54 protein-coding genes, 4 tRNA genes and 1 pseudogene are annotated in these 55,512 nt (G+C 62.1%); 41 read left to right on the top strand and 18 right to left on the bottom strand.

Going from position 1 to position 55,512, the window contains the following annotated elements; all coding sequences use genetic code 11:
- Positions 1 to 328: 328 nt before the first annotated feature.
- The 4 genes from FJ319_03825 (at position 329) to FJ319_03840 (ending at position 2,546) form a co-directional block, all read left to right on the top strand.
- A tRNA-Ile gene (locus FJ319_03825) sits at positions 329 to 405 on the top strand.
- A gap of 118 nt (positions 406 to 523) precedes the next feature.
- The gene (locus tag FJ319_03830) at positions 524 to 811 is read left to right on the top strand and encodes a hypothetical protein (GenBank protein ID MBM3933422.1); all 288 of its coding nucleotides are present in this window, start codon (positions 524 to 526) and stop codon (positions 809 to 811) included.
- Positions 812 to 885: 74 nt separating this feature from the next.
- Positions 886 to 1,260, top strand: a complete 375-nt coding sequence (locus FJ319_03835) for a DUF2200 domain-containing protein (GenBank protein MBM3933423.1) — start codon at positions 886 to 888, stop codon at positions 1,258 to 1,260.
- 65 nt (positions 1,261 to 1,325) lie between these two features.
- Complete coding sequence (locus tag FJ319_03840) at positions 1,326 to 2,546, top strand: Gfo/Idh/MocA family oxidoreductase (protein ID MBM3933424.1); 1,221 nt, start codon at positions 1,326 to 1,328, stop codon at positions 2,544 to 2,546.
- Positions 2,547 to 2,677: 131 nt separating this feature from the next.
- Here the strand turns inward: FJ319_03840 and folE are convergent, their stop codons facing one another.
- Genes folE through FJ319_03855 form a run of 3 tightly spaced genes read right to left on the bottom strand, consistent with a single transcriptional unit; the run spans position 2,678 to position 4,564 of the window.
- Entirely contained in the window at positions 2,678 to 3,337 is a 660-nt protein-coding gene (gene folE, locus FJ319_03845; GenBank protein MBM3933425.1) for a GTP cyclohydrolase I FolE, read from the bottom strand.
- A 40-nt stretch (positions 3,338 to 3,377) separates the two neighbouring features.
- The gene (locus FJ319_03850; GenBank protein MBM3933426.1) at positions 3,378 to 3,779 is read right to left on the bottom strand and encodes a 6-carboxytetrahydropterin synthase; all 402 of its coding nucleotides are present in this window, start codon (positions 3,777 to 3,779) and stop codon (positions 3,378 to 3,380) included.
- A gap of 20 nt (positions 3,780 to 3,799) precedes the next feature.
- Positions 3,800 to 4,564 carry an SDR family oxidoreductase gene (locus FJ319_03855; protein ID MBM3933427.1) on the bottom strand — a complete coding sequence of 255 codons (765 nt, stop codon included), beginning with the start codon at positions 4,562 to 4,564 and terminating at the stop codon, positions 3,800 to 3,802.
- A 308-nt stretch (positions 4,565 to 4,872) separates the two neighbouring features.
- Here FJ319_03855 and FJ319_03860 point away from each other — a divergent pair, with 308 nt between their 5' ends.
- The 6 genes from FJ319_03860 (at position 4,873) to FJ319_03885 (ending at position 10,507) form a co-directional block, all read left to right on the top strand.
- Entirely contained in the window at positions 4,873 to 5,871 is a 999-nt protein-coding gene (locus FJ319_03860; GenBank protein MBM3933428.1) for a PstS family phosphate ABC transporter substrate-binding protein, read from the top strand.
- Positions 5,872 to 6,022: 151 nt separating this feature from the next.
- Positions 6,023 to 6,946: a phosphate ABC transporter permease subunit PstC gene (gene pstC / locus FJ319_03865; protein MBM3933429.1), complete on the top strand. Its 924-nt coding sequence runs from the start codon at positions 6,023 to 6,025 to the stop codon at positions 6,944 to 6,946.
- A 1-nt stretch (position 6,947) separates the two neighbouring features.
- A complete protein-coding gene (gene pstA, locus FJ319_03870; protein ID MBM3933430.1) occupies positions 6,948 to 7,844 on the top strand; it encodes a phosphate ABC transporter permease PstA in 897 nt (298 codons plus the stop codon).
- Complete coding sequence (pstB, locus tag FJ319_03875; protein MBM3933431.1) at positions 7,837 to 8,616, top strand: phosphate ABC transporter ATP-binding protein; 780 nt, start codon at positions 7,837 to 7,839, stop codon at positions 8,614 to 8,616. Before pstA ends, pstB begins: the two co-directional genes overlap by 8 nt.
- An 18-nt stretch (positions 8,617 to 8,634) precedes the next feature.
- Positions 8,635 to 9,300: a phosphate signaling complex protein PhoU gene (gene phoU / locus FJ319_03880; GenBank protein MBM3933432.1), complete on the top strand. Its 666-nt coding sequence runs from the start codon at positions 8,635 to 8,637 to the stop codon at positions 9,298 to 9,300.
- Between the two features lie 256 nt (positions 9,301 to 9,556).
- Positions 9,557 to 10,507 (top strand): dihydrodipicolinate synthase family protein, encoded by a 951-nt coding sequence (locus FJ319_03885; GenBank protein ID MBM3933433.1) that lies wholly within the window; start codon positions 9,557 to 9,559, stop codon positions 10,505 to 10,507.
- Positions 10,508 to 10,565: 58 nt separating this feature from the next.
- Here the strand turns inward: FJ319_03885 and nhaA are convergent, their stop codons facing one another.
- Both nhaA and FJ319_03895 read right to left on the bottom strand, forming a co-directional pair.
- Entirely contained in the window at positions 10,566 to 12,020 is a 1,455-nt protein-coding gene (gene nhaA, locus FJ319_03890; protein ID MBM3933434.1) for a Na+/H+ antiporter NhaA, read from the bottom strand.
- Between the two features lie 38 nt (positions 12,021 to 12,058).
- Positions 12,059 to 12,727, bottom strand: a complete 669-nt coding sequence (locus FJ319_03895) for an aspartate/glutamate racemase family protein (protein ID MBM3933435.1) — start codon at positions 12,725 to 12,727, stop codon at positions 12,059 to 12,061.
- 112 nt (positions 12,728 to 12,839) lie between these two features.
- On the opposite strand from FJ319_03895, the gene FJ319_03900 reads away from it, so the two are divergent.
- From FJ319_03900 to FJ319_03910, 3 genes are read left to right on the top strand one after another with little or no spacing between them, the layout of a single operon-like run.
- Positions 12,840 to 13,910, top strand: a complete 1,071-nt coding sequence (locus tag FJ319_03900) for a hypothetical protein (protein ID MBM3933436.1) — start codon at positions 12,840 to 12,842, stop codon at positions 13,908 to 13,910.
- Between the two features lie 6 nt (positions 13,911 to 13,916).
- Positions 13,917 to 14,300: a hypothetical protein gene (locus FJ319_03905; protein ID MBM3933437.1), complete on the top strand. Its 384-nt coding sequence runs from the start codon at positions 13,917 to 13,919 to the stop codon at positions 14,298 to 14,300.
- Between the two features lie 46 nt (positions 14,301 to 14,346).
- Positions 14,347 to 15,192 (top strand): class II fructose-bisphosphate aldolase, encoded by an 846-nt coding sequence (locus FJ319_03910; GenBank protein ID MBM3933438.1) that lies wholly within the window; start codon positions 14,347 to 14,349, stop codon positions 15,190 to 15,192.
- Between the two features lie 48 nt (positions 15,193 to 15,240).
- On the opposite strand, the gene FJ319_03915 is transcribed toward FJ319_03910, so the two are convergent.
- Positions 15,241 to 16,794 (bottom strand): hypothetical protein, encoded by a 1,554-nt coding sequence (locus tag FJ319_03915; protein ID MBM3933439.1) that lies wholly within the window; start codon positions 16,792 to 16,794, stop codon positions 15,241 to 15,243.
- Between the two features lie 146 nt (positions 16,795 to 16,940).
- Here FJ319_03915 and FJ319_03920 point away from each other — a divergent pair, with 146 nt between their 5' ends.
- Positions 16,941 to 18,422, top strand: a complete 1,482-nt coding sequence (locus FJ319_03920) for a hypothetical protein (protein ID MBM3933440.1) — start codon at positions 16,941 to 16,943, stop codon at positions 18,420 to 18,422.
- A 60-nt stretch (positions 18,423 to 18,482) separates the two neighbouring features.
- Here the strand turns inward: FJ319_03920 and recN are convergent, their stop codons facing one another.
- On the bottom strand, positions 18,483 to 22,220 hold the full coding sequence (gene recN, locus FJ319_03925; protein ID MBM3933441.1) for a DNA repair protein RecN: 3,738 nt from the start codon (positions 22,218 to 22,220) through the stop codon (positions 18,483 to 18,485).
- 205 nt (positions 22,221 to 22,425) lie between these two features.
- Between recN and FJ319_03930 the strand changes: the two genes are divergently transcribed.
- The 4 genes from FJ319_03930 to FJ319_03945 all read left to right on the top strand — a co-directional run bounded on the left by FJ319_03930 (position 22,426) and on the right by FJ319_03945 (position 25,755).
- A complete protein-coding gene (locus tag FJ319_03930; protein MBM3933442.1) occupies positions 22,426 to 23,115 on the top strand; it encodes a phosphoribosyltransferase in 690 nt (229 codons plus the stop codon).
- A gap of 200 nt (positions 23,116 to 23,315) precedes the next feature.
- Positions 23,316 to 23,732 (top strand): CBS domain-containing protein, encoded by a 417-nt coding sequence (locus FJ319_03935; GenBank protein MBM3933443.1) that lies wholly within the window; start codon positions 23,316 to 23,318, stop codon positions 23,730 to 23,732.
- 39 nt (positions 23,733 to 23,771) lie between these two features.
- Positions 23,772 to 24,980 carry a hypothetical protein gene (locus FJ319_03940; protein ID MBM3933444.1) on the top strand — a complete coding sequence of 403 codons (1,209 nt, stop codon included), beginning with the start codon at positions 23,772 to 23,774 and terminating at the stop codon, positions 24,978 to 24,980.
- Between the two features lie 19 nt (positions 24,981 to 24,999).
- Entirely contained in the window at positions 25,000 to 25,755 is a 756-nt protein-coding gene (locus FJ319_03945; protein MBM3933445.1) for a PRC-barrel domain containing protein, read from the top strand.
- A gap of 77 nt (positions 25,756 to 25,832) precedes the next feature.
- On the opposite strand, the gene FJ319_03950 is transcribed toward FJ319_03945, so the two are convergent.
- Together FJ319_03950 and lepB are read right to left on the bottom strand one after the other, a co-directional pair.
- Positions 25,833 to 25,905 (bottom strand) — tRNA-Lys (locus FJ319_03950).
- 110 nt (positions 25,906 to 26,015) lie between these two features.
- Complete coding sequence (gene lepB / locus FJ319_03955) at positions 26,016 to 26,588, bottom strand: signal peptidase I (protein MBM3933446.1); 573 nt, start codon at positions 26,586 to 26,588, stop codon at positions 26,016 to 26,018.
- A 218-nt stretch (positions 26,589 to 26,806) separates the two neighbouring features.
- On the opposite strand from lepB, the gene FJ319_03960 reads away from it, so the two are divergent.
- From FJ319_03960 to FJ319_04020, 13 genes are all read left to right on the top strand, one after another.
- Entirely contained in the window at positions 26,807 to 27,466 is a 660-nt protein-coding gene (locus FJ319_03960) for a sigma-70 family RNA polymerase sigma factor (protein MBM3933447.1), read from the top strand.
- Positions 27,467 to 27,476: 10 nt separating this feature from the next.
- Positions 27,477 to 28,550 carry a hypothetical protein gene (locus FJ319_03965; protein MBM3933448.1) on the top strand — a complete coding sequence of 358 codons (1,074 nt, stop codon included), beginning with the start codon at positions 27,477 to 27,479 and terminating at the stop codon, positions 28,548 to 28,550.
- Between the two features lie 221 nt (positions 28,551 to 28,771).
- Complete coding sequence (locus tag FJ319_03970; GenBank protein MBM3933449.1) at positions 28,772 to 29,833, top strand: DUF541 domain-containing protein; 1,062 nt, start codon at positions 28,772 to 28,774, stop codon at positions 29,831 to 29,833.
- A gap of 228 nt (positions 29,834 to 30,061) precedes the next feature.
- Entirely contained in the window at positions 30,062 to 30,637 is a 576-nt protein-coding gene (locus FJ319_03975; GenBank protein MBM3933450.1) for a dCTP deaminase, read from the top strand.
- Between the two features lie 6 nt (positions 30,638 to 30,643).
- Positions 30,644 to 31,735 carry a bifunctional diaminohydroxyphosphoribosylaminopyrimidine deaminase/5-amino-6-(5-phosphoribosylamino)uracil reductase RibD gene (gene ribD / locus FJ319_03980; protein MBM3933451.1) on the top strand — a complete coding sequence of 364 codons (1,092 nt, stop codon included), beginning with the start codon at positions 30,644 to 30,646 and terminating at the stop codon, positions 31,733 to 31,735.
- A gap of 1 nt (position 31,736) precedes the next feature.
- Positions 31,737 to 32,339 (top strand): riboflavin synthase, encoded by a 603-nt coding sequence (locus FJ319_03985; GenBank protein ID MBM3933452.1) that lies wholly within the window; start codon positions 31,737 to 31,739, stop codon positions 32,337 to 32,339.
- The gene (locus tag FJ319_03990) at positions 32,171 to 33,535 is read left to right on the top strand and encodes a bifunctional 3,4-dihydroxy-2-butanone-4-phosphate synthase/GTP cyclohydrolase II (protein MBM3933453.1); all 1,365 of its coding nucleotides are present in this window, start codon (positions 32,171 to 32,173) and stop codon (positions 33,533 to 33,535) included. Before FJ319_03985 ends, FJ319_03990 begins: the two co-directional genes overlap by 169 nt.
- Positions 33,532 to 33,999 carry a 6,7-dimethyl-8-ribityllumazine synthase gene (locus FJ319_03995; GenBank protein ID MBM3933454.1) on the top strand — a complete coding sequence of 156 codons (468 nt, stop codon included), beginning with the start codon at positions 33,532 to 33,534 and terminating at the stop codon, positions 33,997 to 33,999. The genes FJ319_03990 and FJ319_03995 overlap by 4 nt, the downstream gene beginning before the upstream one ends.
- 1 nt (position 34,000) lies before the next feature.
- Positions 34,001 to 34,969 (top strand): methylmalonyl Co-A mutase-associated GTPase MeaB, encoded by a 969-nt coding sequence (gene meaB, locus FJ319_04000; protein MBM3933455.1) that lies wholly within the window; start codon positions 34,001 to 34,003, stop codon positions 34,967 to 34,969.
- Between the two features lie 55 nt (positions 34,970 to 35,024).
- Positions 35,025 to 35,098 (top strand) — tRNA-Gln (locus FJ319_04005).
- 89 nt (positions 35,099 to 35,187) lie between these two features.
- A tRNA-Glu gene (locus tag FJ319_04010) sits at positions 35,188 to 35,264 on the top strand.
- A 92-nt stretch (positions 35,265 to 35,356) separates the two neighbouring features.
- The gene (locus FJ319_04015) at positions 35,357 to 36,223 is read left to right on the top strand and encodes a hypothetical protein (protein ID MBM3933456.1); all 867 of its coding nucleotides are present in this window, start codon (positions 35,357 to 35,359) and stop codon (positions 36,221 to 36,223) included.
- Positions 36,224 to 36,426: 203 nt separating this feature from the next.
- Complete coding sequence (locus tag FJ319_04020; protein ID MBM3933457.1) at positions 36,427 to 37,905, top strand: HAMP domain-containing protein; 1,479 nt, start codon at positions 36,427 to 36,429, stop codon at positions 37,903 to 37,905.
- Here FJ319_04020 and FJ319_04025 read toward each other — a convergent pair.
- The 4 genes from FJ319_04025 to FJ319_04040 all read right to left on the bottom strand — a co-directional run bounded on the left by FJ319_04025 (position 37,898) and on the right by FJ319_04040 (position 41,759).
- Complete coding sequence (locus tag FJ319_04025; GenBank protein ID MBM3933458.1) at positions 37,898 to 38,380, bottom strand: VTT domain-containing protein; 483 nt, start codon at positions 38,378 to 38,380, stop codon at positions 37,898 to 37,900. The two genes, FJ319_04020 and FJ319_04025, sit on opposite strands and share 8 nt — an antisense overlap.
- 162 nt (positions 38,381 to 38,542) lie before the next feature.
- Positions 38,543 to 39,367: a hypothetical protein gene (locus FJ319_04030; protein MBM3933459.1), complete on the bottom strand. Its 825-nt coding sequence runs from the start codon at positions 39,365 to 39,367 to the stop codon at positions 38,543 to 38,545.
- A gap of 25 nt (positions 39,368 to 39,392) precedes the next feature.
- Positions 39,393 to 40,736 carry an aminotransferase class III-fold pyridoxal phosphate-dependent enzyme gene (locus FJ319_04035; GenBank protein ID MBM3933460.1) on the bottom strand — a complete coding sequence of 448 codons (1,344 nt, stop codon included), beginning with the start codon at positions 40,734 to 40,736 and terminating at the stop codon, positions 39,393 to 39,395.
- A 9-nt stretch (positions 40,737 to 40,745) separates the two neighbouring features.
- Positions 40,746 to 41,759, bottom strand: coding sequence for a zinc-binding dehydrogenase (locus FJ319_04040; GenBank protein MBM3933461.1), 1,014 nt, complete (start codon positions 41,757 to 41,759; stop codon positions 40,746 to 40,748).
- A 14-nt stretch (positions 41,760 to 41,773) separates the two neighbouring features.
- On the opposite strand from FJ319_04040, the gene FJ319_04045 reads away from it, so the two are divergent.
- Positions 41,774 to 42,655 carry a class I SAM-dependent methyltransferase gene (locus FJ319_04045; protein ID MBM3933462.1) on the top strand — a complete coding sequence of 294 codons (882 nt, stop codon included), beginning with the start codon at positions 41,774 to 41,776 and terminating at the stop codon, positions 42,653 to 42,655.
- 25 nt (positions 42,656 to 42,680) lie between these two features.
- On the opposite strand, the gene FJ319_04050 is transcribed toward FJ319_04045, so the two are convergent.
- The 5 genes and pseudogenes from FJ319_04050 to FJ319_04070 form a co-directional block, all read right to left on the bottom strand.
- Positions 42,681 to 43,028, bottom strand: coding sequence for an HIT domain-containing protein (locus FJ319_04050; protein MBM3933463.1), 348 nt, complete (start codon positions 43,026 to 43,028; stop codon positions 42,681 to 42,683).
- On the bottom strand, positions 43,025 to 44,485 hold the full coding sequence (locus FJ319_04055; protein MBM3933464.1) for a DNA replication protein DnaC: 1,461 nt from the start codon (positions 44,483 to 44,485) through the stop codon (positions 43,025 to 43,027). Before FJ319_04055 ends, FJ319_04050 begins: the two co-directional genes overlap by 4 nt.
- A complete protein-coding gene (locus tag FJ319_04060; protein MBM3933465.1) occupies positions 44,394 to 45,086 on the bottom strand; it encodes a DnaD domain protein in 693 nt (230 codons plus the stop codon). Before FJ319_04060 ends, FJ319_04055 begins: the two co-directional genes overlap by 92 nt.
- On the bottom strand, positions 45,087 to 46,463 hold the full coding sequence (gene dnaB / locus FJ319_04065) for a replicative DNA helicase (GenBank protein MBM3933466.1): 1,377 nt from the start codon (positions 46,461 to 46,463) through the stop codon (positions 45,087 to 45,089).
- A 291-nt stretch (positions 46,464 to 46,754) separates the two neighbouring features.
- Positions 46,755 to 46,862, bottom strand: a pseudogene (locus FJ319_04070) (FHA domain-containing protein).
- Positions 46,863 to 47,462: 600 nt separating this feature from the next.
- Here FJ319_04070 and rpsP point away from each other — a divergent pair.
- The 9 genes from rpsP (at position 47,463) to uvrB (ending at position 55,360) form a co-directional block, all read left to right on the top strand.
- Positions 47,463 to 47,720, top strand: coding sequence for a 30S ribosomal protein S16 (rpsP, locus tag FJ319_04075; protein MBM3933467.1), 258 nt, complete (start codon positions 47,463 to 47,465; stop codon positions 47,718 to 47,720).
- A gap of 5 nt (positions 47,721 to 47,725) precedes the next feature.
- On the top strand, positions 47,726 to 47,953 hold the full coding sequence (locus tag FJ319_04080) for a KH domain-containing protein (GenBank protein ID MBM3933468.1): 228 nt from the start codon (positions 47,726 to 47,728) through the stop codon (positions 47,951 to 47,953).
- A complete protein-coding gene (gene rimM / locus FJ319_04085) occupies positions 47,950 to 48,501 on the top strand; it encodes a 16S rRNA processing protein RimM (GenBank protein ID MBM3933469.1) in 552 nt (183 codons plus the stop codon). Before FJ319_04080 ends, rimM begins: the two co-directional genes overlap by 4 nt.
- A gap of 122 nt (positions 48,502 to 48,623) precedes the next feature.
- Positions 48,624 to 49,385 (top strand): YebC/PmpR family DNA-binding transcriptional regulator, encoded by a 762-nt coding sequence (locus tag FJ319_04090; GenBank protein ID MBM3933470.1) that lies wholly within the window; start codon positions 48,624 to 48,626, stop codon positions 49,383 to 49,385.
- Positions 49,386 to 49,537: 152 nt separating this feature from the next.
- The gene (gene ruvC, locus FJ319_04095) at positions 49,538 to 50,032 is read left to right on the top strand and encodes a crossover junction endodeoxyribonuclease RuvC (protein MBM3933471.1); all 495 of its coding nucleotides are present in this window, start codon (positions 49,538 to 49,540) and stop codon (positions 50,030 to 50,032) included.
- Positions 50,033 to 50,097: 65 nt separating this feature from the next.
- Positions 50,098 to 50,673: a Holliday junction branch migration protein RuvA gene (gene ruvA, locus FJ319_04100; protein MBM3933472.1), complete on the top strand. Its 576-nt coding sequence runs from the start codon at positions 50,098 to 50,100 to the stop codon at positions 50,671 to 50,673.
- A gap of 7 nt (positions 50,674 to 50,680) precedes the next feature.
- Positions 50,681 to 51,457, top strand: a complete 777-nt coding sequence (locus FJ319_04105) for a class I SAM-dependent methyltransferase (GenBank protein ID MBM3933473.1) — start codon at positions 50,681 to 50,683, stop codon at positions 51,455 to 51,457.
- Between the two features lie 195 nt (positions 51,458 to 51,652).
- Positions 51,653 to 53,056, top strand: coding sequence for a trypsin-like serine protease (locus tag FJ319_04110; protein ID MBM3933474.1), 1,404 nt, complete (start codon positions 51,653 to 51,655; stop codon positions 53,054 to 53,056).
- A gap of 312 nt (positions 53,057 to 53,368) precedes the next feature.
- Positions 53,369 to 55,360: an excinuclease ABC subunit UvrB gene (uvrB, locus tag FJ319_04115; protein MBM3933475.1), complete on the top strand. Its 1,992-nt coding sequence runs from the start codon at positions 53,369 to 53,371 to the stop codon at positions 55,358 to 55,360.
- Positions 55,361 to 55,512 lie beyond the last annotated feature (152 nt).

Here is a 55,512-nt window from a genome sequence, read left to right on the forward strand (position 1 = left end):
GACCTTTCTCATCCCCAATCTTCACTCGGTGAGCAGCCAAAACCCGAAGCGCAGGAGTCTCCCACCGGAATTCAACCGAAACCTCGGGCGAGAGGACTCAGTCCCTATCCGGCTAAGTCCACCGCCCATAAGCCGGCTGCAGACCACCCATGGAGACGAACCGTACTGACAAAATCACTGCACCCTAAACACTGACAGATTCACTGCCCCTTGACAGAGTGGCTACATAATGCAGGGAACGGGGCCAGGTTGATTGACACTGCCGGTCGCCCGCAGATATAATTCTTTCGTTGTTCAACTGTCGACCCTCGTTTTCGTTTCACCTCATGGGCCAATAGCTCAGCTGGTTAGAGCGCAGTCCTGATAAGACTGAGGTCCCTGGTTCGAGTCCAGGTTGGCCCACCACTCCGCACCTCGAAACTCTTCCCACCACTCACCGTCTTTTTCTGCCTCGTCAAGTCTTCCCGACACCCACACATGCGGCTATACTAGCCATTATCCCCTCTCGCAGCAGCCTGGACCAATGGCATACGGCATTGTGCACCATTTCCCCGGCGGTACAAAGGCGCAGTACGACGCGGTAATCAACGCTGTCCACCCGGCCGGCGGACGCCTCCCGGAAGGTCAGATCTTTCATGCGGCCGGCCCATCGGCGGGCGGCTGGACGATTATGGCGGTCCACGAATCGAAGGCCAGCTGGGAGAGCTTCCGCGAGAAGGTTCTCTTGCCCCGGATGACGGCTAGGATCAAGGGTGGGTTTGCCACGCCTCCCCAGGAGACCGAGATGGAGCTCTACAATCTTGTGAAGTAGGCCGGGCGAGCTGAGGCCGATGAATCGGCCCTACGGCCCGGCTCACTCAACAACTCTATCATGGCATGGCTGGTATGAAGAATTCGACCGACAATTCAACAAGACCCAGAGTCTACTCGTACACCTTCGCCAGCGTGTACCCTCTGTACATCGCAAAGGCCGAGAAGAAGGGACGGACGAAGGCGGAAGTGGATGAGGTTATTCGCTGGCTGACGGGCTACACCCAGGGACAGATCGAGTCCCAGATTGCAAAGAAGTCGGACCTCGAGTCTTTCTACGCAGAAGCGCCCCTGCTCAACGAGTCCAGGTCCATGATCAAGGGCGTGATCTGCGGCGTTCGGCTTGAGGAAATCCAGGAGCCCACGATGCGGGAGATCCGTTACCTGGACAAGATTATCGACGAGCTGGCCAGGGGCAGGCCCATGGAAAAGATTCTCCGGAAGCCGTAGGCCGCCCCGGCACACAATGCTGCCCTGCCGTATAATCTCCGCAACTTCACCCTGCGGAGGCGGCAATGGCAATACGAATCGGCGTTTGTGGCGCCGGCGCGTTCGCACAGCAGTTCATCCCACTGTTCAAGGCGCATCCACGCGTCTCCGAAGTCCTGGTCGCCGACATCCTGCCTGACCGCGCCAGCGCTACTGCCGAGAAGTTCGGAATCAAACGACCGCTCTCCTCGCTCGACGATCTGTGCCGAAGCGACCTTGATGCTATCGCGCTCTTCACGCAGCGCCAGCTCCACGGCCCGCAGGCGGTGCAGGCGCTCAGGGCCGGCAAGCACGTCTACAGCGCCGTGCCGATGGGGCAGACCCTGGAGGAGGTCCGGGCCATCGTCCAGGCGGTCGAACAGACGCGCCTGGTGTACATGACCGGTGAGACGAGCTACTACTACCCCGCCGCGGTCTACTGCCGCGACCGCTTCCGCAAGGGTGACTTCGGCGCGTTCGTGTATGGCGAGGGGCAGTACCTGCACGATATGTCGCACTTCTACCAGTCGTTCATGCGCTCCGGCGGCGCGGACTGGAAGAAGGTCGCCGGTATTCCTCCCATGCACTATCCCACCCACAGCTCCAGCATGGTGCTCTCCGTCACCGGCGCCCGGGCCACCCAGGTCTCCTGCATGGGTTACGTGGACAACCACGAAGACGCCATCTTCCGGAGGGGCGCTAACCACTGGGACAATATCTTCAGCAACGAGTCGGCCCTCATGCGCACGTCCGATGGAGGCATGCTGCGGATCAACGAGTTCCGCAGGGTAGGGTGGAAGGGAATGTCGTCCGTGCAGACGAGCATCTTCGGGACGAAGGGGTGCTACGAGGAGCAGGCCAACGCGCAGGCGTGGGTGACGGTTGACCCAAAGCAGACCGAGGACCTCACGAACCTCCTCCGCGCGTCCGAGTCGCACGGCGGCAAGCCGGCGGCTGACGTGAACCCGGAGGTGTGGAAGGAGTTCCACATGAACACTGCGAAGGTCCACAAGACGGGCAGGCTGCCGAAGGAGCTCAAGGGGCTTCCGAACGGCCACGCAGGCTCGCACCAGTTCCTCGTGGACGATTTCGTGAAGGCCGTGGCCGCGAACAGGCTGCCGCCAAACAACGTCTGGGACTCGGCCCGGTACCTCGTGCCGGGGCTGGTGGCACACCAGTCGGCCGTCGCAGGGGGCAGGCTCATGTACATCCCTGACCTGGGCAGTCCGGCGAAGCACTGGGCGATGCTGGACCCGGACGTGGAGTGAGGGCAACGGCTGTTGTGCCTTCGTTCCTCTCCTGACGCGGGGGTAGGCCACCGTGCCGGCCCGGCTGTTAGGCTCGACAGACCTCGCATTTAGATCCGGTCCCCGCCCGCGGGGCGTCAATGGACGGCGGATCAGGTGGTGTGGTTGCTGGTCCGCAGGCGCAGGTATTCCAGGAACTTCACCTCAAGCTGCGGCTTGTCGATGAAGATGCCCCGACGGCCAGTGGTGACCGTGCTGCTGGCGCGCTGCTCCACGCCGCGCTGAATCATGCAGTAGTGGACCGCCTGCAGCACCACGATCACGCCCAGCGGCTGGAGGTGGTGGTCGATAGCGTTGGCGATCTGCTGCGTCATTCGCTCCTGGATCTGGAGCCGCCGCGAAAAGAGCGTGACGACCCTCGAGAGCTTCGACAAGCCCGTAATGATCTTGCTCTCCGGGTTGGGAATATAGGCTATGCGCGCCACGCCCCGGAACGGCGCGATGTGGTGCTCGCAGGTGGACGTGAACTCGATGTCGTTGACGATGATCATATCGTCTGAGCCGACGGGGTAGTCGTGCTCATCGAGCTGGAAGATGACGTTCAGGTGCTCTTCGGGGTCGCCGTTGTTCCCTTCGGTATACGTCAGGAGCGCCTCCGCCCAGCGCTCGGGCGTCCGGTCCAGCCCTTCGCGCTCAGGGTCTTCTCCCAGTATGGTGAGCACCTCCCTGAGCAATGGGGCGAGCTTTTCGACCCTCCCGGACCTTTCAATAAGCTTTTCGTACTTTTCCATGGTCTTGTTGTTCACTGCCATTTCGTTTCTCGCGCCAGCGGGACGGTGAAGAAAGCGGCGTTCAGGCACGATACGTGGCGTAACTGGACGGCGTCTCCCAGAGGCGCACCTCGGTGAGGCGAAGCCCTTGCGACGCTGCCTGTTCGTAGACCAGCCTAGCAATGTTCTCCGCCGTGGGGTTCTCGTCGATCAGATAGAGCGGCTCACCTAGCTCCGCCAGCGCGGGGATCACCCGGTCGCGGCGGCAGAGGATCATCTTGTGGTCCAGGTTCGCGTCCACCCAGCCTTTCACGATGTCCCGGATGTCCCCAAAGTCCATCACCATGCCCATTTCGTCCAGCGCGTCACGCTCCACGTCCACCTCCAGGCGGCCGTTGTGGCCGTGCAGGTAGCGGCACTTGCCCTTGTGGCCGATCAGGCGGTGGCCGTAGCAGAAATCGATTGTCTTTGTCGCGCCGTGCAGCGGCATCTGTCTCCTATGGTCTAGCCGATCGTTCCCGTCCCCAGGATATGCCGGCCTGCGTCTACCCTGATGATTTCGCCCGTGATCGTCTCGCTCTTGAGAAGCGCAATCACAAGCTCCGCAATCTCGTCCGGTGATGATTCTCTCTTGAGCGGCGTCCGGGCGGCGAGATGCCGTGCCCACTCCTCCTCCGACATGGAGTCAGGGCGCATCATTGGGCCGGGGGCGATTGCGTTCACGAGAATTCCTCGCTCCGCGAGCTCGGCAGCGAACGTCTTCGTGAGGGAATGCACCGCGGCCTTGCCGGTAAGGTATGGCAGATAGTCCCGGTACGGCGTCTCGCCGGCCGCCCAGTCGCCGAAGAAAAGCATGTGGCCGCGCGTGGGCGGCGCGTTCTGCATCATCGCGCGCGCCGCGTTGACCGCCAGCAGGTAGGTGCCCTTCGCAGTCGCCATCCCCCTGTCCCACGCCTCGCCGTCAAGGGCGTCGAAAGGCGTTCTCGGGAAGTCCGAGGCGAGGTTCACAACGAACGAGATGCTCCCAAGCTCCTTGATTGTCCTTGCCACCAGCCGTTTGGCGTCCTCTTCAATGGTAAGGTCGCCCTGGACGACGCATGCTTTGGCTGTGAGCTTCGCAACAGAGGCCCGCAGCTCCTCTGCCTCGTCGCGAGAGGAGCGGTACACGATGGCCAGGTTTATCCCTTCCTGCGCCATCCTGTGGGCGACGAGGCTTCCAATGCGCTTGGTGCCAACGACAATTGCGTTCCGGCCGGAGAGGGAGAACATAGAACCTCCTGCACTTGGCGAGCTTGTGGAAAATCGCCTCAATCATATCGGATGCACAGGTTTGTTGATAGGTGCAACGACGATGCCGTTTGTTCATCAAGTGCTAATCGCCCCTTAACTGTCCGTTAAAGGTCCATTAACAAAGGGGGTATAGCCTGAGATCAGAGGAGACGAGCCCTCCCCGCAGGCGGCCCAGGAGCTTCGAAAGCCCGTGGTAGCCTGGTGTTAACGGAATGTTAACGAGGCTTTAACAGAGCGTTAATGTGAGTCAACTAAACTTGGAGTTCAACAGGAGAGAACGAAAAGTGATCAATAGACTTAACAGGTTTCTCAGAGTCCTCGGAGTAGCGGCCCTGGCGGCAACAGCCCTCGGCGCGGTTGCCTGCTCGAGCGGCACAGACCCAACCCCAGCGCCCTCTGCAACGCAGCCAATTTCCGGGACAACCCCGCGCTCGGGCGCGCCCGCTGCCCACTCCCTCCGTGGCACGATCGAGATCGACGGCTCCAGCACCGTGTTCCCGATCACCGAGGCGGTTGCGGAGGAGTTCCGAAGGGAGCAGCGCAACGTCCAGGTGAACGTGGGCGTGTCCGGCACAGGAGGCGGCTTCAAGCGATTCGCCGCCGGCGAGACGGCCATCTCCGACGCTTCCAGGCCGATCAAGCAGTCCGAGGCGGACGAGGCGAAGAAGAACGGTATTGAGTTCGTCGAGCTTGAAATCGCAATCGACGGACTGTCTGTGATCGTAAACCCGCAGAACGACTGGGTTGACTGCCTCACCAAGGCAGAGCTCAAGAAGATCTGGGAGCCCACTTCCACTATCAAGAACTGGAAGGAGGTTCGGGCCGGGTTCCCTGACAGGCCCCTCAACCTCTATGGCCCGGGCACAGACTCCGGCACATTCGACTACTTCACCGAAGTCATAAACGGCGCCGTGCAGGCCAGCAGGGCCGACTACACGGCATCCGAGGACGACAACACGCTCGTGCAGGGCATCTCCGGCGACAGGAACGCCCTCGGGTACTTCGGTTATGCGTACTTCGAAGAGAACGCTGGCAAGCTCAAGCTGGTGTCTATCGATAGCGGCAAGGGCTGCGTGACCCCCACCACCGACACTATAGCGAACGGTACCTACAGCCCTCTTTCGAGGCCTCTTTACATATATGTGAGCAAGGCCGCGCTGGCCAAGGCCGAAGTCAAGGCATTCGTGGAGTTCTACATGCGAAACGGCGCTGACCTTTCTTCCGAGGTTGGGTACATCCCGCTGAGCGACGCCAAGTACCAGCAGGGCATCGACGCGGTGAAATAGCAATCGTGAACAGCTTCCCAAGCCGGAAAACGCTTGTATAAATGAATTGGGCGGCGACGGGCAAGAACCGTCGCCGCCCCGGCCTGTTCGAAACCTCCAACGGAGATAGAGATTGGACCGAGGACTCGCAAGAAGAAGGGATGTGAGGGCCATGCCGCCGGCGCGGACCATCGGGGTGCAGTCGCCGGCGCGCAGGCGGCGCATCTACCTTGAAGGGCTCGCCTTCAAGTGGCTCTTCTTCGGCTGTGCAATCCTATCCATCTTCGTGACCGTCGGCATCGTTATCAGCCTGCTTTCGCAGGCCGTTGGCTTTTTCGGTGAAGTCTCTTTGTGGGAGTTCCTGACCGGCACCCGGTGGACGCCCATCCTGCAGCCCCGGTCCTACGGCGTGCTTCCCCTCGTGGCCGGGACGCTGCTCGTCTCAGCCATCGCCGGCATTGTCGCCGTCCCCATGGGGACGGCAATCGCTATCTACATGTCCGAGTTCGCGGCAGACCGCGTGCGGCGCATTCTCAAGCCCGTGCTCGAGGTTCTCGCCGGCGTGCCTACTGTAGTCTACGGCTTCTTCGCGCTTACGTTCGTCACCCCTCTGCTGCAGAAGGTCTTCCCGGATATGCTCGTGTTCAACGCCCTTAGCGCCGGCGTGGTGATGGGGCTAATGATCATCCCGATGATATCGTCGCTGAGCGAGGACGCTATGCTCGCCGTGCCGCGCTCACTCCGCGAAGGGGCGTTTGCCCTGGGGTCGACCCGGCTGGAGGTCTCTCTGCGCGTCGTCTTCCCCGCGGCGCTTTCCGGCATCATCGCATCCTTCATCCTCGGCGCGTCCCGCGCTATCGGCGAGACGATGCTGGTGACCATCGCCGCCGGCGCAACTCCGAAGCTCACCGCCAACCCGCTGGAGAGCGTTCAGACAATGACGGCATACATAGTGCAGCTCAGCCTGGGTGAGACGCCGCACGGGTCGCTGGAATACAACACCATCTTCGCGGTCGGTCTTTTGCTGTTCGTAATGACGCTCGGCATGAACTTCATGGGCGCGTACATTGTGCGCCGCTGGGGAAACAGGTACTAGCATGAGCCAGGCAACTACCCCTGCACCCCAAGAAGTATTCAGCAGGCGGCTCCCTTTCAGGAAGTCGATGGGGAAGGGCGCCTACGTCGTCTTCATCCTAACCTTTATCGCAGGGATCTTCGGCCTGGTGACGCTCCTCGCCCAGGTGCTCATCCAGGGATGGGACTGGCTGACACCGGGACTGATATTCAATTACCCATCGCGCTTCCCGTCCCAGGCCGGCCTGCGGTCCGCCCTTATGGGCACAGTGTGGGTAATGAGTATCACAGCGGGGTTCAGCATCCCCATCGGTATCGGCGCGGCGATATACCTTGAGGAGTACGCGCCCAAGAACTGGCTGACCCGCCTGATTGAGGTCAACATATCCAACCTGGCAGGGGTGCCATCGATCATCTACGGCCTGCTCGGCCTCGCCCTCTTTGTCCAGTGGCTCGCGCTCGGCCGCAGCGTGCTCGCCGGGGCGCTCACGATGACGCTGCTTATACTGCCGATCATCATCCTCGCATCCCGCGAGGCGATACGCGCCGTTCCGCGCACATACCGGGAGGCGGCATACGCGCTTGGCGCGACGCACTGGCAGGTGGACAAGAGCGTGACGCTGCCGGCGGCCTTTCCGGGCATTCTTACCGGCATCATCCTGGGCATGTCGCGCGCCATCGGCGAGTCCGCACCCATGATAGCCATCAGCGCGCTCGTATACCTCACCTTCGTCCCTTCCAGCCCCATGGACAGGTTCACCGTCCTGCCGATCCAGATCTTCAACTGGATCTCCCGGCCGCAGGAAGACTTCCGCAGCCTCGCGGCAGCGGGCATCGTCGTCCTCCTCGTCATCCTGCTTTCGATGAACGGAATTGCCATATACCTTCGCAACCGCTTCCAGAAGAGGTCCCATGACTAGCGAAAAGCCGTCCGCCAGGTTCAAGGCAGATAACCTGAACTTTTACTACGGCACCTTCAAGGCGCTGAAAAACATCAGCCTGGAGGTGAAGCGCAACAAGGTCACGGCGCTGATAGGCCCATCCGGCTGCGGCAAGAGCACGTTTCTCCGCTGCTTCAACCGGATGAACGACCTCATCCCGCACACGAGAGTAGAAGGCAATATCCTGTTCGACGGAAACGATCTTTACGGCCCCACCGTCGACCCGGTGGAGATTCGCTCTCGCATCGGCATGGTCTTCCAGAAGCCGAACCCGTTTCCTAAGTCGATCTTCGACAACGTCGCGTTCGGCCTCAAGATCAACGGCTACAAGGGAGACCACAAGGAGGCGGTTGAGCGGTCGCTTCGCCGCGCCGCCCTGTGGAACGAGGTGAAGGACCGGCTGAACAAGAGCGCGTACGCCCTCTCCGGCGGACAGCAGCAGCGCCTGTGCATCGCCAGGGCCCTGGCGGTGGAGCCGGAGGTGATACTCATGGACGAACCAGCCTCTGCGCTCGACCCCATCGCCACACTCGCGATTGAGGAGTTGATTCGCGACCTGGTGCGGGATGTTACTATACTCATCGTTACGCACAACATGCAGCAGGCGGCGCGTGTTTCTGACGAGACGGCCTTTCTGATGGTAGGCGAGGACCGGGCAGGATACCTGGTCGAACACGGGGACACCGGTCAGATCTTCACGAACCCCAGGGACGAAAAGACGGAAGCGTACATAACCGGGCGTTTCAGCTAGCGACGGAAAGGTAATCAGATGCCCAGACTCGATTTCGACCGCAGCCTCAGGATCCTTCAGGACGAGCTTCTCGCGCTCGGCAGTATGGTCGAGAAGGCCGTCATCAACTCCGTCGACTCCCTGAAGAGGCGCGACCTTGAGCTGTCCCGCCAGGTGGTGCAGCAGGACGACGTCATCGACAAGATGCGGTACGAAATCGAGGAGAAGTGCATCGACCTTATCGCCAAGCAGCAGCCCTTCGCGCAGGACCTGCGCACTGTAATCGCCACCTTGCACATCGCGGTGGAGCTTGAGCGCATGGGCGACTATGCAGAGGGCATCGCCAAGATCAGCCTGCTCATGGGCGACCAGGCGCCACTCAAGCCGCTCATAGACATTCCCCGCATGGCGGACAAGGCTACGAAGATGCTCCGCCGGGCGCTGGACGCGCTCGTCAACCGGGACGTCGTCGCCGCCAAGGTGGTCTGCAACGACGACGACGAGGTGGACGCGCTCTACGACCAGGTATACCGGGAGCTGCTCACCTTCATGATCCAGGACCCCAAGACCATCCAGCGCGCAACGTACCTGCTGTGGGTAGCGCACGACCTCGAGCGCACGGCGGACCGCGCGACGAACATCGCCGAGCGCGTGATCTACCTCGTCACCGGCAAGCTTGTGGAGCTAAACGTCGGCAAGGGCTAGACCCGCACCCGCAAGATGTAATGGTTTATGTGGGGGCGCACAGCAGTGCGCCCTTCCTTGTTAACAGCGGTCATAATCGTAGGCAGAGAACGGGCGTAGGGGCGGCGGACGCCCGTGAGATGACGACAATGTAAAATGTGTTCGATTGCTTTCTCGTGTAGTCTGCAACTGCGGCAAACGCGAACACGCCGACATCGCATGTTATAATACGTCGGCTCATAACCGCCATAACATAGAGTCACCAGGAGGATTTCGTTTGGACAAGAAGAACCTGCGCGGCCTGCTCAGAGGGCCGATGGTCGCTGTGCCCACTCCTTTCAAAGAGGACTTCTCCCTCGACCTTGCCACGGCCAAAGAGAACATCAAGTTCATGATCAACGGCGGCGTTGTGACCGGCGACGGCGCTCTGCTGGTCGGCGCGGCCGGCGGCGAGTTCCCCACGATGAGCGTGGAGGAGCGCAAGGCCGTCATGACCGCGTCCGTGGAGGCCGCGGCAGGGAAAGTGCCCGTTCTCAGCACCATCCAGCACACCGACTACCGCGCGATCATCGAGATGGCCCAGCACGCCTCAAAGGCCGGCGTGACCGCCGTCCAACTGGGTCCGACGTATTATTACGAGTCCACGGACCACGACGTTTACAACCTCTTCAAGCTCGTGACCGACAATTCCGATGTGCCGCTCATGATCTACCACACCTGGTGGAGCGGCTTCACAATGAGCCAGGACCTCCTGGACAAACTCATAGCGTTGCCGACGACCGGGGCAGTGAAGTGGTCCCACCGCGGCATGGGCGAGTACCGCGACGGCATCCTGGCGATGAAGGACAGGATCGCCGTCATCGACAACGCCGGATACCAAGTGCTGGCGCACATGTACGGCTCGCGCGCGTTCGTGACGCACCTCAGCGCCTTCTGGCCGCAGTACCCGCTCAAGCTATGGCGGCAGATGGAGGCGAAGGATTACGACGGCCTGAACGCCACGCTGGCGATGTTCAAGTGGAAGTGGTCGAAGTGGGTTGGCAAGGTGGTGGAGTACACCGGTGGCGAGGGCCCCTTCATCAAGGCGGCGATGGAAGAGGTTGGCCTGAAGGCCGGCCCGCCGCGCCCGCCGTCAGCCCGCCCGACGCCCGAGCTGATCGCGGAGCTCCGCGCGCTGCTCAAGGAGGCCGGCGCTCCCACAGCGAAGGCCAGAGCGAAGGCGAAGTAGCCTCTTCGGCCCGGAAATACAAGAGGGGCGGCCATGCGGCCGCCCCTCTTGTATTTCCCTAGTGCCCGGTAACGACATGCTCTTCGTACCGGCGCCCGCGCGTCGTAAACATCAGGAAGGCGTATCCGATGACACCGGCGATTAGCGAGGCCGCCAGGATGCCCATCTTGGACTCGTCCACCAGAGCCTGGTCAGTGAAAGCCAGTCCATTGATAAACAGGGCCACCGTGAAGCCTATTCCGGCAATCATTCCCATCCCGAGCATCTGGCTCCAGGTAACACTCGTCGGCAGCGACCCGATTCTCAGCTTTACGGCCAGGAACGAGAACAGGAAGATACCTACCGGCTTACCAATCACCAACCCAAGCACCACCCCAAAGGTCGCCGAGCTGGTGAGAGCCGCATCCAGGGCGTCGCTGCTCAGCACTATGCCCGCGTTCCCAAGAGCAAATATCGGGAGGATGAGATAGTTTGACCACGGCGCAAGGCTGCGCTCAAGCCTCTCTACGGGCGCTTCCGTGCTAACGGTAGTCTCCTCGATTGCGCCAAGCGCGTCCTCCATATCCTGGTGGTCGTCCCGGGCTGCGGCGCCCTTGAACTTGGCCATCAGGCTCTCCATCCGCCGAGTAAACAGCTCTGTGGAAAGGTAGGGCCGGGCAGGGGTGAGGACGCCAAGGATCACGCCCGCAATCGTCGCATGCACGCCGGTGGCAAACACGGCCAGCCAGAAGACTGCACCGACTAGCACGTAGCCCGGTATGGCCCGGAAGCCGAGCCGGTTCATGGCCACGATGATCGCGAGGACTACACCCGCCACGCCGAGCGCCGCGAGTGACAGGCCCTCGGTATAGAAGACAGCGATTACGAGAATCGCCCCAATGTCGTCCACGATCGCCAGGGCCAGGAGTATTACCCGCAGCTCGGAGGGTATGCGGTTACCGAGAAGTGTCAACACCCCCAGCGCGAACGCAATGTCCGTCGCCATCGGTATGCCCCAGCCGCTGAACGCCGCGCTGCCGCCGTTGAGCGCCATGTAGATGCCCGCCGGCACGACCATCCCTCCAAGAGCGGCGATTGCGGGCAACGCCGCGCTTTTGGGGTTCGCCAGCTTGCCGGCGACTAGCTCATGCTTGACTTCAAGACCAACGAGGAAGAAGAAAATGGTCATGAGCGCGTCATTCACCCAGTGGTGAATGGACTCTGAGACCGTGATCACGACCAGGTCGACGGTGACCTTCGTTTCCCAGAAGTGGAAGTACGTGTCTTTCCACGGGGAGTTCGCCCAGGCAAGCGCCGCCACGGTGGCGACCATTAATACTGCAGAATAACGACCCGCGGTGTAAATGAACTGCTGGACGGGGAGGAGGACCTGCCGGGCGATGAATGTGCTCTGCGCGCCGACGGCCCCCCTGCTACGGTATGGAACGCTCATGTTGCTCGTTGGCACCTCGGACATGGGGTGGGTATGGCATGGGTGCCGCATGAAAAGCGGCATATCCGATGATACCAACATCGGGGCATAATGAATACAGTCTGTCGATTACGCCCTGGCTACTTCAGCTTAGCAACGGTCTCCTTCAGGCGCTGGACGCCAAGGCGTGGGCTGGAGCAGATTGGCACCTTCTTCTCCTCAGGCGCAAGCTGCCCGGCCACCCGGGCCATCGACGCCTGCGCCAGCACAATTACGTCCACCCGCTCCATAAGCTCCTTGAGGTGTTCTTTAACTATGCGGTCATGCGTGGCCATATCGCCCTTGCCGAGCGCCTCGAACGCGCCTTTGCACAGTAGCGTGTCCACAACGACCGGCTTACCCTGCAGGCGCGCCCTCTCCTGGACCAGGTCCGATGTGGGCTTGAGGGTGGTGTACAACGTGGCAATCACTCCAACGTGCCGCCCAAGGCGGACCGCCTCGTCAGCCATCGCCTCGTCCACCTTCAGGAATGGGACGTGCAGCATCTCGCTCGCCTTCGCGACCATGGGAGATACGGACGAGCAGGTCAGCATCACCGCCTCGGCGCCGGACTCCTCAGCGAACGAGGCCAGCTTGCCCAGTCGCGCCGCCCTTTCCGGCGTCAGCTCGCCGGTGGCGATGACGTCCTTGAGCAGCCCCTCGTCCACGAGGTGGATCACCTCGGTGTCCGGCATAAGCTCGGCTGCGAGCTCCTTGAACATCGGGACAACGCCCGCAACCGTGTGGACCATTCCGACCTTCTTCGCCATGTGCTCACCTCCGTCGAAGCTCTTCCGCGCTGATGCTTCGATTGCTTCAAAGAGTATAGAAACGATGGGAATCCGGTCAATGGGCCGGCGGTAGAAGGTCGCACGCGGGCTGATGTATCATGGGTCAACGATCCGGGCGTCGCGGCCGCCTTGCCATGGTGACGATTTGACGCTCCCGAAGCTCTCGCTTCAACAGACCCTGGGCGACCTCCCGCCGGAATGGCCGGAAAGCCCGCTACCGGCAATCCGCTCAATTAACGATACTAGGCGCGAAAAGCTCGTTGTTCTGGACGACGACCCGACCGGCACCCAGACGGTCCACGACGTGCCCGTGCTCGCGTCATGGGATACAGGGACCCTCGCGAGCGAGCTTTCGAACAGCCTGCCGGCGTTCTACGTCCTCTCCAACACGAGGGCAATGCACGAAGCCGAGGCGTGTGACGTGACGGCCGAAATAGGGCGAAACCTCGCAGAGGCCTGGCGGCGCACAGGAAAGCGCGTCACGGTCGTGAGCCGCGGCGACTCCACCCTCCGCGGCCACTTCCCGGCGGAGACAGACGCAATTGCGGCCGCGACCGGCCAGGACTCTGCGCCGAGGGTGCTCATCCCGTTCTTCCTCGAGGGCGGGCGTTACACCATAGGCAACGTCCACTATGTGGCCGACAGCGATGTTCTTACCCCGGCCGGGCAGACCGATTTTGCCAGGGATGCAACCTTCGGGTACGAGTCCTCCAACCTGGCAGTTTGGGTGCAGGAGAAGACCGGCGGGCGGGTGCCGGCAGGTGAGGTGGTAGCGATCACCCACAACGATATTCGGAGGAGTGGCCCTGACATGGTGGCGGCAATCGCGGGCGGGCTCGCGCCGGGCGCGGTGTGCGTCGTAAACGCGGCTTCGATGCGCGACCTTGAAGTTGTGACGCTCGGCCTGCTCAAGGCTAAGGGCGCAGGCGGCCGGTTCATATCCCGCACTGCCGCGTCCTTCGTGCGGGCTCGGCTAGGCCAGGAAGGCAGGGCGCTGCTCACCAAATCGGAACTGGGCATAGCCGGCGGCGGCGGCGCACTGGTGATCGTCGGTTCGCACGTACCGAAGACGACGGCGCAGCTGAATCACCTGCTGGCGAATTCGGCAACAAAGGCCGTGGAGGTCGACGTGCCGGCCCTGCTGACGGGCGCAAAATCATAGCGCGAGGTGCGGCGGGGCGCTGCGGCGGCGGCCGCCGCGCTTGCACACGGCGACGTTGTCATCTACACGAAGCGCGAGGTGGTCCTGGGCAACTCCGCGGACGAGAGCCTGGCGCTGAGCAGGCTCGTCTCCGACGGCCTGGTACAGATGGTAGAGCGCATTGAAGGGCGACCTCGATATATCATCGCCAAGGGCGGAATCACGTCAAGCGACATAGCCACGCGCGCGCTGGGCGTCCGCCGTGCTGTCGCGCCCGGCCAGGTGCTCCCCGGCGTCCCTGTGTGGCGGCTCGGCCCCGAAAGCCGGTACCCCGGTCTGGCCTACGTGGTCTTCCCCGGCAACGTCGGCGGTCCGGATGCCCTCACGCGCGTCGTAAGGGCGCTGGCATGAAGTCCAGGCTACGCTGCAGCGACATCTCTTCCCAGGCAGAAAGACTATGCTAACCCCAACCCACAAACTGCTTCGTGCCGCAGACGCGGCCGGGTACGCCGTCGGCGCGTTCAACGTGTACAACCTTGAGGGCGTGCTCGCCGTTGTCGCCGCCGCGGAGGCGGAGCGCAGCCCCGCGATGCTGCAAGTGCACCCATCGTCGCTCGCCCACGGCGGCAAGGCGCTCGTGGCGATGTGCGTCGCCGCAGCACAGAACGCCCGCGTGCCGATGTCCGTCCACCTCGACCACAGCTCTTCGGCCGCCGATATCGGTTCGGCGCTGGAGGCGGGGATGCCGTCGGTGATGGCGGACGGGTCCCACCTTGAGTACGCCGCGAACGTGGCGTTCACGAAAGAGATGGCCGCCCTGGTCCACGCACGCGGCGGGTCAGTGGAGGCGGAGCTCGGTCGCCTTACCGGCACGGAGGACGACATGACAACGCCAGAGAACCTCTCGAAGCTGACCGACCCGGCGCAAGCCGCCCGGTTCGTTATCGACACAGGAATCGACGCGCTGGCTGTCTGCATCGGCAACGTGCACGGCAAATATCGAGGCGAGCCCAGCCTGGACTTTGACCGGCTTGGCGCAATTCGCGCGGCCACGCCAGTGCCGCTGGTGCTTCACGGAGCTTCCGGGCTGCCGGAGGGGATGATCGCGCGTTCGATCAAGCTGAGAGCGCGGAAGTTCAACGTGAACACGGAGGTCCGGGAGGCGTACGTGGCGTCTCTCCGCAACAGCGTGGGGGGCAAGGAATCGCCGGACCTTTTGAAGCTCATGAAGGGCGCGGTGGAGGCTATGCAGGAGGTAGTGGCCGGTAAGATCCGGATGTTCGGGTCGGCAGGAAGGGCGTAGAGACCCGTCACCACCTTTGTCATCCTTCGATGCCGCTCAGGATCACAATTACTCAAACCAGAAGCTGTACATCTCCGCGTTCTCCATCCAGAAGTGCAGCCGGACGGACTTGCCCTTGAAAGCGTCGAAGTTTGCGTGCCCGTTCCACTCGAACACGTGTGATGTGTTGTCCCCGGCAAACGGCTTCATGTCCTCGAAGTTCCACCCCTCGAACCAGTTGCCGTCCTGAACGCCGTTCCCATCGCGCACGGCCACAAGAATGCGGCCGCCCGGCGCAGTCTTGGCGTTTATGCGAAGCTTCCCGCCGGGGCACAGCAGCGGCTTCGTCAGCATGTAGCCGGGGTGCTCCGACTCTCCCAGAGTGCCAAGGGAAACGAAGCCATCCTTACGTATCGTCGCCAGGCAGAAGTTGCCGTATGTGCCGGGCATCGTTGTGTGGAGCAGCGAGCTGCCGCTGTAGTAAATGTAGACCTCTTCGCCCATCTCTATCATGCCCTGGCAGCCGATGATCATGCCCCTGTCGTAGGCCGACTCTTTCGCCCACGGCCCGTTCACGATGAATATGGGCCTTCTGGGGTGCCGATCCCACGTCTTGCCGTCTCGGCTCCAGGCGAGCTGGACATCGATTTGAAGGTTCTTTTCCACGTGGCCGTGGCGCCACAGGCGGCTGCCGTTCTTGTACCCTGCGTTGGCCGCGTAGAATGAGCAAAACATGCCCAAATACAAGCCGCCGTACTTGCTGACGACGAAGTCGTACAGGGCGGGCGGGTCCATCTCGTCCATGTCCAGGATGACCTCAGGCTGCGTCCATGACACCAGGTCTCTACTCTCCGAGTACGCGAATTTCCGCGACTCGTGTGCGTTGACCGTGGCGCGGCGGTACATCATGAAAACGTCGCGGTCCTCGTTATGGACGACGTTCACGAAAGTGTCGTTGCGACCGGCAAAGACGGGGCTGGCTGGATCAGGGGTCCAGTGAATGCCGTCTTCGCTCCATGCCAGGTCGTCCGCCATTCCGTGCTTCATGCCGGGGTTGAACTTCTGCCGGGAGGCGGAATAGACCATTGCGTAGCGACCCTTGTGCCGCATTCGCTCAGGAAGCGGAATGACGCTCCCGCCGCTGCCGTATGAGAGGTTGTTTGTGGGCTGGATGACGCTGTTGTCCTTCGACCCCTTCCACTCCACGATGCCCAGTGATGGCGCATACCACTTCACGCCGTCCGTGGACTCCCAGTAAGTCTGGACATTGCTGTCCCAGACCGGGAGGTAGGTGTCGATCGTCATCGCGACCATTCGCAGCTTGTCCCCCGGGGCGTCCTGCCAGACGGAGCCCCACATCGCCGGTACGCGATAGCGGTTTTCTTTGTCAGTAGGCTCGCTGGGGATGAGAGGGTTATTCGGATGCTTCTTCGGCTGGTGGACGACGCGGAACATGTTCCATGTGCTGTCCACGACATGCCTGTCCATCAGGAGCTGGCGGCGGTTGCCTACGTCCACGGGCCTGGATGGAATAATGTTATGCGAGCCTTCGATAAGAAACTGGCGCATCGAGTAATTGAAGTAGGGTGCGCCGTCAAGCTTCGGAAGAGACACATCGGGCATGGATGACTCCTGAGCGAATCACATTTGGGTCGCCTCAAGTATACGCGTCCGATAGCTACGCTTCAATGCGATTGTAGACATGCAGCGCTCCGGGCGTTAGGATTCTGCATGCCGTCAACTAACGTGAAATCCCTCGGAGAAGCAGTATGCGAATTGGCGTTAAGCCCGCCAGCACCATTGCGACAGCCTGCGCTGTCTCCACATTTCTCCTGATCGCCGGAGGAATGTATTTCCTGTTCAAAGGCGATTTCGTCCCCGTGGAAGGCTACTGGGGGATACGCGGACATCCCGCATGGAACGGTCTCTGGTGCATCGGGTTGGGATACGTCATGGCCACCAGGAAGCCCGATAACGTCCTCGGCTGGCTTTTTTGCACTGCGGCGGTGCTTTGCGGGCTACAGTTCCTCATTGAAGAGTATGCCTTCTACTCCAATCTGGTCGCTCCGGGCGCCATGCCGTTCCAGGAGCTTAGCGCCGGTGTGCAGGGCTGGGTGTGGCTGTTCCTCGTTGGAATCGTAGTGAATAACCTGGTGTTGTTGTTCCCGACCGGGAGCCCTCTCTCCAGGAGATGGGCGGTGCTGCTGTTCGTGTCGCCGATTGCAGCACTTATCACCATTGTGGGAGTCCACTTTGCCCCAGGGCCGCTCGAGAATCTCTCAACCATTCAGAATCCCTATGGCGTGGAGGACAACCCCTTTCTGACTGGCGCGTTCTACCTGGGTTTCGGACTTATCTCGGCAACAATGCTGGCGAGTGCGGCTTCCACCGTGGTGCGGTTTCGCCGCGCAAAGGGGATTGAGCGCCAGCAGATGAAGTGGTTCACGTTTGCCGGGTTCATTGTGCTGGTGGCAGTCGTGGCAGCCGTAACTATCGGAGCTACGGGCGCCGATGATGCTGACATCCCTCCAATCGTGCCCGCACTAACGATTCTGGCCGCGACGGGCATGTATGCCGCGACTGCAATGGCTATCCTTCGCTACCGGCTGTACGACATCGACATGGTGATCAACCGGACGATGGTGTATGTGCCGCTGACGGCGATTCTGGCAGGGGTATACATCGCGGGAATCGGAGTCGCCAAGGCGGTCTTCTCGAACTTGACCGGGATGACATCTGACGCTGCGGTAGCATTCGCAACGCTTGTTGTGACCGCGCTATTCACACCGCTTCGGAACAGTCTTCAGGGGATGGTGGACCGCCGCTTCAAGGAGCCGAGCGAGCCCGACAAAATGCTGAACAAGTACGAGAAGGCGCTGCAGGCCGTATTGCATGTCCACGATCGCGGCGCTGTAACGAAGCGCTTTATGGACGAGGCAGTCAAGGCGTTCGGCGCGCAGTCCGCTGCCGTTCATTTACTTAACGGGACGGCGATGGCGACGGCGTGCGAATTCGGGACTTCTCACACCCCTGTACTGACGGTCCCGAAAAAGGCAAACGGCGCCTTTGTCGGATCGCTCACCCTGGGTGCGCGGGCAAATGGTGGGCCGTACACGCAGCAAAACGTCGCATCGCTGGAACGGGCCGCCGGCACGGTCGGGCGCGCGCTCCTGCTGTCGGGCGGCGTCCCGGCGAGCACTCAGAACCAGCCTGTTTTGACGGGCCATCCCGAACAGGCGTCTCCAACGTGAAAAGAACAGGGCGGGCAATTTGGGCCGCCCTGTTTCCTGGTCAGCCGGTCGGGGAGACGGTCACTTCCACTCCATGACGACCAGGTCCCATATGCGCAGCACAGGGACGGTGAAGCTGATCGTCTTCGCGTCTTCCTTCAGGTCTGCGATCGAGACCTGGTCCGGGTCCGTCGTGAGGATGTTGATGGACTTGAGCGACTTGCCCTTCGGCTTCCGCACCGTAGCGGTGATGCCCTCCACCCGGCGAACGAAGCCGAGCGCGAGGTTCGGCATGTACTCGTTCTGGTAGGACATCTGGTTTTCATTTTGATGGATCTCGAAATTGATCAGGTGGAGCAGGGTAGCGCCGTTGCCCGCCGTTTCCGTGACATTGATGATTGTCGTGTGAGGTGCGTCGACCTTCAGCTGCCAGTCGCCTCTGAGGGCGTAGTCCATTGCCTCCTGGAACTTGGCCACCACCTGCGGCAGGCCTGTCTTCCAGAAGTCCTCATCGGCGGGGCCGGTGATAAAGGCAGCGCGGCCCTTCCCGTACTCGTGCTTCACAACGGCGTCCGCCTTTTGGCCATAGTGCACGCCGAAGACCTTCGCCAAGGCGAAGTCCTGCCTGGCCCTGTACTTCTCGTCGTAGAGCGAAGTCACGTTCGTGGCGACGATACTGCCGCCGTTCTCGACGTACTTCGTGACTGCCGCCGCCTGCTCGTCGCTCATACAGGCCGAATTCGGCAGCACCACAACCCGGTAGCCGTGGTCGCCTCTTACAAGGTCCTCGTCCAGCACCACGTTGTACGGCAGGTGCATCTCTACCAGCGCCTGAGAGAAGCCCTGCACGTTCATCGGAAGCTCAGCCTTCTCCTTGCCGCCGCTAAGGGACATCGCGGCGTGGTCCGGCAGGTACCAGTTGATTGTGGGCATGGAGATGTGCATCGCCACGTCCGCAACCGGCTTGACCTCGGCGAAGTACTGCGGGTGCTGCTGGAGGAACTGGTAGTGCTGGCGTATGGCAGCAGACTTTTCTTTCTCGCGCGACAGCCCGGCTGCCATGATGTGGTGCGTCGCGCCGTTGAACGCCGATGCCTCTGCCAGTCCGACGCGCATCTGGTCCGGCGTGTACGAGCCTGGCTTGTTCATCCTGTACCAGGTCGGCGTGTCCTTGAGTCGAGAGCCGTACTTCCAGTCGGTCACGGCGTGGATAGCGCGCGGCGTGCCGCCGGAGGGTGTGGCCTCCATCCTTGGGGCGCCGCTGCGCTCCAGGAGAAGCAGGTCCACCTTGTCCGCGATCATGTTTGTGGCCGAGCCCTTTGCGCCGCCGCCGCCGGCCCAGGGCGGCGCGACGTTGGGGTAGACGAGCAGGTCCGGCTTCTGCGAATGGGCGTACTTGACGAGAATGTCCATTGCGTCAGTGAAGTACTTGTCGCGGAAGTTGATGAATGCCTGCCAAATGGGGTCGTCCCAGTCCGGCGTAACCGGTAGCTCGCACTCCCAGCCGATCGCCTGCTTCGCGTACTCGCGGAACTTCACGGCGCAGACCTTGCAGTAGCACGCCCAGCCGCTGGACGCGCCCTCCTCCTTGGAGCCCTTTAGCTCGCGTGGAATAAAGCAGTTATCGTAGAAGAGCGCGTCCGGCTTGTACTCCAGCGCCTTCCTGATCATCTCGTTCCGGTATTCCAGCCAGCCGGGGTTATTGAGGCAGCCCATATACCTGTCCGGAGCTCCGCTGTAGAGCGCGGGCTTGCCGTTGGCGTAGGTCATGATCCACTCTCTGGACTCCGGACGCTCGTACCACATCGTCTTCCAGTTGATGTTGGTGAACTTCATGTAGAAGCTCACCATCAGGCCGCGCTTGTGCGCATTTTCCACAAACGCGGGCAGCAGCCGCCAGTTCCAGCGCTCCTTTTCCTCGCCGGAGGTGCCGGTGAAGCTGGTGAGGATCAGGCTCGCGTCGATTTCCTTCGCGACGTCGAGCGCCGCATCGCCGTAGCTGTTAACGTCGTCCTTGATGTAGCGGTGGCTTATGACCGTAATCGGAGTCTTCGCTGTTGCAATCGTCTTTGTCGCCATGCAGGCCTCCTGCCGATTTTGTAGCAACGTAGCACCGGCATTACCGGGTGTCAACGGGCGTGGCCCCCGCTTCCATTCCGCCGCCAGGGCCAGCATTTCCTTTGCGCTGTCCCGTGTGGCCTGACCTGTGTAGCCGATCATCCGGCTTATCTCTTTCACGCGTTCCGCGCCGGTCACGCGGTCCGCCCCAAAGACCGTCCTGCCGGCCTCCTGGTATTTCGCCACCATCACGTGGTTGTCCGCGAAAGCCGCAATCTGAGGCAGGTGGGTCACACAGACCACCTGGCGCCGCCGAGAGAGCTCCCATAGCTTCTTCCCGACTGCGAAGCCCGCGGCCCCGCCTATGCCGGCGTCAATCTCGTCAAACACGAGCGAAGACATGCGGTCCGCTTCGGCGATGCTGACCCTGAAGGCCAGCATGAGCCTGGAGGTCTCTCCGCCTGAGGCGATCCTGGCTACCGGCTGGACGGGCTCACCCGGGTTGGCGGATATAAGGAACTCTACCTTGTCTATCCCCGTTGAAGAGAGCCCGCCGAAGCGCTCTACCTGGATTTCCACCCTGGCGCCGGCCATCTCAAGCGCGGCAAGCTCGGCCTGCACGACGCTGCCGAGGCGCTGCGCACCTGCTGCACGCCGGCCTGAAAGGTTCTCTGCGATGGCTATTGCTTCCGAGAGCAAAACGCTCTCACGCCCCCTGAGCTCCCCGGTCCTTTGCTCGCGCCCCTCAAGGGACGCCAGCTCTTCTGAAGCCTTCTGCGCGAATGTGATCACGTCCTCAACGGTATCGCCGTATTTCCGTTTCAGGTTGTTGATCAGGTCTAACCGCTCCTCGATCTCGCTCAGCCGCGCCGGGTTGTACTCGGTCCCATCCCTGTACGACCGTACGGAGCGGGCAAGGTCCTCCGCCTGGAACATGAGCGACTCCGCGCTCTCGCGCAGAGGCCTCACGGAGGGGTCGATCTCCTCAATCTGTCCCAGCAGCCTGGCGGCCTTGCGCAGTGACTCAACAACGGCTGCCCCGGAATTTCCGAGCAGCGCATGCGCTTCCCCTGAAAGTGAGATTAGCCGGCGCGCGTTGCTGACGATTGCATGCTCCTGCGCCAGCCTCTCATCTTCGCCGGGTGAGAGCTTCGCCCCCTGTATTTCGCCGAGCTGGTATTCAAGCAGGCCGACGCGCCGCGCAACTTCCCTGGAGCTCATGTCCATGTCGGCTATCTTCTTGCGGACCGCCAGAAGCTCGGAGAATTTCCGCGCCACGGCCGAACGAAGTTCCCACAGCCCTGCGTAGCGGTCAAGGATGTCGATGTGCTCGGCCACGCGCATGAGGGACAGGTGCTGTCCCTGCCCGTGGATGTCCACGCGGCGCTCGCCCAGCCTTTTCAGGGTAGCCAATGGGGTTATCCGACCGTTAAGGCGGGAGACGCTCCGCCCGTCGGCTGAGATTTCACGCGAGACGATGATCTCTTCTTCCACGTCCCCGAACCCCATGTCACCAACCGCGGCCTCCACCGCAGGGCGAATGTCACCCCCAACGCTGATGACCGCTTCGAGCCGCGCTTTCCCCGCGCCGGCCCTCACCATACCGCCGTCGGCCTTCGCCCCAAGCAGCAGGCCAATGGCATCCACAATAATCGACTTGCCCGCGCCGGTCTCCCCGGTCAGCACTGTAAACCCTTCGCCGGGCTCAAGCTCGGCGCTCCCGATGATGGCGAAGTCCCTTATTGTGAGCAGCTTCAACATATATATACCGGCCGATTTCTAGTAGCGAATTATGTCAAAGACGAGCGTGTAAGAGCGAGGGTGCGACGCCTAGGCGTAATTGATTAACTCGCGAGAGGTACTACTCTGCTAATCCTCGGGGTGATATCTCTACCCCAATCGGGTGGTGAATAGGTGATGGCATACCGATATTGTGAGCGCACCAAACCGACTCAGGAGAACGCCCATGACGCTACTCTTTCGGGACCGTGAGGAGGCAGGCCGGGTTCTTGGAGACAGACTGGTGGAAATGGGAGTTCCCAATCGTGAAGAGGTGATAGTTCTCGGGCTACCCAATGGGGGAGTGCCGGTTGCCTACGAAGTCGCGAGGGAGCTCGGCTGCCAACTGGACATAATTCTCGTACGCAAACTTGGAGTCCCCGGAAACGACGATCTCGCTATGGGCGCGGTAGCGCTCGGAGGTATGAGGGTCATATATGACCCTGTTGTCCGCCGGCTAGACCTCGATGAGTCCGTCATAGACAGGGTGACCCAGGATGAGATGGAAGAGATTGAGAGGCGCGAACAGGACTACCGCCGCAACCTTCCCCCGGCGGACCTGAAGGGCAGAACAGTAGTGATTGTGGACGACGGCCTAGCAACGGGCTCAACAATGAAGGTGGCGATAAACGTGGCCCGGCGGGAACAGCCCCGCCGGGTTTTTGTTGCGGTCCCAGTAGGAACAGCAGACGCAGTGGACGAGCTGCAAGCCTACGCCGATGACGTTGTTTGCCTCCACACGCCGGAGCCGTTCATCTCCATTGGCAACTGGTACCAGGACTTCCACCAGGTGCCGGACGAAAACGTGAGGCGCCTTCTGGATACCGCGGCGCGCTCAAACGGGCTTCTGTCACCGGCGGAAGTCTACCTGGGCTGAGGACTTGCAAGTTCGGCTACCCAATGGCCTTTCGTGGTACGCGGAGATAATCCGCTTGTTAGGCCATGCTTAACTCTTAACGGCGATTTCCGCAGTCGCGCAATCGTATACGTTGAAATTGGCCCAACTGCTCGTGCAGAGTCGTCGGGTACTCCGGCTTCGCCTCTTGGCGGAGTTTAGAAGATGAGGGGAGGAGCACCATGGCACAGACCGTAGGCGAGATCATGACGACCGACGTTGTTACGGTGCAGTTCGAAGCTACCGTACTTGAAGCGGCGCAGCTCATGCGCGACGAGGACATCGGCGACGTGGTGGTCATGCAGGACGACAAGACGGTCGGCATCCTGACCGACCGAGACATCGTCGTCAGGGTCGTGGCGGAGGGTAAGGATTTCAACACTACTGTGAGCGAGATCGCGAGCCACAGCCTCACGACCGTCTCTTCCGAGACCGATATTGACGATGCGATCGACCTGATGGGCGATGAGGCGATCCGCCTCCTGCCTGTGGTGGACAACGGCAGGCTGGTCGGCATCCTCTCGCTCGGCGACCTCGCGATCGATGAGGACGAGACCTCGGCCCTCAGCGAGATAAGCACGGCCCCTCCCAACAACTAGGGGCCTCCCGGGTGCTCTGCACCCGAAGGAGTTTTGCCGATGCGTCCAACGGTCAGGCTGGGCCGCATAGCCGGGATCGAGATCGGGGTACATATCACCTGGCTCGGCGCGTTTTTCGTGATTACCTGGTCGCTGGCCGGGGCGCTTTACCCTGCGACCTTTCCGGAGTGGAACCCCGTCACGTACTGGGCAGCAGGAGCGGTTACGACGCTCCTGCTGTTTGCGTCCGTGCTTGTGCACGAGCTGGCCCACCCATTTGTGGCCCTTGGCCGGGGCCTGCCCGTTGACAGCATCACGCTTTTCATTTTCGGCGGCGTGAGCAACCTCAGGGCAGACGCGCGAAAAGCGTCGGACGAGCTGCTCATAGCCGCCGCCGGCCCGGCCACCAGCATGGTCCTTGCGGTCCTCTTCTGGAGCGTTTCGACGCTCGACGCCGAGGGCCTCGGCCTTACCGCGGAGCGCAACCCGGTGTGGGCCGCGGTGGCCCTGAGGCTCGCTGTGATTAATGCCCTAGTGGCGGCCTTCAACATGCTGCCGGGCTTTCCACTGGATGGAGGCCGGGTCCTGCGTTCCGGCGTCTGGGCGGCCACGGGCAGCCTCGTCAAGGCCACAAACGTGGCCACGGCGCTGGGACAGCTCTGCGGCTGGGCCCTGATGGCGCTGGGTGTGTACTACATCGTCTGGCTGGACAGCATTTTCGGCGGGGTATGGATCGCAGCCACCGGCTGGCTTATCAGCGCTGCCGCGGCGGGCGCCAGGCAGGAGATGGCAGCGCTGCAAATGTTCCGGCAGGTCAGGGCCAGCGACATGGTGCGCGCCGGCCGCCGCTGGCCCACGCCGTGGCTACCACTCGACCACGCCATCTCCCGCTGGCTCATCACAGAGGGCGCCAGAGTGGCGCCCGTGGAAGATGGCGGAGCGCCCGCTGGGCTGCTGACGATGGACGCCGTGAAGGAGGTGCCGCCGCGAGTGCGGCCATTCCGCTGCGTGGCCGACGTACTGACGGCAGAGCCGATGCCGATTGCCTCGCCGGAAGACGACCTTGCCGGAATCGTGGACGACATGGACCGCACGAACGTGCCTTACGTGATCGTCGCCGAAGAAGGGCACCTCCTGGACATCATCGACCGGTCCAGAGCGGTGACGTACCTGAAGCAGGCCAGGGAGTTAGGCCTCGTAGTTGAAGGCGGCGAGGAGGCGACGTCCCGCCTCGGGACGGGTCCACAAGCAGAGCGCAACAGAGTCTAGATGGGGAGGTGGAGGAGCAATGTATCGCAGCCTGAAGAGCCTGAAGAACTACAAGATTATCGGCGCGGACGATGAAATCGGGAAGCTGAAGGACTTCCTCTTCGAGGCGGAGACCTGGAAGATCAGGTATCTGGTCGCAGAGCCCGGATCATGGCTCTCCAACGACGAGGTGCAGCTTGCAACCACTGCCATAGACAAGCCGGACTGGGACACGAAGACATTCCATGCCGCCCTCACCAGGGACCTCGTGCGCAGCGCCCCAAACATCGACTTTGAGAAGCCCGTCAGCGTTGAAATGGAGCGCAGTCTTCACACGCACTACAACTGGCCGCTCTACTACAGCCACGGCGGCGGTATTCCTTCAGCCGCGCGCGACCCCATGGCTACAACGGAGGATATCGTAGCCACGGAGCCGACGACGTTCCCGACGGGCGCCACGTACCAACTTCACAGCGCCATGAAGACTATCGGCTTTGCCGCCAAGGCGCGCGAGGGCGACATCGGCAGCATCGACGACATCATAATCGATGACGAGCTCTGGCAAATCCGGTATCTCGTGGTGGAAACCGCGGCCTGGGTGTCCGGCAAGAATATACTGGTCTGGCCGGAGTGGGCGGACCGAGTCGGCTGGCAAGACGAGGCCGTGTTCCTGGATATGTACCAGGAGCACGTACGCAATAGCCCGGAATACGACCCGGATGCGCCCGTGAACCGGGAGTACGAGGAGCGCCTGTACGACTTCCACGGCAAGCGCCGCTACTGGAAGGACAGGTAGCAGAAAGGGATCCCGCACAAGAACAAGAGGCCGCTCCAGAATCCCGGAGCGGCCTTCTTTATGCGCTTCGTGGGGAGTGAGCCGGGCGGGATTCGAACCCGCGACCAACGGATTAAAAGTCCGATGCTCTACCAACTGAGCTACCGGCCCACGAAGTTACGGCTACCTGTTCATTGTAGGTATGAAATACGGGGGCTGCAATAGAGGGAAGGCACTCTGTGGAATAGAGGCCGCACTCCGGTACGGGCGGGAGCACCGACCTAGAAGGAGATCAGCTTGTCCAGGGGCCAGAAGACGAACCATGCCCTGCCTATAATCAGGTCCGCCGGAACGAGGCCCCAATCGCGGGAGTCGTTACTCGCCCTGCGATTGTCGCCCATCACGAAATAGTGGTCGGGCGTAACGAACATGGGCGCCATGTCCGTGCTATCCGGTTCTACGATATAGGGCTCGTCCAGCTTCACACCGTTGACGTATACGGTGCCTCGCTTCACTTCAATCGTGTCCCCGGGTACGCCTATCACCCGCTTTACGAAGTCCCGCGAGGGGTCTTCCGGGAACTTGAAGATTATGACCTCGCCTCGGGTGGGAGCGTGAAGGGGGAACATCGTCTCGCCCTGGCTCGCCTCTATAGTCGGGATTAGCCAGGAAAGAAGGTGCGTCTGCACGCGCGCGTAGACGAACTTGTTCACCATCACGTACTCGCCCTCGACGAGCGTGGGCTGCATGCTCGGGCCCTGTGCGCGGTAGGTCTGGATGCTCAGGCGCAGGCTGAGGAAGATAACAAGGGCGAGAATGAAGGTCTGGAAGACCTCGCGAAGTAGGGATCTCAATGGGACCTCCGCATCTAAACCTTATTATAGCTGCACCCGGCGCACCGTTCCACTCCCGGGTATTAGTCGCCGTAATGAGATATGGCCATTGGTTGACTATGCCGCGAATCTGAGAGATGCTACTCATGAGCGTTCGCACAGGCCGCCGGACCACTCCGGGACCTGCCTCCGGGCGTTCAGCCGCAACGCACTCTTTCCCAGGCCTCAGGCACTCCCGGATGACTGAACGGTCGCTTCCAGATAACCTGCAAAAGCACGACTCAAATATCCCTTCCGACGGGGCGGCAGGCCCGGGCGCAGAAGACATGCTGCTCGTGGACGGCGCTCGCAAGGGCGATATCTCCGCATTCAACACCATCGTTGAGCGTTACCAGTCGCACGTCCTGAACCTCTCCGCAAGGATAGTCGGCGACCGCCACATGGCAGAGGACATCGCGCAGGAGACGTTCATATCCGCGCACCGTGCCCTTGGAGGCTTCCGCGGCGGAAGCCTCCGGGCGTGGCTCCTCAGGATCGCCTCGAACCTCAGCTACGATCACCTGCGCTCCAGCAAAAGGCGCCCGGCGGACTCGCTTGACGAATCGATGGAGCACCCCGGATTCGCGGTTCCCACCGAAGGCCCCGGCCCGGAGGAACAGGCAGAGCGCAAGGACCTGAACGCGTATATCCAGAAGGCGATACTGTCCCTGCCGCCGGACCAGCGGACAGTGCTTGTGATGATTTACGTCCAGGGCCTCAGCTATGAGGAGACCGCCGAGTCCACGGGGGCATCGCTCGGCACCGTGAAATCGCGCCTGAGCCGCGCCAGATCGAGAGTCAGGGAGGTCCTTTTGCAACACCGGGAACTTTTGCCTGACCAATTCCGTCAGGTACATTGAGGTGGTTGCAATGCTCCGATTACTCAAGACTAACAAACACGAAAAGCTCCGCGAGCTCCTCTCCTCTTACTCTGACGGACAGGTAAGTAAGGACGAGAAGGCGATCGTCGAGGCGCACCTTGCCACGTGTTCCGCGTGCACGGCAGAGCTTGCCTCGCTCAAGATGACGGTGGGCCTGCTCAAAGGGCTGCCGCAGATCGCAACGCTGCGCTCCTTCAAGCTCGAGGCCGCGCCGAAGGCGGTCAAGGTATCGCGCGTCCCGCAACTGATGCTAGGCCTGGCGACGGCAGGCGCCGCGGCGGTATTCATGGTGCTCGTCGTCGGCGATGCCACCAATGCAATTGTCCAGCGCGGGGAGCTGGAAGAGGCGGCGGCAGCCGCAGGCGCATTCGCCTCTGACATGGCGTCGAAGAGCCCCGCCGAAGACGGCTTGCAGGGCGGGCCGGGCAATCCGGGCGAGCCCAACAGCTTCGAGGCGGCGACGATACAGTCTCCTGAAATGGCCGCCGCTTCGCCTTCGCAGCTGCGCTCCAGCGCAGCGGCCCCCGAGGCCCCGCCCGAGCCATCGCCGACAGAAAGCGGAATGGACATCGCCTCGATCTCCCCGGCTGCTCCTGAAGGGACGCCGATGCCTCCGAGCTTCGCCGCATCCGCGCCGGTCGACGACAAGACGCTCGATTCAACGGACCCGCTGCCGGCGTCGGCAGCTCAAACCACAGGCGCACCCGATTCGACGGCTGCATCCGAGGCGATGACGGGCGCTTCCGCGGCCCAACCGGCCGCCGGATCGGGGTTTGCGCCGGAGTCGCCCACGGCGTCCGGAGCAGGCGTCAGCACTGAACTGCCGCTCACCACGGCCGCAGAGGACACGGCCGTTACCGGGCCGACCGAGGCGCAGCCTCCGGTTTCCACGGGCCGGCAGGCGCCTGGTGACGAGCTCGCCGGTGCGCAACCGGCACTGGAGGACGGGTCCGGCCTCGGGCTGCCGCTAAGGCAGCTCCAGATCGCCGTCGGCCTGGCCCTAATCGCCTTGATGGGCGCCACGGCCTATATGTTCATGGCCGGCAGGCGAAGGAACTTCTAGGAGCGAGAAAAGAGCGGCGCGCAGGAAACCTTCATCTCCTGCGCGCCGCCTTTTTCTGTTCCTTGCATCCTGTCAGCCCAAAGTCCTAGTCCATTCGTGAAAATTGCCTCCGAATCGTGGAACTTTCTCCGGACGGGCAACGTCATATATGCGAACCGGTCTACAGAACGGCAGAAAATCTCACCAGACATCAGTCTCGGTCCGGTCCGCAGGAGGTATGTGTGAACAAGGTAAAGATCTTATTGGCAGGTATGGCACTGACTTCAGTGGCCCTCGCAGGCATCGCCTGCAGCGATAACGACAACGCGCCGTCCACGCCGGCGGCAGTAGCGACGCCCACGGCAGTATCTTCCAGCCAGGGCAACGTCCCAGCAGCCCCTTCCGAACAGACTGGCGCCGTTGCGCCGAGCCTACCTATCGGACAGGGCTCCACAGGCAACCCGGTAACTGACATTGCTACGCGAGAGGTCAGCTCACCAGACGGCCCTACCGTCGGCACCAGCGCCTATCCGGGCAGGTCTTCGGACGGGTCTTACCCGGTCAGCCACGGCGCCGGGTATACAACCCCGACGTTCTACCCGCAATACCAGTATGGAGCGAGCGGCATGCCCACAGGCATCTGGGCGACAGGCAAGGGGACCGTAACGGTTGACCCTGACCTGGCGATCATCAACATTGGCGTAGACTCCAGCGCGGCAACTGTGGAAGAGGCGCGCAGCAAGGCGGCCACGGCGATGAACGCGATCATCGCGGCAGCCAAGGGCCACGGCATTGCCGAGGCGGATATCCAGACGCGGTACTTCAACATCTACCCTGAGTACCAGTGGGTGGAGGAAAAGCCTGCCGACCCGCGCCAGAGCTACGTCGGCGGCAAGCAGGTCCTCGTCGGTTACCGCGTGCAGAACCAGGCTGTCGTCAACGTCCGCACAATGGACAAAGTCGGCGATGTGATCGACAGCGTCGCGACGGGCGGCGGAAATGACACGAGGATCGACGGCGTCCAGTTCACGGTAGAGGACCCTTCGAAGTACACGAACCAGCTCCGCGAGCAGGCGGTGAAGGAAGCGCAGGAGACTGCAGCGCATTTCGCATCGATCACCGGCCAGACCCTCGGCAAGGTGCAGTACATAACTGAGACCAGCGGTTACCAGCCGCTCGTCCAGAACTTCGCTGAGGATGCGGCCGTAAGGTCCGCGGCAGGGACCCCGGCCCCCATGACGCCGATCAGCACCGGGACGCTGGAGCTGACGCTGACGGTCCAGGCAGTGTTTGGGGTCCAGTAGTGGGCAGTTGGTCGTTAGAAGTTGGTATTTGGTAGTTAGCCAGAGTGAGGGGGCCGCGGTAGATGCGGCCCTCTCACTGTTTGTTTACCTTTGCCGTACTTCGTTGTTTCTCTTCATCGTTGCGCGGCAAATGGCCTGCTGTTAGAATTTGCGCAGCTACAGGAAGGGAACGGGTCCGGCTGCGACGGTAGCCGGCTTCCTACAGCCAAATAACGCGCCGGAGGGGACATGGTTCTCAGCGACCGCACGATCAAGGAAGAGATGGCAAAGGGCCGGATTATTGTCACCCCCCTCGGCGAGGGGTGCATCCAGCCCGCCAGCGTGGACGTGCACCTGGGTCGCAACATTCTCGTATTCCGGAACTCTCGGCGGCCTTTCATCGACGTGCGGCAAGACATGAGCGACCTCACGGAGATGGTGCCCACGGAGGACGATAAGCCGTTCATTCTGCACCCCGGCGAGTTCGTGCTGGGAACTACCCTGGAGCATATCGAGGTGCCGGATGACCTGGTGGCGCGGCTGGAGGGCAAGAGCTCCCTGGGCCGCATTGGGCTGCTGATACACTCCACCGCAGGCTACGTTGACCCCGGGTGGAAGGGCCATCTTACCCTCGAGCTGAGCAATGTCGCCAACCTCCCTGTCACGCTCTACTTCGGCATGAAGATAGGCCAGCTTTCCTACTTGCGTCTCACCACCGCCGTAGAGAACCCTTACGGGTCGGCCGCGCTGAAGAGCAAATACCAGAACCAGGTTGACCCGACGCCCAGCCGGATCTTCCGCGACTTCAACGACGCCCGCAAATAGACGCCAATGGACTACATGCGCCGGGCCATAGCCCTTTCTCGCCGCGCACTTGGAACGGTCAGCCCCAATCCTGCCGTGGGCGCGGTGATCGTGAAAGGCGGCACGATAGTCGGGGAAGGCTTTACCCAGCCTCCCGGCGGGGACCACGCCGAAATCGTCGCCCTAAAGCAGGCAGGCGGGTTGGCAAAAGGCGCTGTCCTTTTCTCCACTCTTGAACCGTGCAGCCACTTCGGCCGGACCCCGCCCTGCGCCGACGCCATAGTCCGGGCCGGCATTTCTGAGGTCCACGCGGCCGTCATCGACCCCAACCCAATTGTGGCTGGGAAGGGCATGCAGCGCCTCAATGACGGTGGCATCGAGACACTCGTCGGGGAGCGCTCAGGCGAGGCGCGAGAGGTGATGGAGGCATTCTTCAAGTACATCACTACCGGCATGCCCTTTGTAACCGTTAAGTTCGCTATGAGCCTGGACGGCAGAATAGCCACTTCAGCAGGCGACTCCCGGTGGATCACCGGCGAGGCAGCCCGGCGGCACGTCCACGCGCTGAGGGCGCACAGCGATGCGATACTGGTAGGCATCAACACCGTCCTGGCCGACGACCCGCAGCTCACAGCCCGCTACATCTCTGGCCGCCCTCGGGGCAGGCAGCCGCTGAGGGTGGTCGTAGACTCTCGCGGCCGCTTGCCGCCGACTGCGAAGCTCCTGGCCCAGCCAGGCAAAACGCTTGTAGCCGTGGCCGATTCATCTGACAGCCTGCGATATGCAATGGCAGATAAGGGCACGGACATCATCGAGTTGAAGGACGATAAGGGCAGGGTAGACCTGTCGGCGCTGCTCAGCTACCTGGCCATGGAAAGCAAGGTCACAAGCGTGCTCGTAGAGGCAGGCGGGGAGATTACGGGGTCGCTCTTTGATCTCCGCCTTGTGGACAAGGTCGTCGCATTCCTCGCGCCTGTGATAATCGGGGGGAAAGCGGCATTGTCCCCGGTCGGCGGCGCAGGCGCGGAGCGCATGGCGGACGTCTTGAAGCTCACACGGGTGAAACATGTCCGGCTCGGCCCGGATACAATGATTTCCGGTTACACGAAAGAGGGCTAGCATGTTCACGGGCATTGTGGATGAGGTTGGAGTCGTGACCGGCACACGACCGGGTGGACTCACGGTCAGGGGCGCAGTGACGGTTGACGGGCTGGTTAACGGCGCCAGCATTTGCGTGAACGGCGTGTGTCTCACTGTGACGGGACTCAAGGATGGGGAGTTCACGGTCGACATTGTTCCCGAAACGGTACGGCGCACAAACCTGGGAGACTTGCGTCCCGGCAGCCCGGTGAACCTTGAACGACCCGTTCTCGCCAACGGCCGGCTAGACGGCCACATAGTCCAGGGCCATGTGGACGGGACAGGGGCCGTGCTCTCCATTGAGCCGGAGAATGATGCGATAATGGTTGCGATTGCTGCGGGGCCGGACTTGCTGCGCTACATCGTGGAGAAGGGCTTCATAGCGGTGGACGGGACGAGCCTCACGGTCGTAAAATGTCATCCCGGATACTTCACCGTTACGATTATTCCCTATACCCGATCGCACACGGTTGTCGGAAGCCGCAAACCCGGCGACAGGGTCAATCTGGAAGTAGATATCCTGGCAAAGTACGTAGAAAAGTTGGCAGCGCCGTGGCTACAGACACAGTCGAACAGGCAATAGCAGACACCCGCGCGGGGAAAATGGTCATCATCGTCGATGACGCCGACCGCGAAAACGAAGGCGACCTGTGCGTCGCCGCCGAGAAGGTCACGCCCGAGATCGTGAACTTTATGGCGACTCACGCGCGAGGCCTCATATGCGTGCCGATGACATCCCAGCGCCTGCAGGAGCTGCGGCTCCCGATGATGGTGCAGGACAACACGGCCCGGATGACGACGGCGTTCACGGTATCGGTAGACGTGCTCAAGGGCGCGACTACCGGCATATCCGCCGCAGACCGCGCGGCGACAATCAAGGCGCTAGTAGACCCTGCGACGCGGCCTGAGGACCTTGGCCGCCCAGGCCACATCTTCCCGCTGCGCTACGCCGACGGCGGAGTGCTGGTGCGGACCGGCCACACCGAGGCTACCGTAGACCTGGCCAGGCTCGCGGGGCTGTACCCTGCGGCCGTCCTATGCGAAATCATGTCCCCCGACGGGACAATGGCGAGGATGCCTGAGCTGCTGGAGTTCGCCAGGAAACACAAGATCTGCATAGTTAGCGTTTCCGACATCATCACCTATCGCCGCGAGCACGAGAAGCTTGTCGAGCGCGTAGCCCACGCCCACCTGCCGACGCAGGACGGCGAGTTCGATGTGGTCTCCTATCGTAGCGTCGTGGACAAGGACGACCACATAGCGCTCGTCATGGGCAACATAACGCCCGAAGAGCCCACGCTGGTCCGCGTTCACAGCGAATGTCTCACCGGCGACGCGCTGGGCAGCATTCGGTGCGATTGTGGCGAGCAGCTGGCGATGTCGCGGCAGGCCATTGCGAGCGAGGGCAAGGGCGTCCTGCTGTACATGCGCCAGGAGGGCAGGGGGATCGGCATTCACAACAAGATCAAAGCCTACCTGCTGCAGGAAGACGGGCTGGATACGGTGGACGCGAACATACACCTCGGCTTCGCGCCGGACGTGCGCCACTACGGCATTGGCGCGCAGATACTGCGCGACCTCGGGGTGGGCAAGATGCGCCTCCTCACTAACAACCCACGCAAGGTTGTGGGCCTCAAGAGCTTCGGACTGGAGATCGTCGAGGTCGTTCCCATCGTCGGTCACCCGAACAAGGCAAACATTCGGTACCTTGAGACAAAGCGAAAGCGGATGGGCCACACCTACGGCGAACAAAAACTTGCAGAGGAGTCCGGAAAGTGACAACTGAATTGCAGGGGAGCCTCCAGGGAAACGGCCTCAAAATCGGCATCGTCGTCGCCCGGTTCAACGACTTCATCACGTCGAAGCTCCTGGACGGTGCAAAAGCAGGCCTCACGCGCCACGGCGCCAGCCTGGACGACGTAACCGTTGCCTGGGTGCCCGGCTCATTCGAGCTTCCCGTCGTCGCCAAGAAGATGGCCGGCTCCGGCAAGTACGACGCCGTCATTTGCCTTGGCGCCGTCATCAAGGGCGAGACGAGCCACTTCGATTATGTCGCCGGAGAGGCCGCGAAGGGAATTGCCTCCGCCGGCGTCTCCACCGGCGTCCCGGTTATATTCGGCGTCCTGACAACCGACACCGTGGACCAGGCCATAAACCGGGCCGGCGGGAAGAGCGGGAATAACGGCTACAGCGCAGCGCTTGCTGCAATTGAGATGGCGAACCTGATGAAGGCGCTGGGGTAGGGTGCGGCCGGACCTGGTCCAGCGGATGCTGACCGGCGACCGCGCGGCCCTCGCGCGGCTGTTCACCCTCATCGAGCGCCGCCCGGACGAAGTCCCGGCCCTGATGCAGGCGGTCCACGAACGGACCGGCCGCGCCTACACCGTCGGCATCACCGGCCCTCCGGGCGCGGGGAAAAGCACTCTCACCGACTCTCTCATCGAAGGTGCGCGCAAGGACGGGCAGACCGTCGGCGTCATCGCTGTGGACCCCAGTAGCCCATTCGGCGGAGGCGCGCTCCTCGGTGACCGCGTCCGCATGTCACGCCACTACCTGGACGATCGCGTCTTCATCCGCAGCCTGGCGACCCACGGCGCCCACGGCGGTCTCTCGCGCGCCACCCGCGCGGGACTGCGGCTCCTGGACGCGTTTGGAGCAGGACTGATCGTCGTCGAATCGGTCGGGGTCGGCCAGACGGACCTTGACATCCGCAACGTCGCCGATACAGTTGTGGTGGTGCTTGTGCCTGAGGCAGGCGACGCTATCCAGGCCCTCAAGGCCGGCATCATGGAGATTGCGGACATCTACGTGGTCAACAAGGCGGACCGGGAGGGAGCGGGGCAGCTTGCTGCTGCGATCAAGGCGGAGACGCGTCTCGGCCGGGCGCCGGGATGGTGGACTCCGCCGATCATCCTTACACAGGCCCACACGGGGCAGGGCGTTCAGGAGCTGAGGGACGCCGTAGAGGAGCACCGCCGAGAGTCCGAGCGGACAGGCAACCTCGCCCGTCGCAGGGAATCGCGCAGCGTCCAGGAGTTCAAGGACGCTCTTCGGGACGCCATAGAAGCAAGGTTGACTGAGATTACGGCAGGAGCAGTAGGCGGGGCCATGGGACTTGACGAGATTGCGTCCGGCGCAGTGGACCCGTATTCGGCGGCCAGGGCAGCTATGGAGAGGTGGGCCAGAGGGCTCACACAGCTTGATTCAGAATAGGGCGGCTGATAGAATGAGAAAGCCCCATTTGAGATGGGCACGGTTTCTACCGCGCTGGGGATTCGTCTAGTGGTAGGACAACAGACTCTGGATCTGTGAGCCGAGGTTCGAATCCTCGATCCCCAGCCAAGAAGCCCTTACGAGCCCTCACCTGTCGCGAAGACGCGACATTCTCTCCCAGAGGGAGAGGATAACGAGGTTGGGGCCAACCTTCTTCCGGCGCGTTCGTCTAGCGGCCAAGGACATCGCCCTCTCAAGGCGAAGACCACGGGTTCGAATCCCGTACGCGCTACCACCGGAAACCTGTACGGCCCCCTCACGGGGGCTTTTATATTTTCGTCGGTAGAAGGCTTAGACGTAACCGCTGCAGGGACCGCAGGAGCTTGGATGACAGACGGGCTATCGCTAACTCCTCTTGAGACGCTATTCGAAGCGCCCTTCGAACAAGGTGTGCCGGTACCCATGGCCGAGGCGCTAATGCGCCTGTATGGAAAGCTAGAGTACACGCCGCCGTCGACAGGGCCCGCCGTCATCGGCAACTTCGTGACCACGCTGGACGGCGTGACCGCGCTGAACACCCCCGGGAAGACTGGCGGCGGGCCGATCAGCGGCTCGAACAAGCATGACCGCGCCGTTATGGGCATCCTGCGGGCCATATCGGACGCAGTCGTGGTCGGAGCGGGAACGCTCAGGTCCGTGCCCCGGCACGTTTGGACACCCGGCCATATCTTTCCGCCGCTTGCCTCCGAGTACGACAGGCTCCGGAAGGCGATGGGAAAGTCCGGGCCGCCTCTTAACGTGATAGTCTCGGCCACCGGGTCGCTGGACCTGGGCCTGCCGGTCTTCGCGTCCGGTGAGGCGCCCGTACTGATCGTAACCACCAGCACGGGAGCGGACAAGCTCTCAGATGTAGCTCTCCTCAGCCACATTCGCGTAGTTGCGGTCCCGGGCGAACAAGCGACGGCCGCCGCCATCCTTTCGGCCGTACAGGATCAGATTGCACCGGAATTGGCGCTCGTCGAAGGCGGCCCGCAGCTTATGGGCGCATTCTTCGGCGAGAGCCGGCTGGATGAGCTATTCCTGACGCTATCTCCACAGGTGGCGGGCCGAGACGGCTCTATAGACAGGCCCGGACTGGTCTCCGGCAGGCTTCTGGCCCCCAATGCCCCGGTGTGGGGCAATCTCCTTTCCGTCAAACGGGCGGAAGACCACCTCTTCCTTCGATATTCCTTCAAAACCGGCAGGCAACCGTAAGATTTTCGCACGAGTCGACCTCCACCCATTCGGGAAGCATAATCGTCTACCATCGGGATGGCACGGTATACAGGCGTCATTGCGAGTCCTATGCTTCTTGCATAAGATCTTTCATAGTGAGGCGTACCGGCCTCACATGACACCAGGGATGGCAATTGCGCTTTTCCTTTAGCAGGCGACGGTTCAGGCCGGGAATTGCCGTTGTGCTTACCACGGCAATGATCGTCATCATCACCACGTTGATGGCCATCACGACCTTCCTGGACGTTCGCCGTCACACAGAGGACTTCGCAAGGCAGCAGGTGGCGGCCGGCCACGGCATTACCGATGTGGTCGGCAAGATCGCTGCAATACCGCTGGTCTTCATGAACCCGGAAGCGATCAAGGGACTGACTGACTTCATCAGCAGCCTACCGGGCATTGAGGCAATGACCATATTCGGCCCGGATGGCAGAGTGCTCTCCGCCGGCCCCCAACCTGACGACACGGTTAACACGGTGCCGGTTGACCAGGTACAGCGAGCAATCACGCGCTCCGAAGTCTTCAGCCACAGGGAAGGGGACACCTTCTACTTCGTCGCCCCAATCAAGTCCCAGGACCAGACGATCGGCGGTATCGAGATTGGGTTCTCCACCGCCGACCTCGACGCCGAGATAGCGGCCATCAAGCGCGATGCGGTGGTGCAGTCCCTGGTCCTCATCGCCATCGGGTCAGGTATTTCCTTCCTTTTTGCCAAATACTTCGAGGCCCCGATCAAACGCCTCGCCATGGATACGAGACAGGTCTCCGAGGGCAGCTTCAACATTCCCCCTCGAACGCGACGCAATGACGAGATAGGCGACCTGGCGGCCGCGTTTGACGTCATGGCGGCAACAATTAGCGCCAATACCGCCAAGCTGGAAGACCGCAATCGCGAGGTGAATGACGTCAATGCTAGGCTCCTGGCGCAAATAGAGGAACGCAGGCAAATTGAGGACGAGCTGCGGCGCTCAAGAGAGCGTGTCGTGGAGGTTTCGGAAGCGCTCCGCCGCGACATCGCCAGCCACGTCCACGGATCGGTGCAGAACCGCCTTATCCTGCTCATGCACAGGCTATCGGAGCTGGGCCAGGCAGGGTCCAGGGAGGACGTTGACGCGGGATTAAGGGAGCTAAAGAGCAGCCTCAGCGATGTGATCGAGAATGAGGTCCGAGAGGTAAGCCGGCAGTTGTACCCTTCTATTCTGCGGCGCGGGCTCACACCCGCCCTGTTATCGCTAGCGGACCACGCGCAGCTGGCAATCGCAGTGGATGTGGAAATAGACCCTGTGATCAAGCAGCGGGAGCGCCAGGACAGCTCGTACATTCCGGAGAAGGTGCGACTCGCAGCGTTCCGCATCGCGGAGGAGGCGCTTTCCAATACCATTAAACACGCCGAGGCGAAACAGGTCTGGCTAGGCCTGGCTCTGGCTCCGGACGATGTTCTGGTGCTGACAATACGTGACGATGGCAAGGGGTTCCAGCCCGGCGCTGGCGACAGCGGTGCAGGAATGGGCATCATGAACGACTACGCCCAGGTTGCCGGCGGCGAGTGCCGGACCGAAAGCGCCGGAGGGGCTGGGACGAGAGTGGAGGCGCGCCTGCCCATATCAGGAATACCTGCCTCTTCAGACGACCGCAAGCTGACCGTCGGAACAGTTAACTGAACCATCCAAGTACCACGTCCGCGCCCCAGTAACCGGCAAGCGCAACGACAACGTACTTGATCGCCTTGCCGGCGCCGCACGCAAATAGGAAACGCCCAACGTGGTACTTCAAAGACCCCGCGATGAAACCCGCAACGTCGAACAACGGGTTCGGCACTGCGGCAAATATGAACAGGGTCAGCGTTCCGCTTCTCTCGATCCACCCCTGCAGCTTGTTGTACCAGCGACTCTGCCGCAGCCGAGAACCGATAGCAGATTGCGAGCTTGCCCCGGCCAGGTATCCGGACAGCTCACCGATCGTGGAGCCAAGTGCGCCTGCCAGGCCGACAGCTATTGGGTTCCAGATCCCCCCGGCGGCGAACGCGGCTGCGAGGCCCGGCACAGGCAGAAAGAAGGTGCCGCTGGCCACCATATTTACGACGAATACACCGAAATACCCCAGTCCGCTTATGCGGTCCAGGTCGTTGCGGAACACAAGCACAACGATCGATAGGATGACAATGGGGGCGAGAGCCAGGAGACGCAGGGCAATCCTATGGGTGCGCGGGGAAGCAAGAGGCCGAGGCCCGGAGCCTGCCTCGGCCTTCTCACCTGCGTTCCCTGGAAGTGCGTTATCTTCATTCAATTGCGGCCCGCACTACCCACGAAGCTGGAATCCCCATTTACGCATCGAGCGGCTGCAGAAGTCCGCTGCAAGGTCAAGGAGCTCCCTCGCCTGGTCGTCCGTCGGACTGTACGCCCGCTTCACTACGTCCGTCCTGACGGCTCGGGCGGCATGCAGACGGCCCCTGTCCTCCTCCGACAACACCGCTTCCAGATAAAGCCCTTCCCAGATCGTCTCTGGTGTCCAGGACCGCTCGTCAGTGATCTTGTCGTAAGTCTCTTTGGGGACCTTCTTGTTGCTCAGGAGGGTGCACCAGTCGCGGCTAAGCCAGATCTCCAGGGCGTCCCAAGCCAGCATGTAGGACTGTTTGTTTTCGCCCTCGGCAAACTGTGTATGCGCCTCAAGCAGGTGTTGTATCGCGTTCGTCAGGTTCGGATGGTCAATGAGCACCTCGCCACCCCTGAGGATCGCGCGCATCTGGTCCTCGGACACACGCTGATTGCCCTCATCCAGGTCGAAGGTGACCACGTCGTCTCCGAGGCCGGAGATCTCGAACGTCTCGTCCGTGATCTCGACCTCTTCGAGCTCGCTCCTGCGGACCGTGCGCACATCCAGCCCGGCCAGCAGCGCCACGCACATGATTCGGTTCAGCGCGTCCACCGCGTCGCGCTCGTCGCCGGTCTCGATGCCGATAAAGCCGTATCGGCCTACGATGACCTTCCGACCCTTGTGGCCTGCGCCAAGCGGCTTGGCGGCCACGGTGATCTCGTTCGTCGCGGCGGCCTTGGTGGTGCCGTTCGCGTGGTGCTGCTCGCCGATCCATACCGGCGGGAAGAAGTGTGTAGCAAAACCAGTCACTGCTCTTTACTCCGATGAAAAACTTCTAGCTCACCAGTCTCCTGAAGGGCTCCTTCTTGACCTCAACCTCCAGCAGGCGGTCCAGCTCGCCCTCCAGGCCGCGCCGCACCACCTTGAGGGCCTGTTCGGCCACATCGGCTGTGATGCGGATGTCCTCGTCGGTGTGCGCAAGCGTTGCCTTGAACTGCGTGGGGCAGAAGATGCCGCGCCGCGCCATCTCCTGTATGAAAAGCGTGTTCACCTTGGGCTTCAGCGCCGGGTCAGGCACCTCAATATCCATCGTGGGCGCGATGTGCAGGCCGGTCACCTTCGCCTTGATGCCCACGGACGCTATTGCGCCTTCAAGCGCCTTCCGCGCCTTCTCTCCGATGATCTTGAACTGCTCCGTCGAGTCCCGCCGCTTGAGCTCGCCGATCGTCGCAACTGAGGCCGCCAGGCCGATGTTGTCGCTCCAGTACGAGCTGGAGATGAACATGCGGTCGGCAAGCTGCATCGACTCGCGCGAGCCGACTACGACGCCCATTGGGTAGCCGTTAGACATCGCCTTCGCGAAGACGGACATGTCCGGGGTCACGCCCAGCCACTCCTGTGCCCCGCCCAGGGAAATGCGCCAGCCGCTGGAGACCTCGTCAAATATGAGCAGCGCGCCGTTCTTGTGCGCAATCTCCTTGACCTTTTCGAGATAGCCTTCCTTCGGTCGGAAGCTGCGCATCGGCTCCATCATCACAGCGGCGATTTCGCCCTTGTTGTCCTTGAAAATCTTCTCAAGTCCTGCGATGTCCCCCTCAGCGAAAGGTATTGCCGTCCCCGCCAGCGCCTTCGGCACGCCCAGAGGCTCAATGCCCGCAAAAGGGAACTGCCCTGTCGTTGGGTCGGCAAGGAAGTTGGCCGCCTGGTACCAGTCGTGCCAACCGTGGTAACCGCAAAATGCGATCTTGTCGCGCCCGGTCGTCCCGCGCGCGATGCGGACCGCCACCGCGCAAGCCTCGCCGCCGCCCTTGGTGTACCGCACCATCTCGCAGCTGGGGATGATGTCGCACAGGACCTCGGCCAGCTCGATCTCCATCGGGCTGTTGAGCGTGTAGAGGCTGCCCCTGTCGATCTGTTCCTTGACGGCGTTGTCCACAACGTCGTCTGCATGGCCAAGAATGATCGCCGTAACGGCGTTCACCCAGTCGATATACTCGTTGCCGTCCACGTCGACGAACCGCGACCCCTTCGCGCTCTTTGCGTAAATGGGGCTCACTCCGTCCGCGTAAGACCGCGATCGCCGGCTGATGAGCTGCGTCTTCCCGGGAATCAACTGCTCGGCGCGGTTATACAGGTCTACCGACTTCTTGACTCTCTGGTCGATTGCCCTCGTAGGCATTTCTCTCTCCTAGTCCTTCCACGTGAATATGACGCCGAGCATGTTCTTCTCACGGCGGTAGATCATTTCATAAGGGACTTTGATGTCCTTGTAGCTGAACCTGTGGGTAACGAGATCCTTCGGGTGCAGCCTGCCGTCCTTCATTAGGTCGATCACGTATTCGCACTGCCGGTCCCACGAGAAGCGGTCTTCCTTTCCGGAAGGGTACATGTAGCCGTGCGTGCCGTTGACGGCGATGATTGAAACGCCCTTGTTGTAGAACCACTCCATCGCAAGGGGATTGAAGTCCAGCGCCGCCTCGCCGCGGCCCAGGAGGCTGACAATCGAGACGCGACCGTTGTTGCGGACTATCTCCATCGATGTCTTGTAGGCAGGCCAGGGGTTAGCTGTAAGGATCACCAGGTCAATGCCGTTGCCATGGGTGAACTTTTCCAGCTTCTTATTCAGGTCAGGGTCGTCGGAGAGCATCGTCTCGTGCGCGCCCATCTTCTTCGCCATCTCGGCGCGGATGGGGCTATTTGCAAGCGCGACCACCCGGGCGCCCATGAGCGGCCCCAGCGCGACCGCGCCCAGGCCGAGCACTCCAACGCCCACGACTGCGACGGTCTCTCCGGGCACAAAGTTCGCCTTGCGGTAGCACAGCCCGCTGAGCGTGTACAGGTGCGCCCACACCGCATCCTCGGAATCGACGCCTTCCGGCACCTTCACGATCGACTTCGCAGTGCTCATCAGGTACTCGGAGGTGTGGGGCGCGCGCGTGATTACGCGGTCGCCGACCTTGAACCTCGCGACGGCCTTGCCGACGCCGCGGACGGTGCCCAGGTTGCTGTCGCCAACCCATCGCGGATACGTGGGCGCCCCGGGAACGTTTTCCGCGCCCTCGTAATTACCACGGTCCGTGCCGATCTTGAGGGCGGAAATCTCGGTCTCCACCCATATCTCGTCCGGCTTGAGGTTCTTTGTATCCAGCGGGTGTTCTTCTATGACCAGGTCACGGGGACCTCGGAGCATTGCGATCTTCATCTGCGAGACCTCTGATGCGGGTTTGGAAAGAGGCGGCCGGAGCCGAACTTTATGCTCCGATTATGGTACCACAAATAGGGTGCCTGGTAGCGTGTGGTACGATTGTCATCCGGAACGATTCGACCGCACGGAGCCTTCGGGAAATGCTTCAGCACGCCCGCCACCTTGTAAGGTCCATTGCATATAACAAGGGGAGCCTGGCGCACCCCGTCCGGGCTGCCGGACTAGCCCGCGCGTGGACACGGAACGAGGTCGCGTTCCTGCGGCGGACCGGCCGGCTGTCGAAGGTGCTTGGCACGTCCGGGAAGGAGCTTGAGCGGTGCTTCGAAGAGGCGAGGCCGGTGATGGAGTACTGCGCCGGCGAGCTGCGCAAGTACTCCACGGTCCTGCCAGGCCTGCTGAACCCGAACTACGGGCCCGTCATTTACGCGGCTATTCGAGTTCTCAAGCCTGAAGTAGTGGTGGAGACCGGCGTAGCCAGCGGCACTTCAAGCACGTTCTTCCTCAGCGCGATGGAAAAGAACGGCACGGGCAGGCTCTATTCGATAGACCTTCCGCTGCCCAACGAACAGCTCGTTCCCACGGAGCGGCGCACGGGCTGGCTCGTGCCGTCGCGGCTGCGCGAAAGGTGGGAGCTAACACTGGGCGACGCCAAGGTCGAGCTTCCCAGACTGCTGGACCGCCTGGGAACCATCGACTGCTTCTACCACGACAGCGACCACAGCTACGAGCACATGACCTGGGAGTTCTCCACCTCCTACCCCCGCATCCGTCCCGGAGGCCTGCTGCTCTCCGACGACATCACCAATAACGCCGCCTGGAAAGATTTCACGAAGAAGATCGGCGACAAGAGCGCGAAGATCAACCGGACGGGGGTGATGAGGAGGAGAGGGTAGCTAACTACCAACTACTAACTACTTACTACCCTCTCCTCACGTACAGCCCCAGCGGCGTGCCGCCGATGACGTGCACGTGGCCGTGCGGCTGCGACTGCATGGCATCGTGGCCGAAGTTGGACAGGATGCGAAACCCTCCCGGGCAGTGCTCCTGGCCCAGCCTGCTTGCCAGCTCGCCGATGCGGCCAAGGAGCGGCCCGCTGCCCCACAGCTCGGCCTGGCTCATGTGCTTGCGCGGGATGAGCAGGAGCATCACGGGGACCCATGTGAGGATGTTGCGAAAGACCAGGATGTCGTCATCCTGGTAGAGGACTCGCGCGGGCTCACGACCCGCAACTATCTCGCAGAAGACGCAGTGGGCTTGACCCGTCATCGGCCCTGGTCCGCCCGCCGGGGCGCGGCACGGCGGGCCGCCGCTCCGCGCTGGCCGTCCCGGTTCTTGTTGCGGTAGTCCGGCGCGTCCATCCTGACAAGCTGCCCCACAGAAGGGTCCTGCACGCGCGATCCGATTGGGCCGCGCTCCTTTGTGAAATCAATCATGCTGGTTATCACCGTCGGCAGGCGGGCGTTGTGGCGGTGGACAACGATCTGGTACAGCTTCTCGTTCGCCCAGGGGCTGCTATGCTCCTGCCCCAGATCGTCAAGGATCAACAGGGGTGCGTTTTTGATCTCGTCGAAGATGTTGTCGTAGGTCACCTTCGCTTCCGGGCTGAAGGTGTAGCGCAGATAGTCCAGGAGCTCGGGCACGAACGCGTAGAACACGGGCCGACCGCGCTTGAGTTGCTCCACCGCGATCGCCACAGCCAGGTGCGTCTTTCCGACGCCGGTCTCCCCAATAATCGTCAGCCAGCCGTCCGGGTCCGCCGCGTAGTTCCTGGCGACGCGCATTGCGTTATCAAGGCTGGCGCGCTGTTCGGCGCTCGGGTTGTTTCCGCGGCTGTCGAACAGCTCGAATGTCATCCGCTGGAGCATCTGGGGCTCGATGCCTCCGAGCCGCTTCGCCCTCGGCTGGGCCATACCCGGAAGCTCCAGTATCCGGCTCAGGCCCGGCGTCCTGATCCTGCTGACGATGTACCGGTCAAGCTCGTCCAGCGAGCCCGAAATGGTCATCACCGTCGGCAGCTCAAGGTCGAAGCGGTGGTTGACGATCTGCATCAGCTTCTCTTCCGCCCAGGGGGTCGTGCTGTAGTTGCCGATGCCGTCCAGAATGAGAAGAGGGGTGCTTTTGACCTGCTCGAAGAGCTGGCTGTAGGCAATCTCGCTCGTTGGGCTGAAGGTGGAGCGCAGGTGGTCCAGAAGGTCAGCCACGTGCGTGAACAGCACAATGTTGCCTTGCTGGATAACCCTGTTGCCTATGGCCGCGGCCAGGTGCGTCTTGCCGGCCCCATTCGGCCCGGTCAGCACGAGCCACCCTTTCGGGTCCGCGGCAAAGGCCAGCGCCGCATCGTACGCGGCGCGTATTTGCGGTTGCGGGGCGTCTTTGGCGCGACCGTCCGGGCAAAACGTCTCAAAGGTAAAGCGCTTCAGGTTACCAAGGTTGCTGTACCGCAAAAGCCGGTGGTGGCGCTCGTCCACGATCCGCTGCTGCTGGCAGTCGCATGCGATTATGCGGCCGAAGTCGTGGTGGCCCACCGGCACATCAGGCGTGAACCAGCCACGGCCGCCGCACCTCTCGCAAGTGGATACCGGCGGCTGAGATCCCTCCACCGGGGGAAAGCCGTCGCCGTTCGCCGGAGGCCTAATAGCGAGTTTTTTGAATATATCGCCCAGGTCCTGCATCGTCTCTGCCTTCTCGTCCTTCTCTGTCCCAACGGTCCAGGATTGCGGCAATGTACCGCCAGCTCCGCCTGTTGCTCGTCACCGCCGCCTTGAACGCGTCCCGTATCCAGGTCTCAGGGTAGGACTGCTCCGCCAGTTTCAGCTCTTCCGCAATCATTGGGCTCATCAGGCCGATGTTGTCCTCGTAGAGCTTGAAGATATTCGGCCGTGAATCTTCCGCGGCGTCTGTGTCGGCCGGCGACGCCGCACCGGACACCTGGGGCGACGGTGTTGTCCGCGGTAGCGCGGTGAGACCCTCCATAGCCCTGCGCTCGGACTCTGCATTCAGCATGAACACCTGGGTGCGCGCCCCGTCTATGGTGGCCGTGCCGGCGATGAACGTTCTCCTGGAGACTGCCTTCGCCATCGTCTCTTCAGCGCATCGCCTGGCAGACTCAGCCCCAGGCCCGAAGACCCTGAGGCAGGTCTGGTCTGTCATCAGGTCGTCAACCGTCAAATACCTCGGATACGTGCGCTTGTGGTGGAGCAGCCAGATTGCACGAAGCGTTACCTTCAACTCCTGAAGGTCGTCAATCTCCTCAAGCAGCTGGCCCAGAACGGGGGTCGGGACGGGCGTATACCTCGGCCTGGGCGGGAATCCCGCGAAAGCCATTTACGCGAACTCCCTGGACCGGTGTTGAAGAGTCGCATTCTCGAAGCGCACCAGGTCGTTCCTGAAGTACAAAGGCACTGTTCCCACCGGCCCGTTGCGGTGTTTCGCAAAGATTATCTCGGCGATGTTCTCGGGGAAAGGCTCGCTGGGGTGACTTTTTGCCCATTCGTCCCTGTTCATGTACTTGTCTTCGCGGTGAATGAAGGCGACCACGTCTGCGTCCTGCTCAATGGAGCCGCTCTCCCGGAGGTCCGAGAGCATCGGTCGGTGGTTGGGGCGCTGCTCCACGGCGCGGCTGAGTTGGGAGAGGGCGAGGATGGGCACGTCCAGCTCCCTGGCGACGCCCTTGATGGACCGGGAAATCTCTCCCATCTCCTGGACGCGGTTGTCCGTCCTGCCGGAGCCCATGATGAGCTGGAGGTAGTCGATTATCACGAAGTCCAGCCCGCGCTCCATCTGGAGCCGGCGCACCTTGCCGCGCATCTCGACAATGCCCTGGAAGGGCGTGTCGTCGATGTATATGGGCAGCTCGGAAAGCGTGCCGATAGCATCCAGCTCTCGCTGGCGCTCGGCCTCACTGAGCATGCCTATCCTCATGCGGTGGCTATCGACTTTGGCCTCGCTGGCTAGCAGCCTCACCGCGATCTGGCGCGCACTCATCTCCAGGCTGAAGATGCCCGTGACCATGCCTTGTTCCGCCGCGTTCCGGGCGATGTTGAAGGCGAGCGTGCTCTTGCCGAGGCTGGGACGGGCGGCGAGGACGACCATATCCGAGCGCTGCAGGCCGCCGCCGAGCAGCTTGTCCATATCCAGGAAGCCCGTGCTTACGGGGGCGAGGTGCTGGTCGCGCGCCGCGTCCAGGCTCGCCATCTCCTCCATGTACTGGTCCAGCACTTCTCGGAGCTGAACAAAGTCGCGTGTGCCTTTGCCTGTGCGCACTTTGAACAACAGGTCTTCTGCGCGCGACAGCGCCGCATCCGTATCGGCAGCGCCCTCGTAGCCGATCGCAGCAATGTCGCTGGCTGCCGAAATAAGCTGGCGCATCACAGACGTGCGCTGGACTATACCGGCGTAGTGGGCGATGTGGACGGATGTGGGGACCGACCGTACAAGGTGGGCCAGATAGGCCGCGCCGCCCACGTCCTCCAGCTTGCCGCGGAGGGCGAGTTCGTGTGCTATCGTCACCTGGTTGATTGCCTCGCGCCGGTCGAACAGCGTCAGGCACGCCTCGTAGCACCAGCGTGACTTGGCCATGTAGAAGTCGCCAGGCTTGATAAGAGACGTGACTTTGGCGAGCGCTTCGTCGTCGATGAGGATGGAGCCGACGACGGCTTCCTCGGCGACGGGATCGTTTGGTAGAAGACGTTCAGCGTACACTCAGTGTTAACCCCCCGGCACCGCTTGTCGCATCCGTCGCCGACGGCCTTACGCAGCCGTTCCTGACACACATGTTCTGCATCGGAAAGGCCAGAGCGGGGCTCATGTGTAAACCGTGCTCAACAAAAAGGAAAGGTTCGCAGGTAGATCGAGTGCGCCCGGACCAGGGCGTACGGCCTCGTGGCATACCAGTATCTTAGTGCTTCCCCGGAACTTCCTCAAGCGAGGAAGGCAGCAAAAAAGGCCGCCATTTGGGCGGCCTTTTCAGGCGAAACGGAGTAACGCGTTAGCTCTTCGGGGCCTCGGCTTCGGCGGCGGGCGCCTCGGCGGCGACGGCGACTGCCTCGGCCTCCGGGGCCGGAGCGGCCTCGCCCTCAGGCTTGGCTTCCTTCGACTTGAGGAACGTCTCAGCATCCATCGTCAGCGGGTGGACGACGACCCTTATCGTCGCCTTGACGTCCGCGTGGAGCTTGACAACCACGTCGTAAGAGCCAACTTCACGCAGCGGCTCCTTCAGGTCAACCACTCGCCTGTCGATGGTGCGCTCGATCTGCTTCGAAAGAGCTTCAGACACCACCGCGTTGGTAACAGAGCCGTACAGGCGGCCGCTTGCGCCGGCGCGCATCGGAATGCCGACCTGCTTGCCTTCAAGTTGCGATGCCAGGCCCTTCAGGTCCTGCATCGTCTTGACGCGCTCTGAGTCTGCATGCTTCTTCAGGCGCTCCACCCGGAGCAGGGCTTCGCGGGTGGCCGGTGTGGCCAGATTCTTTGGAATAAGGTAGTTGCGCGCGAAGCCGGCCTTTACAGTCTTGATCTCTCCGCCGTTGGCTACCCCTTGAACGTCTGCAAGGAAAACGACCTTCATTTCAAGATACCCCTGGGATTTGTTGCAACCTGCGAATTATAACACGGTAAGTGCCTGCGTTGACAAGTGCATTGAAAGAAAGCTAGAATCTCCTTTACGCTCAAATTTGAATAATACTCGGAAAGTGGTGTCCAATGTTGCGAATTCGCCTACGTCGCGTAGGTGCCAAGAAGAAGCCCAGCTACAGGATCGTCGTCGCGGACCAGCACGCATCCCGCAACGGCGCCTTTGTGGACCAGATCGGGCACTATGACCCTATGATCAACCCTCCCGCCGTCACCATAGATGAGGAAAAGACGCTCAAGTGGCTCCGCACCGGCGCGCAGCCCAGCGAGTCCGTCGCGCAGATCCTCAAGAAGACCGGTGTCCTCGAAAAGGTCAAGCAGGCCTGAGCCCCATGAAAGAGCTCGTCGAGTACATAGCGCGCTCGATCGCAACCCATCCGGACCAGGTCCAGGTAACAGAGGAGACCTCCGGAGGGAGGATAATCCTGCGCCTGACCGTTTCACCGGAGGACAAGGGCAAGATCATCGGGCGCGAGGGCACGGTGGCGCAGTCCATTCGCGCCCTCCTCCGTGTCGCCGCTGTAAAACAGGGTACGCGCGCGGTCCTCGAAATAGACTGACCTCTCCGCAATTGCCAGCACAAGACCAGCAACGCCACGGACCCGCGACCCCGCCCGACGGCCATATCGTCGTTGGGAAAGTCGTGAGTCCGTGGGGCATTTCCGGCGAGCTCAAGGTAGAGTCTATGACCGACGTGCCGGGCCGCCTTGACAAAGGGAGCCAGGTCCAACTGAACGGCCGCCCGGCCATAATCGTATCGTCGCGACAGGCCAAGGGACTGCACATAGTCGAGCTCGATACCGTGCCCGACCGCAACACGGCCGAGACACTTCACGGCGCGCTTCTCACCATTCCACAGGACCAGACCCCCAGGCTCCCTGACGGCACCTTCTACCACTACGAGATCCTCGGCATTGACGTCCGGACCGAAGGCGGTGAGCCGCTGGGGCAGGTCACGGAGATCATGACCACGGGCGGGAACGACGTTTACGTCGTGTCCGGCGCGGACAGCCAGGACATCCTTTTGCCCGCCGTCAAGGACGTTGTGCTGCATATCGACGTGGGCAAGCGCCAAATGGTTGTACGGCTCATCGAAGGGCTGCGGTAGCTTCCGCCGCTCCCGAGCCCCGTGCTAAAATTGTCCACGAGCCGATACAACGTTTACCAGGGCCACCCAGCCGCACGGGCCTGTATCGCCCTGCAAGGTAACAGAGTTTTCAGGAGACTCCCATGTCAGGTCACTCAAAATGGGCAACGATAAAACACGCGAAGGCAGCCACCGATCAGAAACGTGGCGCCCTTTTCACCAAGCTGTCCAAGGAGATAATCGTTGCCGCGCGCATGGGCGGCGGTGACCCGGAAGGCAACTTCAGGCTGCGGCTCGCGGTGCAAAAGGCCCGCGACAGCAATATGCCTGTCGATAACATCAACCGCGCAATCAAGAAGGGCACCGGAGAGATGAAGGACGGCGAAGTGCCCGTTGAGATGGTGTACGAGGGCTACGGCCCCGGCGGCATCGCCATCATAGTACAGGCCGTCAGCGACAACCGAAACCGCACCGTCTCCGACATTCGCTCCAACTTCACCAAGCGCGGAGGCTCCCTTGCGGAGAGCGGCGCGGTCTCCTGGCAGTTTGCGCAGAAAGGCGTCCTCACGGCGGACATCGGCAGCCCGGACAAAGCGGATGACATGACGCTCACGGCAATAGACGCCGGCGCAGACGACATCAATGCCGAGAGCACAACGCTCACTGTCTACTGCCCCCCGGAAACCATGGAGAAGGTGAGGCGGTCCCTAACCGAGGCCGGCGCCACAGTCTCGTCTGCGGAGCTCTCGATGGTCCCCAAAGTGATGGTGCCGATGGATGAGAAATCCGCGCTGTCAGCCCTGAAGTTGCTGGACATACTGGAGGACCTGGACGATGTCCAGAAGGTCTTCTCCAACGGCGACTTCCCAGACTCGGCGATAGAGCAGTACCGGAACGGTAACTAACAGGAAAGTCAAGAAAAGCTCAGGGGCACACACATGTGTGCCCCTTGTCATTATACGCGTCCCTGATAGCCGCGCGATTCATCGCGCGGGCTACGAAGCCGGCAGCATCGGATCAAATACACCTGACTGCGGAACCCTTCGGGAGGTCCGACATGCGCATCCTCGGAATCGACCCGGGGACATACAAAATGGGCGTCGCGGTAGTGGAGTACGACGGCGCGCGTTACAGCGCCCTCTATTTTGATGTAATCACAACGCCTTTGAAGCAGCCCCTGTCGCGCAGGCTGGACTGCATTTTTGAGCGCCTGACAGACATCGTCGACCGGTGGAAGCCCACCGAAGTCGCCCTTGAGGAGCCCTTCGCCGCGAAGAACATCAAGGCGGCGCTGGCGACAGGACAGGCCCAGGCGATCGCTCTCCTTGTCGCCGCCCGGGCCGGCCTGGACGCAAGCGTCTACGCACCGGCACAGGTGAAGCGTGCCGTAGTAGACTACGGCGTGGGAACAAAGGAGCAGGTCCAGGAGATGGTCCAGATAATCCTGGGCCTTGATTCCACACCAAAGTCAACGGACGCCGCGGACGCTCTGGCCGTAGCCATCTGCCACATCAACGGCGCACGGGCATCCGAAATTGAGATGCGCGAGTAACGCCCACCGTCAAAAGCCATTGTGATAACCTGTTCCAACATCCTGCAACTTCGGACTTGTCCCTCATGATAACTGGAATTGAAGGCAAGCTGGTGAACATCGGCATCGGCTGGGTGGAGGTCTTCGTAGGCGGCTTCACCTTACGGGTCAACGTGCCGGTTCCCATGGCGGACTCCGTCGGGGCGATCGGCGAGACTGTGAGGCTCTACACCTCGTTCCAGGTGCGTGAAGACGGCATGTCGCTCTACGGCTTCAGCAACACCGAGTACCGGCAGGCATTCGAGGCGTTGCTCACAGTTAATGGAGTCGGCAACAAGGTGGCCATGTCCGTCCTCTCCCGCCTCTCGCCGGAATCGCTTGCCGCGGCAGTGGCGACGGGCGACACGGATGCCTTCAAGGGCATCCCGGGTGTCGGCCCCAAGACCGGCAGCCGCATCGTACTCGAGCTCAAGGGCAAGCTCAACATCGAGCTCACTGCCGCGCCGGCGGCGGCGGGGGAGGGGGATGTTTTGCAGGCGCTTACGGCGTTGGGGTACACCGTAGCGGAGGCGACGCAGGCGGCGGCGTCAGTACCGAAGGGCGCGGGGTTGACATTTGAGGACAGGGTGCGCATGAGCCTGCAGTTCCTGGCGGGGCGGTAGCACAGCCATGGAGAGCAATCCTTACGATTCATGCGCGGACGTTTACGATGCCATCTACTCGTACGTACAGGATGACATACCCTTCTACGTGGAAGAGGCCGTCGAGTCCGTAGGGCCGGTGCTGGAGCTGGGGTGCGGGACGGGCAGGGTGGCTATTCCGATCGCCGAGGCGGGCGTGGAGGTTGTGGGGCTGGACTTTTCGAAGCAGATGCTCCAGGTAGCGCGGCGCAAAGCGAAGCAGGCGATGCCACGAGGCGAGAGCAAGCTGACGCTCGTGCACGGCGATATGCGGGACTTCTCTCTCGACCGCAAGTTCAAGCTCGTTATCATTCCCTTCAGGGGATTCCTCTCGCTACTCACTGTGGACGACCAGGTGAAGTGCCTGGAGACGATCAGGCGCCACCTTGAGCCGGACGGGCGGCTGATCTTCGATATCTTCGTGCCGGACCCGCAGATGCTGGCGCAGGACGAGGACATCGCCTACCACCTCAGGGACGTCGAGGACGGGGAGGGTGGGAAGATCGTCCTGTGGCACCAGACAAGGTACGACCACTACAGCCAGGCCATGTCCGTGCGGGTTACCGCGGACGTGGTCGCGCCCGGAGGGGACGTTTCCCGCCGCATCTACCGCGAATTCGACCTCCGCTACGCGCATCGCTGGGAGATGCACCACCTTCTCCGCACCTGCGGCTACGAAGTGCTTGACCTGTTCGGGGACTTTGGGATGTCGCCGTTTGAGGAGGGGAGCGAAGAGATGATATGGGTGGCGCGCGCCGCACGCTGAAGCCCGCGCGGGCATTCGAGCGGTTGGACGAGTTAGACGGGTTGGACGGGTTGGACGGGTTGGACGGCGGCCTCTTCAAAGGGTCTTAACATCCGCTTGCTAAAATACCCTCCTGAATGGCAGCCACGTTGTATCTATCGCTGGTGCATCGGATGCCGATGTACCAACCCACATTTTGCCGTTCAGGGGTCGTTTATGTCACGAAAGCACATATTCAGTCTCGCGTTGCCCTTCGTTTCTCTCCTGAGCATTATTGCCGTCGCCGCGTGCGGCGACGCCTCACCCACTGCCACGCCTACGTCCGAGCCTGCGTCGCCAGCGACGATTCCGCCTGAAGTTGCGACCCAGACGCCGGCCCCTCCCGCGGAGCCTACGTCCGCCGGCGCCCAGGGCTCCGCGCCGACGCAGACCGCGCGGCCGATCGACATCATGTCGCCTGCCCAGGCGTCCACGGCAACGCCGCCGGTCGTTGCGCCGTCGGCAACGGCCGCTCCCGCGCCAACGGCTGCGCCTCCGGTCCCGACGCCCACGCCGCTGCCCGCAGCGGTGGTGGACCAGATCATGGGGCACCCGGACGCCGTGGCGGCCGCCGTGGACCAGGCGATGAGCAGCCTTTACGAGCGCGTGCTGCCTTCAGTGGTCCACATCCGCGTCCAGCGGCGGACGACTTCCGGCGCGTTCGTGGACCTGGGCGAGGGCTCCGGCTTCGTTTGGGACAAGCAGGGCCACATTGTGACGAACAATCACGTTGTCAGCGGCGCAGCGCGCGTAATCGTCATTTTCCACGACGGCACGGAGGCGAACGCGACGGTGCTCGGCGTCGATCCTTATGCTGACCTTGCGGCGCTGAAGGTTGACCTGCCGGCCGAGCGGCTGACGCCTGTTGCACTCGGCGACGACAGCGAGGTAAAGGTCGGACAGATGGCGATAGCCATCGGCAACCCCTTCGGCCAGGACTTCACGATGACGAAGGGCATTGTGAGCGCCCTCGGCCGCACCATTGAGGGGCTGGTGGCATCGTACACGAACCCCGAGATCATCCAGACAGACGCGCCGATCAACCCGGGCAACTCCGGTGGGCCTTTGCTTGACAGGCTGGGGCGCGTGATCGGCATCAACACACAGATCATCAGCGAGACGGGCGGCTCGGCGGGCATCGGCTTCGCGGTGCCTGTGGACACGGCGAAGCGGGTGGTCCCCGACCTCATCTCGAAGGGCAAGTACGAGTACGCCTACCTGGGGATCAGCGGCGGCGACCTCTACCCGGAGCTGGCCGCGGCGCTGGGAGTGGAGACGACCCTCAAGGGCATCTACATGGAGCAGGTATTCACCGGAGGGCCGGCCAGCCAGGCCGGGCTGATGGCGACGACGATCACAAGCGACGCCCGCGGCAACCCGGTGGTCCGGCGCGGCGACATTATCCTGGCGCTCGACGGCGTGCCGATGAAGTCGATGAAGGACCTCAGCGCGCACATGGTCAGGCACCGCAGGCCGGGCGACACGGTAAAGGTCACGATTTTGAGGGCGAGCGGCATTACTGTGACCGTGGACGTGGTCGTTTCCGTGCGGCCGATATCGCAGCTGACGGACAACCATTAAGAGGCGCACGGGTGACGTGTGGGCGGAAGCCGTGGGCGAATGAAGTCAGGGCGGAAGGCGTGGGCGAATGGGGACGTGGGCGAATGTCCGGCATGCCCCTGGAACGTTGCCTGATGATGAGGCGGTCTGGCCCTGCGGCGTCGCCTGAACGATCCTTCGTCCGCCGCAGCGGACTCAGGATGACAAAGGTGGGGAGCGCCCCAGGATAGGCCTCCCCATTTTCCCCTCGCCAGAGGGGGGCAGTCTGGACTACAATATCCATGCGGCCATCTGTTCCAATTCCCTCGTTTTGCGCCACGGGAGAGCTGTCTCATGCCCCAGTTCAAGATCGAATCGCATTTTGTGCCAACCGGCGACCAGCCGCTTGCTATTGCGAAGCTGGTGGACGGCGTGGGGCGCGGCAACAAGCACCAGACGCTGCTGGGCGTTACCGGCAGCGGCAAGACGTTCACGATGGCGTGCGTCATCGAGCGCCTGCAGCGTCCTGCGCTGGTGATCGCCCACAACAAGACGCTGGCGGCGCAGCTCACGACCGAGTTCCAGGAGTTCTTCCCCACCAACTCCGTCGAGTACTTCGTCAGCTACTACGACTACTACCAGCCCGAGGCGTACGTGCCCCGGACGGACACATATATCGAGAAGGACTCCGACATCAACGAGCAGCTAGACAAGCTGCGCCATTCGGCGACGCGGGCGGTGCTGACCCGCCGGGACGTGATAATCGTCGCGTCTGTTTCTTGCATCTTCGGCCTGGGCTCGCCGGAGGAGTACCAGAGCTTCGTCGCGTACATCCGCAAGGGCGAGAAGCGCAGCCGTAACAAGCTGATGCGGCAGCTCGTGGACATGCAGTACGAGCGCAACGACATTGACTTCTCGCGCGGGAAGTTCCGTGTCCGCGGCGACACGCTGGAAATCCTGCCGGCGTACGAGGACGAGGTGGGCGTACGCATCGAGTTCTGGGGCGACGAGGTGGAGAGGATCACAACGCTCGACCCGCTGACCGGGGAGATACTGACCGACCGCGAGGACATCGAGATATACCCGGCGAAGCACTTCGTGACGTCCAAAGAGAAGCTGAACGAGGCGATCAACGACATCGAGAAGGAGCTCGTGGAGCGGCTGGCCGTCCTGAACGGGCAGGGGAAGCCGCTGGAAGCGCAGCGCCTGGAGTCGCGGACACGGTACGACATTGAGATGCTGCGGGAAACCGGCTACTGTTCCGGCGTCGAGAACTACTCTCTGCACCTTTCGCGCCGCCAGCCGGGGAGCACGCCGTACACCCTCATGGACTACCTCCCGGACGACTTCCTGCTGTTCGTCGACGAGTCGCATATGACGCTCCCGCAGGTGCGGGCGATGTACGGCGGCGACCGGTCCCGCAAGGAGGTGCTGGTGGAGTACGGCTTCCGCCTGCCGTCGGCGCTCGACAACCGGCCGCTCAACTTCGCCGAGTTCGAGGAGCGCATCAACCAGGTCGTATACGTCTCCGCAACGCCGGGGCCGTACGAGTACGAGCAGTCGAAGCACGTAGTGCAGCAGGTCATCCGCCCCACGGGGCTGCTGGACCCGATAATCGAGGTCAAGCCGACGAAGGGGCAGATTGACGACCTGCTTTACCAGGTGCGGGTGCGCGTGGACCTGGGGGAGCGGACGCTCGTAACGACTCTGACGAAGCGCATGGCGGAGGAGCTTTCGGACTACCTGAAGGAGGCCGGAATCAAGACGCAGTACCTCCACTCAGAGGTTGAGACGCTGGAGCGCACCGAGATCCTGCGCGACCTGCGGCTGGGCGTCTACGACGTGGTGGTGGGGATCAACCTGCTGCGAGAGGGGCTGGACCTGCCTGAGGTGAGCCTCGTGGCCATCCTGGACGCGGACAAGGAGGGCTTCCTGCGATCCCGGATGTCAATGATCCAGACGATAGGCCGCGCGGCGCGCCACATCGACGGTCGAGTCATCATGTACGCCGACAAGGTGACGGACTCGATGAAGGACGCGATAGAGGAGACCGACCGCCGCCGCGCGCTGCAGGAGGCGTACAACCGCGAGCACGGCATCACGCCGCAGGGCATCCGCAAGACCGTGCACGACATCACGGAGCGCGTGCGGATGATCGCGGAGACGCGCACGCCGTACGTCGTGAAGACGGACATCCCGAAGGACGACCTGCAGCGGCTGATCAAGGACCTTGAGGTCCAGATGAAGGAAGCGGCCCGCAACCTCGAGTTCGAGAAGGCGGCGCTAATCCGCGACCAGATACTGGACATCAAGAAGGTGATGGCGGAAGACCCGGTGAGGAAGTAGTCCGCAGATTTCACGGATTCAGGAAAAGGATTAAGGGTTTTTTGTTCCGTCTGGTATCGACGGTGAGGACGTGCGGGGCCATGTCCAGGCGGAGCGCAGGATGAAGGCCAGGAGCAGCACCTCGATTCCGATGGAGAGGCCGTAGAAGGACG

It is taken from the genome of SAR202 cluster bacterium (assembly GCA_016872355.1).
In the GTDB taxonomy this organism is placed as follows: domain Bacteria; phylum Chloroflexota; class Dehalococcoidia; order Lucifugimonadales; family VGZY01; genus VGZY01.

What these genes read in the sequence shown, in the direction of transcription:
- FJ319_03830 (MBM3933422.1), top strand. Translation starts at nt 524, where the DNA reads ATGGCATACGGCATTGTGCACCATTTCCCCGGCGGTACAAAGGCGCAG.
- FJ319_03835 (MBM3933423.1), top strand. Translation starts at nt 886, where the DNA reads ATGAAGAATTCGACCGACAATTCAACAAGACCCAGAGTCTACTCGTAC.
- FJ319_03840 (MBM3933424.1), top strand. Translation starts at nt 1,326, where the DNA reads ATGGCAATACGAATCGGCGTTTGTGGCGCCGGCGCGTTCGCACAGCAG.
- folE (MBM3933425.1), bottom strand. Translation starts at nt 3,337, where the DNA reads ATGGCAGTGAACAACAAGACCATGGAAAAGTACGAAAAGCTTATTGAA.
- FJ319_03855 (MBM3933427.1), bottom strand. Translation starts at nt 4,564, where the DNA reads ATGTTCTCCCTCTCCGGCCGGAACGCAATTGTCGTTGGCACCAAGCGC.
- pstC (MBM3933429.1), top strand. Translation starts at nt 6,023, where the DNA reads ATGCCGCCGGCGCGGACCATCGGGGTGCAGTCGCCGGCGCGCAGGCGG.
- pstA (MBM3933430.1), top strand. Translation starts at nt 6,948, where the DNA reads ATGAGCCAGGCAACTACCCCTGCACCCCAAGAAGTATTCAGCAGGCGG.
- pstB (MBM3933431.1), top strand. Translation starts at nt 7,837, where the DNA reads ATGACTAGCGAAAAGCCGTCCGCCAGGTTCAAGGCAGATAACCTGAAC.
- phoU (MBM3933432.1), top strand. Translation starts at nt 8,635, where the DNA reads ATGCCCAGACTCGATTTCGACCGCAGCCTCAGGATCCTTCAGGACGAG.
- nhaA (MBM3933434.1), bottom strand. Translation starts at nt 12,020, where the DNA reads ATGTTGGTATCATCGGATATGCCGCTTTTCATGCGGCACCCATGCCAT.
- FJ319_03895 (MBM3933435.1), bottom strand. Translation starts at nt 12,727, where the DNA reads ATGGCGAAGAAGGTCGGAATGGTCCACACGGTTGCGGGCGTTGTCCCG.
- FJ319_03900 (MBM3933436.1), top strand. Translation starts at nt 12,840, where the DNA reads ATGTATCATGGGTCAACGATCCGGGCGTCGCGGCCGCCTTGCCATGGT.
- FJ319_03910 (MBM3933438.1), top strand. Translation starts at nt 14,347, where the DNA reads ATGCTAACCCCAACCCACAAACTGCTTCGTGCCGCAGACGCGGCCGGG.
- FJ319_03915 (MBM3933439.1), bottom strand. Translation starts at nt 16,794, where the DNA reads ATGCCCGATGTGTCTCTTCCGAAGCTTGACGGCGCACCCTACTTCAAT.
- FJ319_03920 (MBM3933440.1), top strand. Translation starts at nt 16,941, where the DNA reads ATGCGAATTGGCGTTAAGCCCGCCAGCACCATTGCGACAGCCTGCGCT.
- recN (MBM3933441.1), bottom strand. Translation starts at nt 22,220, where the DNA reads ATGTTGAAGCTGCTCACAATAAGGGACTTCGCCATCATCGGGAGCGCC.
- FJ319_03930 (MBM3933442.1), top strand. Translation starts at nt 22,426, where the DNA reads ATGACGCTACTCTTTCGGGACCGTGAGGAGGCAGGCCGGGTTCTTGGA.
- FJ319_03935 (MBM3933443.1), top strand. Translation starts at nt 23,316, where the DNA reads ATGGCACAGACCGTAGGCGAGATCATGACGACCGACGTTGTTACGGTG.
- FJ319_03940 (MBM3933444.1), top strand. Translation starts at nt 23,772, where the DNA reads ATGCGTCCAACGGTCAGGCTGGGCCGCATAGCCGGGATCGAGATCGGG.
- FJ319_03945 (MBM3933445.1), top strand. Translation starts at nt 25,000, where the DNA reads ATGTATCGCAGCCTGAAGAGCCTGAAGAACTACAAGATTATCGGCGCG.
- FJ319_03960 (MBM3933447.1), top strand. Translation starts at nt 26,807, where the DNA reads ATGACTGAACGGTCGCTTCCAGATAACCTGCAAAAGCACGACTCAAAT.
- FJ319_03965 (MBM3933448.1), top strand. Translation starts at nt 27,477, where the DNA reads ATGCTCCGATTACTCAAGACTAACAAACACGAAAAGCTCCGCGAGCTC.
- FJ319_03975 (MBM3933450.1), top strand. Translation starts at nt 30,062, where the DNA reads ATGGTTCTCAGCGACCGCACGATCAAGGAAGAGATGGCAAAGGGCCGG.
- ribD (MBM3933451.1), top strand. Translation starts at nt 30,644, where the DNA reads ATGGACTACATGCGCCGGGCCATAGCCCTTTCTCGCCGCGCACTTGGA.
- FJ319_03985 (MBM3933452.1), top strand. Translation starts at nt 31,737, where the DNA reads ATGTTCACGGGCATTGTGGATGAGGTTGGAGTCGTGACCGGCACACGA.
- FJ319_03990 (MBM3933453.1), top strand. Translation starts at nt 32,171, where the DNA reads ATGTCATCCCGGATACTTCACCGTTACGATTATTCCCTATACCCGATC.
- FJ319_04015 (MBM3933456.1), top strand. Translation starts at nt 35,357, where the DNA reads ATGACAGACGGGCTATCGCTAACTCCTCTTGAGACGCTATTCGAAGCG.
- FJ319_04035 (MBM3933460.1), bottom strand. Translation starts at nt 40,736, where the DNA reads ATGCCTACGAGGGCAATCGACCAGAGAGTCAAGAAGTCGGTAGACCTG.
- FJ319_04040 (MBM3933461.1), bottom strand. Translation starts at nt 41,759, where the DNA reads ATGAAGATCGCAATGCTCCGAGGTCCCCGTGACCTGGTCATAGAAGAA.
- FJ319_04045 (MBM3933462.1), top strand. Translation starts at nt 41,774, where the DNA reads ATGCGGGTTTGGAAAGAGGCGGCCGGAGCCGAACTTTATGCTCCGATT.
- FJ319_04050 (MBM3933463.1), bottom strand. Translation starts at nt 43,028, where the DNA reads ATGACGGGTCAAGCCCACTGCGTCTTCTGCGAGATAGTTGCGGGTCGT.
- FJ319_04060 (MBM3933465.1), bottom strand. Translation starts at nt 45,086, where the DNA reads ATGGCTTTCGCGGGATTCCCGCCCAGGCCGAGGTATACGCCCGTCCCG.
- rpsP (MBM3933467.1), top strand. Translation starts at nt 47,463, where the DNA reads ATGTTGCGAATTCGCCTACGTCGCGTAGGTGCCAAGAAGAAGCCCAGC.
- FJ319_04080 (MBM3933468.1), top strand. Translation starts at nt 47,726, where the DNA reads ATGAAAGAGCTCGTCGAGTACATAGCGCGCTCGATCGCAACCCATCCG.
- FJ319_04090 (MBM3933470.1), top strand. Translation starts at nt 48,624, where the DNA reads ATGTCAGGTCACTCAAAATGGGCAACGATAAAACACGCGAAGGCAGCC.
- ruvC (MBM3933471.1), top strand. Translation starts at nt 49,538, where the DNA reads ATGCGCATCCTCGGAATCGACCCGGGGACATACAAAATGGGCGTCGCG.
- ruvA (MBM3933472.1), top strand. Translation starts at nt 50,098, where the DNA reads ATGATAACTGGAATTGAAGGCAAGCTGGTGAACATCGGCATCGGCTGG.
- FJ319_04105 (MBM3933473.1), top strand. Translation starts at nt 50,681, where the DNA reads ATGGAGAGCAATCCTTACGATTCATGCGCGGACGTTTACGATGCCATC.
- FJ319_04110 (MBM3933474.1), top strand. Translation starts at nt 51,653, where the DNA reads ATGTCACGAAAGCACATATTCAGTCTCGCGTTGCCCTTCGTTTCTCTC.
- uvrB (MBM3933475.1), top strand. Translation starts at nt 53,369, where the DNA reads ATGCCCCAGTTCAAGATCGAATCGCATTTTGTGCCAACCGGCGACCAG.